At 68.4% G+C, this 43,855-nt stretch carries 37 protein-coding genes (1 of these 37 running past the window's edge); 19 read left to right on the plus strand and 18 right to left on the minus strand.

From position 1 onward, the window contains the following. Positions 1-88 carry the 3' end of a glutaminyl-peptide cyclotransferase gene (locus tag ACM14_RS14140; RefSeq protein WP_065346491.1) on the plus strand. Its footprint begins 569 nt before the window's first position, so 88 of the gene's 657 nt are visible here — the last part of the coding sequence; its start codon lies beyond the left edge, outside the window; the stop codon is at positions 86-88. A 3-nt stretch (positions 89-91) separates the two neighbouring features. Here ACM14_RS14140 and ACM14_RS14145 read toward each other — a convergent pair whose 3' ends face one another. Next, on the minus strand, positions 92-1,180 hold the full coding sequence (locus ACM14_RS14145; protein ID WP_013803482.1) for a tartrate dehydrogenase: 1,089 nt from the start codon (positions 1,178-1,180) through the stop codon (positions 92-94). Positions 1,181-1,310: 130 nt separating this feature from the next. On the opposite strand from ACM14_RS14145, the gene ACM14_RS14150 reads away from it, so the two are divergent. Beyond that, positions 1,311-2,225, plus strand: coding sequence for a LysR substrate-binding domain-containing protein (locus ACM14_RS14150; protein ID WP_170962064.1), 915 nt, complete (start codon positions 1,311-1,313; stop codon positions 2,223-2,225). 25 nt (positions 2,226-2,250) lie between these two features. Here ACM14_RS14150 and ACM14_RS14155 read toward each other — a convergent pair whose 3' ends face one another. From ACM14_RS14155 to ACM14_RS14165, 3 genes are all read right to left on the minus strand, one after another. After that, complete coding sequence (locus ACM14_RS14155; protein ID WP_012204282.1) at positions 2,251-2,697, minus strand: GatB/YqeY domain-containing protein; 447 nt, start codon at positions 2,695-2,697, stop codon at positions 2,251-2,253. A gap of 122 nt (positions 2,698-2,819) precedes the next feature. Next, positions 2,820-3,032, minus strand: a complete 213-nt coding sequence (rpsU, locus tag ACM14_RS14160) for a 30S ribosomal protein S21 (protein ID WP_012204283.1) — start codon at positions 3,030-3,032, stop codon at positions 2,820-2,822. A 165-nt stretch (positions 3,033-3,197) separates the two neighbouring features. After that, positions 3,198-4,418 (minus strand): NAD(P)/FAD-dependent oxidoreductase, encoded by a 1,221-nt coding sequence (locus ACM14_RS14165; RefSeq protein ID WP_065346492.1) that lies wholly within the window; start codon positions 4,416-4,418, stop codon positions 3,198-3,200. A gap of 185 nt (positions 4,419-4,603) precedes the next feature. Between ACM14_RS14165 and ACM14_RS14170 the strand changes: the two genes are divergently transcribed. Continuing rightward, the gene (locus tag ACM14_RS14170) at positions 4,604-5,107 is read left to right on the plus strand and encodes an acyl-CoA thioesterase (protein ID WP_013803479.1); all 504 of its coding nucleotides are present in this window, start codon (positions 4,604-4,606) and stop codon (positions 5,105-5,107) included. Here the strand turns inward: ACM14_RS14170 and ACM14_RS14175 are convergent. The 5 genes from ACM14_RS14175 to ACM14_RS14195 all read right to left on the minus strand — a co-directional run bounded on the left by ACM14_RS14175 (position 5,094) and on the right by ACM14_RS14195 (position 14,312). Continuing rightward, positions 5,094-8,135, minus strand: a complete 3,042-nt coding sequence (locus ACM14_RS14175; RefSeq protein WP_254662059.1) for a transporter substrate-binding domain-containing protein — start codon at positions 8,133-8,135, stop codon at positions 5,094-5,096. The two genes, ACM14_RS14170 and ACM14_RS14175, sit on opposite strands and share 14 nt — an antisense overlap. Before the next feature lie 149 nt (positions 8,136-8,284). Further along, positions 8,285-9,097, minus strand: a complete 813-nt coding sequence (gene cobA, locus ACM14_RS14180; RefSeq protein WP_013803477.1) for a uroporphyrinogen-III C-methyltransferase — start codon at positions 9,095-9,097, stop codon at positions 8,285-8,287. A gap of 27 nt (positions 9,098-9,124) precedes the next feature. Beyond that, positions 9,125-10,039 carry a DNA-binding protein YbiB gene (gene ybiB / locus ACM14_RS14185; protein ID WP_063326787.1) on the minus strand — a complete coding sequence of 305 codons (915 nt, stop codon included), beginning with the start codon at positions 10,037-10,039 and terminating at the stop codon, positions 9,125-9,127. Between the two features lie 98 nt (positions 10,040-10,137). Further along, positions 10,138-13,005, minus strand: coding sequence for a nitrate reductase (locus ACM14_RS14190; protein ID WP_065346494.1), 2,868 nt, complete (start codon positions 13,003-13,005; stop codon positions 10,138-10,140). Positions 13,006-13,049: 44 nt separating this feature from the next. Then, entirely contained in the window at positions 13,050-14,312 is a 1,263-nt protein-coding gene (locus tag ACM14_RS14195) for an NAD(P)/FAD-dependent oxidoreductase (protein ID WP_084027375.1), read from the minus strand. Between the two features lie 413 nt (positions 14,313-14,725). Here ACM14_RS14195 and ACM14_RS14200 point away from each other — a divergent pair, with 413 nt between their 5' ends. The 3 genes from ACM14_RS14200 to ACM14_RS14210 all read left to right on the plus strand — a co-directional run bounded on the left by ACM14_RS14200 (position 14,726) and on the right by ACM14_RS14210 (position 17,791). Continuing rightward, entirely contained in the window at positions 14,726-16,441 is a 1,716-nt protein-coding gene (locus ACM14_RS14200; RefSeq protein WP_065346495.1) for a PAS domain-containing methyl-accepting chemotaxis protein, read from the plus strand. Positions 16,442-16,571: 130 nt separating this feature from the next. Beyond that, positions 16,572-17,228: a DUF937 domain-containing protein gene (locus ACM14_RS14205; protein ID WP_065346496.1), complete on the plus strand. Its 657-nt coding sequence runs from the start codon at positions 16,572-16,574 to the stop codon at positions 17,226-17,228. A 122-nt stretch (positions 17,229-17,350) separates the two neighbouring features. After that, positions 17,351-17,791 (plus strand): CBS domain-containing protein, encoded by a 441-nt coding sequence (locus ACM14_RS14210; protein ID WP_012204294.1) that lies wholly within the window; start codon positions 17,351-17,353, stop codon positions 17,789-17,791. A gap of 60 nt (positions 17,792-17,851) precedes the next feature. Here the strand turns inward: ACM14_RS14210 and ACM14_RS14215 are convergent, their stop codons facing one another. The 4 genes from ACM14_RS14215 to ACM14_RS14230 all read right to left on the minus strand — a co-directional run bounded on the left by ACM14_RS14215 (position 17,852) and on the right by ACM14_RS14230 (position 22,486). Then, positions 17,852-18,658 carry an ABC transporter ATP-binding protein gene (locus ACM14_RS14215; protein WP_013803472.1) on the minus strand — a complete coding sequence of 269 codons (807 nt, stop codon included), beginning with the start codon at positions 18,656-18,658 and terminating at the stop codon, positions 17,852-17,854. Beyond that, positions 18,655-19,590, minus strand: a complete 936-nt coding sequence (gene ntrB / locus ACM14_RS14220; protein ID WP_063326783.1) for a nitrate ABC transporter permease — start codon at positions 19,588-19,590, stop codon at positions 18,655-18,657. The genes ACM14_RS14215 and ntrB overlap by 4 nt, the downstream gene beginning before the upstream one ends. A gap of 40 nt (positions 19,591-19,630) precedes the next feature. Next, positions 19,631-20,911, minus strand: a complete 1,281-nt coding sequence (locus tag ACM14_RS14225; protein ID WP_065346497.1) for a CmpA/NrtA family ABC transporter substrate-binding protein — start codon at positions 20,909-20,911, stop codon at positions 19,631-19,633. Between the two features lie 309 nt (positions 20,912-21,220). Continuing rightward, complete coding sequence (locus ACM14_RS14230) at positions 21,221-22,486, minus strand: nitrate regulatory protein (protein ID WP_065346498.1); 1,266 nt, start codon at positions 22,484-22,486, stop codon at positions 21,221-21,223. Between the two features lie 331 nt (positions 22,487-22,817). Between ACM14_RS14230 and ACM14_RS14235 the strand changes: the two genes are divergently transcribed. Beyond that, a complete protein-coding gene (locus ACM14_RS14235) occupies positions 22,818-24,515 on the plus strand; it encodes a bifunctional diguanylate cyclase/phosphodiesterase (RefSeq protein ID WP_065346499.1) in 1,698 nt (565 codons plus the stop codon). Positions 24,516-24,605: 90 nt separating this feature from the next. Further along, positions 24,606-25,646, plus strand: coding sequence for a tRNA (adenosine(37)-N6)-threonylcarbamoyltransferase complex transferase subunit TsaD (gene tsaD, locus ACM14_RS14240; protein WP_065346500.1), 1,041 nt, complete (start codon positions 24,606-24,608; stop codon positions 25,644-25,646). Positions 25,647-25,828: 182 nt separating this feature from the next. Here tsaD and ACM14_RS14245 read toward each other — a convergent pair whose 3' ends face one another. Then, on the minus strand, positions 25,829-26,209 hold the full coding sequence (locus ACM14_RS14245; RefSeq protein WP_065346501.1) for an Hsp20/alpha crystallin family protein: 381 nt from the start codon (positions 26,207-26,209) through the stop codon (positions 25,829-25,831). Between the two features lie 98 nt (positions 26,210-26,307). Between ACM14_RS14245 and ACM14_RS14250 the strand changes: the two genes are divergently transcribed. Continuing rightward, positions 26,308-27,618, plus strand: coding sequence for a branched-chain amino acid ABC transporter substrate-binding protein (locus ACM14_RS14250; RefSeq protein ID WP_065346502.1), 1,311 nt, complete (start codon positions 26,308-26,310; stop codon positions 27,616-27,618). 27 nt (positions 27,619-27,645) lie between these two features. Here the strand turns inward: ACM14_RS14250 and mltB are convergent, their stop codons facing one another. The 4 genes from mltB to ACM14_RS14270 are packed head-to-tail and all read right to left on the minus strand — an operon-like array spanning position 27,646 to position 32,955. After that, positions 27,646-28,827, minus strand: coding sequence for a lytic murein transglycosylase B (mltB, locus tag ACM14_RS14255; protein ID WP_065346512.1), 1,182 nt, complete (start codon positions 28,825-28,827; stop codon positions 27,646-27,648). After that, entirely contained in the window at positions 28,824-31,004 is a 2,181-nt protein-coding gene (locus ACM14_RS14260; RefSeq protein ID WP_065346503.1) for a DUF3488 and transglutaminase-like domain-containing protein, read from the minus strand. The genes mltB and ACM14_RS14260 overlap by 4 nt, the downstream gene beginning before the upstream one ends. After that, complete coding sequence (locus ACM14_RS14265; RefSeq protein WP_065346504.1) at positions 31,001-32,035, minus strand: DUF58 domain-containing protein; 1,035 nt, start codon at positions 32,033-32,035, stop codon at positions 31,001-31,003. Before ACM14_RS14265 ends, ACM14_RS14260 begins: the two co-directional genes overlap by 4 nt. Next, positions 32,035-32,955 carry a MoxR family ATPase gene (locus ACM14_RS14270; protein ID WP_013803463.1) on the minus strand — a complete coding sequence of 307 codons (921 nt, stop codon included), beginning with the start codon at positions 32,953-32,955 and terminating at the stop codon, positions 32,035-32,037. Before ACM14_RS14270 ends, ACM14_RS14265 begins: the two co-directional genes overlap by 1 nt. Before the next feature lie 90 nt (positions 32,956-33,045). On the opposite strand from ACM14_RS14270, the gene ACM14_RS14275 reads away from it, so the two are divergent. From ACM14_RS14275 to ACM14_RS14320, 10 genes are all read left to right on the plus strand, one after another. Continuing rightward, entirely contained in the window at positions 33,046-33,951 is a 906-nt protein-coding gene (locus ACM14_RS14275; protein ID WP_049801441.1) for a histone deacetylase family protein, read from the plus strand. 17 nt (positions 33,952-33,968) lie between these two features. Beyond that, on the plus strand, positions 33,969-34,778 hold the full coding sequence (locus ACM14_RS14280; protein ID WP_065346505.1) for an enoyl-CoA hydratase: 810 nt from the start codon (positions 33,969-33,971) through the stop codon (positions 34,776-34,778). Positions 34,779-34,870: 92 nt separating this feature from the next. Further along, positions 34,871-36,160 carry a mechanosensitive ion channel family protein gene (locus ACM14_RS14285; RefSeq protein ID WP_013803461.1) on the plus strand — a complete coding sequence of 430 codons (1,290 nt, stop codon included), beginning with the start codon at positions 34,871-34,873 and terminating at the stop codon, positions 36,158-36,160. 209 nt (positions 36,161-36,369) lie between these two features. Then, the gene (locus ACM14_RS14290; RefSeq protein WP_065346506.1) at positions 36,370-37,119 is read left to right on the plus strand and encodes an electron transfer flavoprotein subunit beta/FixA family protein; all 750 of its coding nucleotides are present in this window, start codon (positions 36,370-36,372) and stop codon (positions 37,117-37,119) included. 14 nt (positions 37,120-37,133) lie between these two features. Then, positions 37,134-38,066 (plus strand): electron transfer flavoprotein subunit alpha/FixB family protein, encoded by a 933-nt coding sequence (locus ACM14_RS14295; protein WP_034390428.1) that lies wholly within the window; start codon positions 37,134-37,136, stop codon positions 38,064-38,066. A 125-nt stretch (positions 38,067-38,191) separates the two neighbouring features. Then, positions 38,192-39,178, plus strand: coding sequence for a tripartite tricarboxylate transporter substrate binding protein (locus tag ACM14_RS14300; protein ID WP_012203334.1), 987 nt, complete (start codon positions 38,192-38,194; stop codon positions 39,176-39,178). Between the two features lie 86 nt (positions 39,179-39,264). Beyond that, positions 39,265-40,809, plus strand: a complete 1,545-nt coding sequence (locus ACM14_RS14305) for a class I adenylate-forming enzyme family protein (protein WP_065346507.1) — start codon at positions 39,265-39,267, stop codon at positions 40,807-40,809. Between the two features lie 59 nt (positions 40,810-40,868). Then, positions 40,869-41,639, plus strand: a complete 771-nt coding sequence (locus tag ACM14_RS14310) for a class II aldolase/adducin family protein (RefSeq protein ID WP_065346508.1) — start codon at positions 40,869-40,871, stop codon at positions 41,637-41,639. 8 nt (positions 41,640-41,647) lie between these two features. Then, positions 41,648-42,577: a glyoxylate/hydroxypyruvate reductase A gene (locus tag ACM14_RS14315; protein ID WP_065346509.1), complete on the plus strand. Its 930-nt coding sequence runs from the start codon at positions 41,648-41,650 to the stop codon at positions 42,575-42,577. A 154-nt stretch (positions 42,578-42,731) separates the two neighbouring features. Then, on the plus strand, positions 42,732-43,727 hold the full coding sequence (locus ACM14_RS14320) for a tripartite tricarboxylate transporter substrate binding protein (RefSeq protein WP_012203338.1): 996 nt from the start codon (positions 42,732-42,734) through the stop codon (positions 43,725-43,727). The last annotated feature ends 128 nt before the right edge of the window (positions 43,728-43,855 follow it).

Below are 43,855 nucleotides of genomic sequence, written 5' to 3' on the forward strand. Positions count from 1 at the left end.
CGACGGCGGCGACCGCTTCTTCTGCGGCGGCGGAGAAAGCGGCCGCATCAGGGCCGTGCGCCGGCCCCGGCAGACGCAGCAGCCCTGAGGCCTACTTGCCCGCGATCTGTGCCGCGATGGCCTGGCCCACTTCGGTGGTGCTGGCCGTGCCGCCCAGGTCGGGCGTGCGGGGGCCGTTCTTGATGACTTCCTCGATGGCCGAGACGATGGCGTCGTGCGCCGCGCGGCCTGCGCCCTGGCCGTGGGTCAGGAAGTCCAGCATCAGCGCTGCCGACCAGACCATGGCGATGGGGTTGGCGATGTTCTTGCCGTAGATGTCGGGCGCCGAGCCGTGCACGGGCTCGAACAGGCTGGGGAAGCTGCGGTCGGGGTTGAGGTTGGCCGAGGGGGCCAGGCCGATGGTGCCCGTGGTGGCCGGGCCCAGGTCGCTGAGGATGTCGCCGAACAGGTTGGTGGCGGCCACCACGTCGAAGCGGCCCGGCTGCAGCACGAAGCGCGCGGTCAGGATGTCGATGTGCTGCTTGTCCAGCGTGACGTCCGGGTAGGCCTTGGCCACGTCCTCGGCGCGCTGGTCCCACCAGGGCATGCTGATGGCGATGCCGTTGCTCTTGGTGGCCAGGGTGACGTGCTTGCGCTCGCGGCTTTGGGCCAGGTCGAAGGCGTACTTGAGCAGGCGCTCGGCACCCTTGCGCGAGTAGACCGATTCCTGGATCACGATTTCGCGGTCCGTGCCCTCGTACATGATGCCGCCCAGCGAGGTGTATTCGCCTTCGGTGTTCTCGCGCACCACGTAGTAGTCGATGTCGCCGGGCTTGCGGCCGGCCAGCGGGCAGGGCACGCCCTCGAACAGGCGCACGGGGCGCAGGTTGATGTACTGGTCGAACTCGCGGCGGAACTTGAGCAGCGAGCCCCACAGCGAGACATGGTCGGGCACGGTGGCGGGCCAGCCCACGGCGCCGAAGAAGATGGCGTCCATGCCGCAGAGCTGCGCCTTCCAGTCGTCGGGCATCATTTTTCCGTGGGCCAGGTAGTAGTCGCAGTGGGCCCAGTCGAAATGGTGGAATTCGAGCTTGATCGCAAAGCGGCTGGCGGCGGCCTCCAGCGTGCGCAGGCCTTCGGGCATGACTTCCTTGCCAATGCCGTCACCGGCGATGACGGCGATCTTGAATGTGTCTTGCATGGTGTCTGTCCTTGGATCGAATGGATGGATATGAAGCGGCGCCGCTGACAGCCTGGCCGCATGCATGGCATTGTTGGCTGCGCCAGGGCTAAATACAATCGGCCAACTGTGGTTCCATTGTTTACAGATCGTGAATAAACAACCGGCTCCCGAAGACCTGCGTGTCTTCACCGTGGTGGCTCGCAAATCCGGCTTTGCCGCTGCGGCCGAGGAATTGGGTGCATCGCCCGCCTATGTGAGCAAGCGCATCCGCCTGCTGGAGCAGGAGTTGGGCGTGAAGCTGCTGCACCGCACCACGCGCCGCGTGGCCGTGACCGAGGAGGGCGAGCGCGTATTCCACTGGGCGCAGCGCATCCTCGACGACATGGACCAGCTGATGCAGGAGGTGGCCATCACGCGCAGCGAGCCGCGCGGCCTGCTGCGCGTGAGCAGCAGCTTCGGCTTCGGGCGGCATGTGATCGCGCCGGCGCTGTCCCGGCTGGTGGAGCGCCATCCGGGGCTGCAGGTGCGGCTGGATGTGTTCGACCGGCTGGTGGATGTGGCGGGGGAGGGCTTCGATCTGGATGTGCGCGTGGGCGACGAGATCGCGCCCCACCTGATTGCGCGGCGGCTGGCCGACAACCACCGCGTGCTGTGCGCGGCGCCTGCCTACCTGGCGCGCCGTGGCACGCCGCGCACGCCGGCCGAGCTGTCGGCCCACGACTGCCTGGCCATCAAGGAGCGCGACCAGGCCTTTGGCGTGTGGCGGCTGCGCGCGGGCGCCGCCGAGCAATCGGTGAAGGTCACGGGGCCGCTGTCGGCCAACAACGGCGAGATGGTGGTGCAGTGGGCCGTGGACGGGCGCGGCATTGCGCTGCGCTCGTTGTGGGATGTGGGCGCCCATCTGCAGGCAGGGCGCCTGGTGCAGCTCTTGCCCGAATGGCGGCAGGAGGCCAATGTCTGGGCGGTCTATCCGACGCGGCTGCAGCTGTCGGCCAAGGTGCGTGTCTGTGTCGAATTCCTGCAGGAGCACTTTCAGCAGGAATGGGCGGCAGCAGCGTCCTGAAAAGGGCGCGGCTGCCGCAGCAGGCTCAACCTGCCAGGGCGGCCTTGACGGCAGCGGACACCTGGCCCATGTCGGCCTTGCCAGCCAGCTGCGCCTTGACCGCGCCCATGACCTTGCCCATGTCGCCGGGGCCGGAGGCACCCAGCTCGGCCACGATGGCCTTCACGGCGGTGGCCACTTCCTCGGCCGACATGCGTGCGGGCAGGTAGGCGGTCAGCACGGCCATTTCGGCCTTTTCCTTGTCGGCCAGGTCCTGGCGGCCCGCGCCCTCGAAGGCGGCAATGCTGTCCTTGCGCTGCTTGATCAGCTTGTCCACGATGGCGATGACGGCGGCGTCGTCGAGCTCGACGCGCTCATCGACTTCCTTTTGCTTCATCGCGGCCAGCAGCAGGCGGATGGTGCCCAGGCGTTCGCTGTCCTTGGCGCGCATGGCGGTCTTCATGTCTTCGGTGATCTGGGCCTTGAGGCTCATGGCATTTCTCCTGAGGTAGTGGCGTCGGAAAACAAAAACCAAAAAACAAAAACAAAAAACCCGCGCCTGGCGTCCCGAGCGCGGGTTTTGCGGCTGACGAGAGCCGGCTGGTCAAGAGCTGATCAGTACAGCTTCTTGGGCAGCTGCATGCTGCGAACGCGCTTGTAGTGACGCTTGACGGCGGCAGCCTTCTTGCGCTTGCGTTCGGATGTGGGCTTCTCGTAGAACTCGCGAGCGCGCAGGTCGGTCAGCAGGCCGAGCTTTTCGATGGTGCGCTTGAAGCGGCGCAGGGCAACTTCATAGGGCTCGTTTTCTTTTACGCGGATGGTGGTCATTAGCTAGATTTCCAGATATCTGTGCTGACAGCGGGTTCTCGGGAAGATCGGGCCTGAGAGCCATGTTCAGCGGTTGGTCCCCGTCAATAGTTAACTAGTATTGGCCGACGGGGCAATTGCCAGCAAAGCGGGCGATTATACGCGAGACGAAAGCGATCTGACAAATCACGCACAAGGCAAGGCCTGCGCGCACGCATACCCGCTGGCCCAGGCCCATTGGAAGTTGTATCCGCCCAGCCAGCCGGTGATGTCCACCACTTCGCCGATGCAGTACAGGCCGGGCTGGGTCTTGCATTCCATGGTCTGTTGCGAAAGCGCACGCGTGTCCACGCCGCCCAGCGTCACTTCGGCCTTCTTGTAGCCTTCGGTGCCGGTGGGCACGATCTCCCAGCGCGACAGGCGCTCGGCCAGCTGGTTCAGGGCCTTGTCCGAGGCTTCGGCAATGGGGCGCTGCCAGGCCGCGTCCTGCTGCACCCAGGCATCGGCCAGGCGCGAGGGCAGCCACTGCGCCAGTTCGTTGGCGATGAGCTTGCGCGAGCGCGACTTGGCCTTGAGCAATTCGTCCTGCAGGTCCACCTCGGGGGCGAGGTTGATGCACAGGGGCGTGCCGGGCTTCCAGTAGCTCGAGATCTGCAGGACGGCGGGGCCGGACAGGCCGCGGTGCGTGAACAGCAGGTCTTCCATGAAGGCCATGCGTTCCTTCTTGCTGCCGGTGCTGATCTCGACCGGAAGGGCCAGGCCGGCGAGCTGGGCGTAGGGGGCCCAGGCGTCGCCGTCGAAGGTCAGCGGCACCAGGCCCGGCGTGCGTTCGACCAGGGGCAGGCCGAACTGCTGGGCCAGGCGGTAGCCGAAGTCGGTGGCGCCGATCTTGGGAATGGACAGCCCGCCCGTGGCGATGACCAGGCTGGGCGCCTGCACGGCGCCACGGCTGGTCTGCAGGCGGTACTGGCCATCCGAATGCGCGACGGAATCGACCTTGCAGGGCTGCCAGCGCTGCACGCCGCCGGCCTGGCATTCGGCCAGCAGCATGGCGATGATGTCCTCGGCCGAGCGGTCGGCGAACAGCTGGCCCTTGTGCTTTTCATGGTGGGCAATGCCGTGCCTGTCCATCAGCGCGATGAAGTCGGCCGGCGTGTAGCGCGACAGGGCCGAGCGGCAGAACTGCGGGTTGCCGCCCACGAAGTGCTTGTGCGGCGCACGCACGTCCAGATCGCGGTTGGTGAAGTTGCAACGGCCGCCGCCCGAGATGCGGATCTTCTCGGCCACCTTCTCCGCGTGGTCCAGGAGCAGCACCGACAGGCCCCGCTGTCCGGCCTGGGCCGCACAGAACAGACCGGCCGCGCCGGCGCCGATGACGATGGCGTCGAAAGAGAGGGAAGAGGTCACAAAAACGTCACTCGGGGGGCAAAAGGGCGCCCATTCTCGCGCACTTGTGCCAGCCCTTCGCGTGCCCTGTGAAACTGGCGTGCCCTGAAGCCAGGGACACCGAGGAAGGGCCGCCCCGCACCGAGGGTGTCGTCCCCCTCTGGGGGAAGGCGCGCAGCGACTCAGGGGGGACCTAGAATCCAGCGATGAATTTCCCATCGCACCAGCTGAGCATGACCGTGCTCATGTCGCCCGACATGGCGAACTTTTCGGGCAACGTCCATGGCGGCGCCGTTCTCAAGCAGCTCGACCAGGTGGCCTATGCCTGCGCCAGCCGCTACGCGGGCCGCTATGTGGTCACGCTGAGCGTGGACCAGGTGATGTTCCTGCAGCCCATCCACGTGGGCGAGCTGGTGACCTTCCTGGCCAGCGTCAACCACACGGGCAAGTCGTCGATGGAAATCGGCATCAAGGTGGTGGCCGAGGACATCCGCACCCAGGTGGTGCGCCATGTCAACAGCTGCTTTTTCACCATGGTGGCGGTGGACGAGAACAAGCAGCCTGCGCCCGTGCCCACGCTGGTGCCGGCCACCGACGAGGAAAAGCGCCGCTGGCAGGCCGCGCTGATCCGCAAGGACCTGCGCCGCGAGCTGGCCCAGCGCTTCGAGCAAAGCCGCGTGACGGCCAGCAGCTCGGTCAAGCCGGGCTGAGCGTGGAGGGTGCGGCCGGTGGCCGATGCCAGGTGCCGGGTGCGCTGCCCTGCAACTCGTCCCGCACCTGCTCGATGACGCGCCTGAGGTCTTCCATGGAGGCCGGCTTGGACAGCACCTCGTCGGCACCGGCCTGCAGGTAGCGCAGCGCTTCGGAGGCCTCGGGACTGGCGGTCAGCGCAATCACGCGGCAGCGGCGCAGCTGGTTTTCGGCTTCCCGCCGACGCAGGCGCCGGATGAACTCGAAGCCGTCCATGATCGGCATGCGGCCGTCGGTGATGATGAGATCAAAGGACTCGACCAGGCAACGCGCCCAGGCCTCCTGTCCATCGCCGGCCAGCGAGATGCCGTGGCCCAGCGCGGTGAGCTGGCTCTTGAGCAGCTCGCGATTGAACATATAGTCTTCCACGGCCAGGATTCTGAGTTCCGGCTCGGCCGGGACTTCGGGCTGGGGCTCGGTGCCTGTATTGGCCTTTGCACGCAGCTCCAGGGGCGCGGGCATGATCCGGGGCAATACCTCTTCGGCCGACAGCCTGTCGTCCGGCTCCACCAGCGGCAGGCTCAACCTGACCGTGAAGCGTGAGCCCCGGCCCGGCACGCTCTCCAGGGTGATGGTCCCCCCCATGTGCTCCAGCAGGCGGCGCGTGATGCTCAGGCCCAGGCCGCTGCCGAAGGCCTGGTCCTGATGGGCTCCCGGCACCTGCGAAAAGGGCTTGAACAGCCGGGCCTGGTCCTGCGGCGCAATGCCGATGCCGGTGTCCTCCACCTCCATCTGCAGCAGCAGGCGGTCATGGCGGCGGGTGCCTTGCGCGCGCAGGGTGACGCTGCCGCGTTCGGTGAATTTGATGGCATTGCTCAGCAGGTTGAACAGCACCTGCTTGAGGTGCAGCGGGTCGGCCGTCACGCTGTGGTCCACGCCCTTGCCAACCTGGGTGCGCAGCGACAGCCGCTTGCCGTGCGCCAGGCCCTGCAGCAGCGGGGCCATGTCTTCGATCAGCGGCCGCAGCGCCACGGGCTGGGGCGTGGAGTCGATGTGGCCCGACTCGATGCGGTGCAGGTCCAGCACATTGCCCAGCAGCAGCAGCATGCCCTGGGAGGCCTTGTGGGCCGCGGCCAGCGTGTCGCGGTGGGGCAGGCCGAGTTTTTCGCGGTCCTGCGCCAGCTCCAGCAGGCCGATGATGGCGCTCAGCGGCGTGCGTATCTCGTGGCTGGTGGTGGACAGGAACAGGCTTTTGGCCCGGTTGGCGGCCTCGGCGCGCCGCTCGGCACGGCGCGTCCTGCGCATCTGGCGGCTCAGGTAAAAGCCCCAGACCAGGGAGGTGGCCGTGGCCAGCGCCAGCGCTGCCAGCAGCAGCAGCAGGCGCTGGCGGTGCTCGCGCCAAAAGCGCGTGCCGCTGCCGCTATCGCGCGGCGCCCACAGGCGCACGATTTCGGCCATTTCTTCGGGTGAGATGGACAGCTGGGCCTTCTCCAGAATGCTCAGAAGCTCGGGCTCGGCGGCATGCACGGCCAGGCTCACGGGGCGGGTGTAGTCCTCCAGGATGCCGGTGAGCTGCAACTGGTTGCCCAACTGCTGGGCGTTGGCATAGCGCGCTGCGTAGTCGTTGCCGACGAAGGCATCGCTGTCATCGGCCGCCACGCTGGCCAGGGCCTGGGCCAGGTCGGGATACAGCTGCAGCCGTATGCGCGGATGCTCGCGGCGCACCGTGTCCTCCAGGAAGAAGCCAGCCACCATGGCCACGCGCTTGCCCTCCAGTCCCTGCAGGTGGTGTATGCCCTTGTCACGCTGTGTGCCCGCGTTCGCCTCGGGCCGGGCCAGCACCACCACCGCGCTGCGCAGGTAGGGCGGCAGCAGCTTGATATCGGGCGATGCAATCGGCGGCGAGGTGTAGACGGGGGTGAGCAGGGCCTTGCCCGAGCCCAGAATGGCCTCGAGTTCGGTGTAGTTGCGTGCGGTCACGTAGTCGAACTGCAGGCCGGCGCGGTGGCTGATCAGGTCCAGGTAGTCGGGTCCTATGCCCTCGGCCTGGCGGTCGGCATTCAGCTTTCCCAGCGATCCCAGCGAGCTGTTGAGCACCACGGGAATGCGGGGATGGGCATCCAGCCACTGCTTTTCCGAGGGCGTCAGGGCCACGCGGTCGCTTCCCAGCAGCGGACGGCGGCTGCCGCTCCAGCTGTGCAGAATGTCGTCGCCATGCTGCAAGGTGATGGCGGGCAGGGCCTGGTCCAGATAGGCCTTCAACTGCGTATCGTCATGCCGCACCAGCATGCCGAAGCCCCGGCTCTCTATGGGTGCAAAGCCCTGCACGCGCAGGTTGAGCAGGTAGTTGGCCTGGATCAGGTAGTGCACCGTGACCGTGTCGCCAACGAAGCCGTCGATCTCGCCCAGGCTCAGCGCCTCCAGCGCGCGGCGGGGTGTTTCATAGGTCAGCAGCTCGCTGAGAGGATAGGCGGCCGCAACCTGGGAGCGCAACAGCTGGTCGGACGTCATGGCCAGCCGCGCGCCCCGGCGCTCCGCGTCGAAGGGCGCATGCGAGAGCGACACCAGCACGGGCTGGCTGGGCAGGTAGGGCACGCTCAGGGCCAGGTCGGCGCGTTCGGCCTCCAGCTCGGTGCCCTCGCAGGCCAGGTCGATCTCGCCGCGCCGCAGCGCATCGAGCACGGCCACGCGCGATCCATAGGTCTTGAAGCGCACCGGCGCGGGAAACAGCAAGCCCAGGTGGTCGGCCGTGATGCCCTGGAAGCGCTCGCCATCGATCATTTCCAGGGGAGGATGGTCGGGCAGGGAAATGCCCACGGTCAGCGGCCCGCGCGCCTGCAGCCACTGGCGGTGCGCGGGCGTGAGCCAGGGTTTTGCACCGGCCGTGACGCGCGTGGCCAGCACCATTTCGGCGCCTCCAGCCAGGCCGGGCATGAGCAGGGCCATGCCAAGCGCGCAGCCGGCCAGCAGCGGCGACCACGTGCGCCGCCATGCGGACAGCCGTATCTGCGCAGCTGTGGAAGTGAAAGTAAGGCCTGGTGTTTTCATGGAATCCCCCGATGGCGCTACCGCCGCCTGGCGGAGCTGACGGTCTGCCAAAACGGTCTAAACGCCGTTTCGGCAGCCAACAGGGGATTTTTAATGAAAACTAATGACTTTTATTAATCGATAGATTTTTGATTGCAGCAATCTCGCACTCAGGCGGCTGCAACCGCAGCGGTAAGCTGCGTCTGAGGTTCGGCCATTGCCCGTACGCCATGGACCACATCGCCAACGACGATGACGCTGGGGCTGCCCAGGCCCGTGTCGGCAATGCACTCCACCAGCGCGCCCAGCGTGGTCAGCGCGTGGCGCTGTTGTGGCAGGCTGGCGTGCTGGATCACGGCCACGGGCGTGGCTGCGGGCAGGCCATTGAGCAGCTCGGCGCGGATGTGCTCCACGCTGCTCACGCCCATGTAGATCACCAGGGTGAGCCGCGCATCGCGCGCGGTGGCGGCCAGCTGGCGCCAGTCGGTGCCGCTGTCGCCGGGCTTGGCGTGGCCCGTGATGAAGACCACGCCGTGCGCGCGGTCGCGGTGCGTGAGCGGGGCGCCCAGGCTGGTGAGCCCGGCCAGGCCGGCGGTGATGCCGTTGATGACCTGGACCTCGACGCCCGCTTCGCGCAGGTGCTCCACCTCTTCACCGCCGCGCCCGAAGATGAAGGGGTCGCCGCCCTTCAGGCGCACCACGGTCTCGCCCTCCTGCACGGCGCTCAGCATGAGCTTTTCGATGAAGGCCTGGGGCGTGCTCTTGCAGCCGCCGCGCTTGCCCACGTAGACGATGCGCGCCGTGGGCGCGGCATGGGCCACGATGGCGTCGCTGACCAGGTCATCGACCAGCAGCACGGTGGCAGCCTGTATGGCCTTGAGGGCCTTGATGGTCAGCAGCTCCGGGTCGCCGGGGCCGGCGCCGACCAGGGTGCAGGTGCCGCGCCGGGCGGTGTTCGCGGGGGTGTGGGACGGGGTCGTCATGGCGGGGCTCCGTTTTTTCTGGGGTATTCAGCGAATCTGATCGGCAAGGTGGACGATGTGTTCCACCTGGCGTGTGAGCGCGGGCGGCACGGGCAGCCTGCCCGCGAGCACGTCTTCGGTGTAGCGCGCCGTGGTGTCCACGTCGATCTCGGCGGGCAGGCCCGGCACGTCGGAGGCGGTGCCGCTTTGCTGCTCGGCCAGCAGCTGGTGGGCGCCTGCCACAAAGCCGTCGTAGCGCGGCAGCCGGCGCGGGTCGGCCGCGACCTCGCCTTCCAGCCCGCGCGAGAGCAGGACATTCATGCCCAGCGTCCCGAAGGTGCCGTGCAGCATGGGCAGGTACTCGGGATGGGTGTAGGCCGTCACCAGCAGGCAGGGGCCGTCGCAGGGCGCCAGCAGCTTGACCACGCTGTGGCCCGGGTTGCGCAGGCCGATGACCTCGCGCACGGACAGCAGGCGCGCCAGGGCCGGGTGCAGATGCTCGGTATGGATATGGGCCACCTGGCCGCCGGCCAGGGCCTGGGGAGATGGCAGCGGCGCAATGCCCAGGGCCTGCAGCACATCGCTGGCCAGGATGCGGCGCGCCTCGGTGCGCATGCCGTGCAGCAGCACGGGCAGGCCTTCGCGTGCCAGCAGCAGGGCCAGCAGGGGCGTGAGCACGGGCAGGCGGCGCGCGCCGTTGTAGCTGGGCAGCACGATCACGGGGCGGCCATTGGCCGCGGCGGGAAAACGGGCGACGCGCGCATGCACGGCGTCCAGGAAGCCGCTCATCTCCTCGACGGTCTCGCCCTTGATGCGCATGGCGATGCAAAAGGCCCCGATCTCCAGGTCGCTGACGCCGCCGTCCAGCACCTGGCCGAACAGGTCGGCCGCCTGCGGGCGCTCCAGCGCCTTGGCTCCGCGTGCGCCGCGGCCTATTTCCTTGATGTATTGGCTGATGCCCATGGCGTTGCAATCGTGGGTGGAATCCTGTGGGGGCATATTTTCCCGCAGGTTTCATTACTTTTCGCTATATATGCAAACCCGTTGTTCAATCGCCTCTTTCATGCGGTCTCCTGGCTCTTCGCCAGGGGTATGTGGCGCACCAGGCGCTTGAGCTCGGGCAGGCAGGAGCCGCAATTGGTGCCGCAGCGCAACCGGCCCTGCAGCGCGGCCAGGCGCGCGTCGTCGCTGCCCTCGCAGCGCGCAAGCGCGCCTGCGATGGCGGTCTCGTCCACATCGAAGCAGGTACAGACCTGGCGCGCACGCGGCTGGATGGCCAGCGGCGCCGAGCCCGAAGGCATGAGCAGCAGGCGGCCATAGTCCTGTGCCGGCATCTGGTCCTGCAGCAGGGTGGACAGCCAGCTGCCCGCGCGCGTGTCGCCCGCCAGCAGCAGGGCCTCGACCGTGGTGGACAGGCTGTGGCGGTCCAGCCGCAGCGCGCGGCTGTGCTGGCGGCGGCGGTCGGTGTAGCGCAGGGTGTCGGCGGCATCCAGGCCCAGCAGGGATTCGATCCGTGCGAGGACGGCCTCGCCCGGCGCCTCATGCGCGGCGGCGCGCAGCAGCACGCCGTGCCGGGCCCGGGCGGCGTCCTGCAGCGGGACGGCATTGCCGAAGGGCACGCAGCTGGCAAAGCCGAAGTGCGGCATGAGGGCGGACAACTGCTCGCGCACGGCCAGCACCCGGTCCTCGGGCAGCCAGGCCATGGCCAGCAGGGTCCAGGGCAGTTCGGCCTTTTGCAGCTTCACGGCCGTGTGCTTGAGTTCGGGCTGCTTGGAGCCGGGGCACAAGGCCGGTGTGGTCAGGGCATTGACGCCGCCCATTGAAGTGCCGCCCATTGAAGTGCCGCCCATTGAAGTGCCGCCCAGATACTCGCCGCCCCAGTGCATGGCCATGAAGAGCTGGGAGGGCGTCAGCGTGTCATCGGGCTGCACCGGCACCAGCAGGGCGCCGCGCCGGCTGCTCATCTGCACCAGGTCGCCCGCGCGCAGGCCGCGCTCGGCCATGTCCCGCGGGTGCATTTGCAGGCAGGGCTCGGCCGCATGGCCGAACAAACGGCCCAGCTGGCCCGTGCGGCTCATGCCGTGCCACTGGTCGCGCAGCCGGCCCGTGGTCAGGCTGAAGGGATAGTGCGCATCGGGCGGCTCGGCCAGCGGCTGCCAGGGCAGCAGGGCAAAGCGTGCGCGGCCATCGGGCGTGGGAAAGCGGCCGTCTTCGTAGAGCCGTTCGCGGCCCTGGGCTGCGCCTTCGGGCAGCGGCCATTGCTGGGGGCCTTGCGCGTCCAGCAGATCCCAGGACAGGCCGGTGATGTCCAGGTCACGCCCGCGCGTGCTCTCGCGGTGCTCGTTCCAGATGGCCTGGGCGCCGGCAGCGGCGTCTTCGGTGTCGTAGGGAAAGAGGCTGGGCCGGCCCGGGCGCAGCCGTGCCTCCATGCGGCGCGCGCAGTCCACGGCAATGCGCCAGTCATGGCGCGCGGCGCCGGGTGCGGCCACGGCGGGGCGCACGCGCGAGATGCGCCTTTCGCTGTTGGTCACCGTGCCGATCTTCTCGCCCCAGGTGGTGGCAGGCAGCAGCAGGTCGGCGTAGGCGCAGGTGGCGGTGGTGGCAAAGGCCTCCTGCACGATGACGAATTCGGCCCGCTGCAGCGCGCGCCGCACCAGGGCCTGGTCGGGCATGCTTTGCGCAGGGTTGGTGCAGGCTATCCACAGCGCGCGGATCTCGCCCTCGGCGGCGGCCTCGAACATCTCCACGGCGGTCTTGCCGGGGCGGGGCGGCACGGCATCCACGCCCCACAGTGCGGCCACTTCGGCGCGGTGGGCCGGGTTGGCCAGGTCGCGGTGGGCCGACAGCAGATTGGCCAGCCCGCCCACCTCGCGCCCGCCCATGGCATTGGGCTGGCCCGTGAGCGAGAACGGCCCCGCGCCCGCGCGCCCGATCTGGCCCGTGGCCAGGTGCAGGCCGATCAGCGCGGCGTTCTTGGCCGTGCCGTTGCTGCTCTGGTTCAGGCCCTGGCAGTACAGGCTCAGCGTGGCGCCACGGGCGGCGCCGTCGCGTGCATCCCCGCCCAGCGCAAACCATTGCGCGGCCTGGAACAGATCGTGCCGGGGCAGGCCGCAGAGCTCGCCCACGCGCTCGGGCGTGGCCTCCCGCACCAGGGCCTGCAGGTCGGCAAAGCCGCTGGTGTGGCGTGCGATGTAGGCCTGGTCCAGCCAGCCTTCCAGTTCCATGATGTGCAGCATGCCGTGGAACAGCAGGGTGTCGCTGCCGGGGCGCAGCGGCAGGAAGAGGTCGGCCATGCCGGCCGTGTCGGTGCGGCGCGGGTCGGCCACGATGATCTTCATCTGCGGCCGCGCGGCACGCGCCTGCTCGATGCGCCGCGTGAGCACGGGATGCGCCCAGGCCGCGTTGCTGCCCGCGATGAAAAGGCAGTCCGCATGGTCCACATCCTCGTAGCAGGCCGGTGGCGCGTCGGCGCCCAGCGTGAGCTTGTAGCCGGCCACGGCGCTGCTCATGCACAGGCGCGAATTGGTGTCGATGTTGTTGGTGCCGATCAGGCCCTTGGCCAGCTTGTTGAAGACGTAGTAGTCCTCGGTCAGCAACTGGCCGCTCACATACAGGCCCACGGCGTCGGGGCCGTGCTCCTGCACGATGGAGGCCAGCCTGCCGGCGGCCAGGTCCAGTGCGGCATCCCAGCCCACATCCTGGGGCGCCGCACCGCGCGTGGCACGCAGCGCGGGCTGCAGCAGCCGCGTCTGCCGTGCCAGGGCGGGCGAGGCCGTCAGGTGCAGGGTGCTGCCCTTGGTGCACAGGCGGCCGTGGTTGGCGGGGTGCGCCGGATCGCCGCGCACGCCCGTGATGCGCGCACCATCGCTTTCGATGAGGACGCCGCAGCCTACGCCGCAATAGGGGCAGGTGGATCGGGTTTCTTGCATGGTGGGCCTGGGGTGGATGAGGGAGGGGCAGGGCACGGGCGCCGTCACGGGCCGCTGGCCGGGTCGGCCTGGCTGGCCTGGCTGGCTTGACTTTCGCCGAACATGAGGCGGTCGCGCAGTTCCTGCACTGCCACGCCATCGCGCAACAGGCGGAAGTACCAGCCACCGTCCTCGGTGTCGCCATACAGGCAGGCGCCGACCAGCCTGTCACCGCGCAGCACAAGCTTGCGGTACACGCCCGCGCCGGGGTCGCTGAGCACGATTTCCTCCGTGCCCTCGTCGCCGCGGAAATCGCCCGCGCTGAACAGATGGATGCCCGTGACCTTGAGCTTGGCCGAGGTCTGCGAGCCCGGATAGCGGCCGATGCCCATCTCCGCCAGGTGGTTGGCCAGCACCTTGCCCTGCTCGAACAGCGGCGCCACCAGCCCGTAGGCCACGCCCCGGTGCGCCGCGCACTCGCCCACGGCGTAGATGCGCGGGTCGGTCACGGTCTGCAGCGTGTCGCTGACCACGATGCCGCGCTGCACGTGCAGGCGCATCTGCTCGGCCAGCGTGGTCTCGGGCCGGATGCCCACGGCCATGACCACCAGCGAGGCCGGTGCCTCGCGCCCGTCCTGCAGGTGCACGCAGGCCACGCGGCCCTGGCCGTCGCCCGTCAGCGCCCGGGTCTGGGCCTGCATCAGAAAGCGCATGCCGCGCTCGGCCAGCGAGGCCTGCAGCAAGGCGGCGGCGGTTTCGTCCAGCTGGCGGTCCAGCAGGCGCTCGCCCGCATGCACCACGGTAACGTCCATGCCGCGCTTCATGAGTCCGTTGGCGGCCTCCAGGCCCAGCAGGCCGCCGCCGATGACCACGGCATGGCGGTGGCTGGCGGCCGCCGCGATCATGGCCTGGGTGTCGGCAATGTCGCGGTAGCCCAGCACGCCTTCCAGCTCGCGCCCGGGCACGGGCAGCATGAAGGGGCGCGAGCCCGTGGCCAGGATCAGCCGGTCGTACTCGGCGCTCACCGGCTGTCCGGCCGCGTCCACGGCGTGCACCACGCGGCGCGCCCGGTCGACTGCGTGCACGCGGCAGCCCGCATGCAGGGTGATGCCGTGTTGCGCATACCAGGACCAGTCGTTGAGGATGATCTCGTCCAGCCGCTGCTCGCCCGCCAGCACGGGCGACAGCATGATGCGGTTGTAGTTGGGGTGGGGCTCGGCCCCGAATACCGTGATCTCGTAGAGGTCGGGCGCGATCTTGAGCAGCTCCTCCAGCGTGCGCACGCCGGCCATGCCGTTGCCCACCATCACCAGCCTGGATTTTTTCATCGTGCCCCCGTTGCGGTTCGGAAAACAAAAAAGGCGTCCCCACGCTGCGCGGCCGATGGCTGCGCGCGGGGTGACGCCTTTGTCCCGGGCCGTGGCACGTCGTTGCGCCTGGCCCTGCGGCCCTGCATGGCCACGCCCTGGATTTAGCAAGCTGCGTGCCAGGCCTGCTGCCCTGTGGCGACTGATCGCCCGGGGACGCGAGTCCGCGCGGCCGTGCCAGGCTGGTGCGCCGCATGCATCAAAGCGGTGCGCGTGCTATCGATACGGTCCTATCAGATGTCTGAATCCAATGGAGGTTTTGTTTTTATTTGTTTCAAATGTGGCGATTCGGGGTAAAAACTTTGAACTCCGGCCAGCGGTTCGCTGGGCCGGATGGGGCACGCAGGATTTTTCTTCTTCAAGGGAGGATGCCTATGAGAGTGAATCTGCCGGTCAGTACGCGCGAGTACTCGTTTCCCAAGGGCCAGACCCTGGTCTCCACCACGGACCTGAAGGGCCGCATCCTCTACTGCAACCCGATGTTCATCGAGGTCAGCGGCTACGAGCGCGAAGACCTGCTGGGCCAGCCCCACAACATGATCCGCCACCCCGACATGCCCGAGGAAGCCTTCCGCGACATGTGGGAGACCATCTCGGCGGGCCTGCCCTGGTCCGCCCCCGTGAAGAACCGGCGCAAGAACGGCGACTTCTACTGGGTCATGGCCAATGTCACCCCGCTGATGGATGGCGACCGGCCCTCGGGCTACATGTCGGTGCGCACCGAGGCCACGCGCGAGCAGACCGATGCGGCCGAGCGCCTCTACGCCACCATGCGCGCCGAGAAGGACGCCGGGCGCCGGGTCCACGTGCTGCGTGCCGGCCACCTGCTGCGCAACAACCTGCGCGGCCGCCTGGCCAGCGCATTGAGCCTGGGCCTGGCCGGCAAGCTGGTGCTGATCTTCTTCATGGTGGTGGCGGCGGCCTTTGGCGCGGCGCTGGCCGGTGGGCATACGCTGGACGCATGGTCTGCGCTGGCCTGGCTGGCGGTCTGCATCTTCACGGGCCTGGCCGGGGCCTGGGCCTACCGGCTGACCGTGGCGCCGCTGGCGCAGATGGTGCTGCTGGCCAACCGCCTGGCGGCCGGCGACCTGACGCAGACCATACGCATCACGCGCAAGGACGTGGTGGGCGATCTGCAGAAGGCGCTGAGCCAGCTCAACGTGAACCTGCTGTCCATCGTGCGCGATGCGCGCGAGGAAAGCGACAAGATGCAGATCTCCAGCCGGGAAATCGCGCAGGGCAACCATGACCTGTCCGCGCGCACCGAAACCCAGGCGGGCAACCTGCAGCAGACGGCGGCCTCCATGGAGGAGATCACGGGCACCGTCAAGCACACGGCCGACTCGGCCCGCCAGGCCACGGACCTGGCCGCCCAGGCCAGCGAGGTGGCCGAACGCAGCAGCGGCGCCGTCGATGGCGTGGCCGCCACCATGAAGCAGATCCAGGCCGCGTCGGGGCGCATCGGAGAGATCACGCAGCTCATCGACTCCATCGCCTTCCAGACCAATATCCTGGCGCTGAACGCTGCGGTGGAGGCCGCGCGCGCAGGCGACCAGGGCCGGGGCTTTGCGGTCGTGGCGGCCGAGGTGCGCAGCCTCTCGCAGCGCACGCTGGCGGCGGCCAAGGAGATCCGCGAGCTCATCGACGATTCCGCCGCCAAGGTGCTGGACGGCAACCAGAGGACCGAGGTGGCGCAGAAGACCATGATCGAATCGCTGGATCTGGTGCGGCGCGTGAGCCTGCTGATCGGCGAGATCCACAGCGCCTCCAGCGAGCAGCTCAGCGGCATCTCGCAGGTCAACGCGGCCGTGGCGCATCTGGACAGCATCACGCAGCAGAACGCGGCCCTGGTCGAGCAGAACGCGGCATCGGCCATGGCCTTGCAGGCCCAGGCGCAGACCGTGTCGGAAACCGTGCAGGTGTTCCGGCTGGACGCCACGGGCCGCTCGCCTGCCGCAGCGGGCGATGCCGTGGCCCTGCGCCGGTCCATGAAGGCCCAGGCACAGAGCCAGTCACGCAGCCAGGTGCAGAGCCCGCCACAGATGCGGCAGGCGCGCGCGCAGCCGCAGAGGGTGCTGACCACGACCTGATCCCTGCGGGGTGCTGCGGCCGCTGGAAAACATCGTTGACACTTGGACGTGGCGCCGTCATGTGCGCTGCGCAGGCTTGCGCATACCATGTGGCTTTGTGTTGACCGGGCGACCGGATGAAGGAACGACCATGAACTCCAGCTCTTCCCTGGCCGCCGAACTGATGGCCCAACTGCAGGGCGCGCCCATGCAGCAGATGGCGGACCAGATCGGCGCCAGCCCCGCCCAGACCGAAAGCGCCGTGGGCGCGGCCCTGCCCGTGCTGCTGGCCTCGCTGGGCCGCAATGCGGCCGATCCGCAGGGCGCGGCCAATCTCTTCGGCGCGCTGCAGCGCGACCATGGCGCGGCCAGCGGCGGCGGCGGCGCCGGTGGCCTGGACCTCGGCGGCCTGCTGGGCTCGCTGCTGGGCGGCGGCGCAGGCGCGGGCGGCAATGCAGGTGGCGGGCTCGATGGCGCGGCCATCCTGGGCCACATCCTGGGCGGCAACCAGCAGCGCGCGCAGGACGGACTGGGCCAGGCCACGGGCCTGGGCAGCGGCGGCGCGGCCCAGCTGCTGCAGCTGCTGGCCCCCATCGTCATGTCCTTTCTTGCACAGCGCGTGAGCGCAGGCGGCATGGATGCCGGCGGCCTGGGCCAGGTGCTGGGCCGCGAGCATACGCAGGCGCAGCAGCAGGGCGGTCTGGGTGGTGGTTTGCTGGGCAGCCTGCTCGATCAGGATGGCGACGGCCAGGTAGGTCTCAGCGATCTGATGAAGATTGGTGGCAGTCTGCTGGGTGGTCGCCGCTGAAGGGCCGCATTCACTGAATCGGGCAGGGCCGGTGCGTGTGCATACACGCGCTGGCCCTGTTGCTTTTTGGGCGCAGTTCGGATGACACTAGAACCGAATTGGCGAACGACTGAAAGGCACCCATGACAGCAGTTGCAGACATTCTCAAGTCCAAGGCCAGCGGCGCGGTGTACAGCATCGCGCCTACCGATTCCGTGCTCGACGCGCTGCGGCTCATGGCCGACAAGGGCATTGGAGCCCTGCTCGTGATGGAGGGCAGCGAGATCGCAGGCATCGTCACCGAGCGCGACTACGCGCGCAAGATCGCGCTGCTGGGGCGCACCTCGGGCGCCACCCTGGTGCGCGACGTGATGACGCGCGACGTGCTCTTCGTCGGCCCCACCCAGACCACGCAGGAATGCATGGCGGTGATGACCGAGAACCGGCTGCGCCACCTGCCCGTGGTGGACGAGGGCGGCAAGCTGCTGGGCCTGATCTCCATCGGAGACCTGGTCAAGGACATCATCTCCGAGCAGAAGTTCATCATCGAGCAGCTGGAGCACTACATCTCGGGCCGGCACTGAGCCGGGGCTCGGCCGGCCCGCTCTGTGCAGGGCCTGGAAGGCGGCAGGACCGGCGAAGGTTCAGGCCGCCTTTTCCACATGCCCCTGGCGTGTGTAGAGGAAGTCGATCACCGCCTTGCGGCACTCGCGGTAGCGGTCGTCCTCGGCCAGCGCCACGCGGTTGCGCGGCCGGGCGATGCCGACTTCCAGCACCTCGCCGATGGTGGCTGCCGGGCCGTTGGTCATCATCACGATCTTGTCGGACAGCAGCACGGCCTCGTCCACATCGTGGGTGACCATGACCACGGTGCTTTGCGTGCGCGCCACGATCTCCAGCAGCTCGTCCTGCAGCTTGGCGCGCGTGAGCGCATCGAGCGCGCCGAAGGGCTCGTCCATCAGCAGCACCTGCGGCTCCATCGACAGCGCGCGCGCAATGCCCACGCGCTGCTTCATGCCGCCCGAGATTTCACCGGGCCGCTTGTGCGCGGCATGGGCCAGGCCCACCAGCTCCAGCGCGGCCAGGGTGCGTGCCTTGAGCTGGGCGCGGCTTTCCGTGCGGCCATAGACGCGCTCCACGGCCAGGTGGATGTTGCCCTCGCAGGTCAGCCAGGGCAGCAGCGAGTGGTTCTGGAAGACCACGGCGCGCTCGGGCCCGGGGCCCTTGATCTCCTTGTTGGCGCACAGCAGCACGCCCGTGGTGGGCGTGGTCAGGCCCGCGATCAGGTTCAGCAGGGTGGACTTGCCGCAGCCCGAGTGGCCGATCAGCGAGACGAATTCGCCCCGCGCAATGGTCAGGTCGATATTGCGCAGCGCCGGAAACAGGCCCTTGGCGGTCTTGAAGCTCTGCTCCACGCCCTGGACCTCGATGAACTTGGACGATGCATTCATGCCTTCACCTCTTCGAACGTAAATGCCGTTGCCAGCTTGACCAGGGCCATCTCCAGCAGCAGGCCCACGATGCCGATCACGAAGATCGCGATGATGATGTTCTTGACGTTGAGGTTGTTCCACTCGTCCCAGACCCAGAAGCCGATGCCCACGCCGCCGGTGAGCATCTCGGCCGCGACGATGACCAGCCAGGCCGTGCCCACGGCCAGGCGCACGCCGGTCAGCATGTAGGGCAGCACGGCGGGGAACAGGATGGTGGTGGCGATCTTCCATTCGCTGAGGTTGAGCACGCGCGCCACGTTCATGTAGTCCTGCGGCACGCGCTGCACGCCCACGGCGGTGTTGATGAGCATGGGCCAGATGGAGCAGATGAAGATGGTCCAGATGGCCGCCGGGTTGGCGCCCTTGAAGACCAGCAGGCCGATGGGCAGCCAGGCCAGCGGCGACACCGGGCGCAGCAGGCTGATCAGCGGGTTGAACATGCGCGACAGGAAGTTGAAGCGCCCGATCACGAAGCCGGCCGGAATGCCGACCAGCGCCGCCAGGCCAAAGCCCACGGCCACGCGCTGCAGCGAAGCGAGCACATTCCAGCCCACGCCCTGGTCATTGGGGCCGTTGCGGTAGAACGGGTCGCTGAAAATCTCCACCGCCTGCTGCCAGGTCGCCAGGGGCCCCGGAATGCTCTGGCCCGAGCCCGCGGCCACCAGGGACCACACGCCCACCAGCAAACCGAGGCCGCACAGCGGCGGCAGCACGGCCAGCCAGAAGGCACGCGAGAGCGCTGCCCAGTCGCGCGGGGCGGCGGGTGCCCGGGCCTGGGTGGCCGGCGCGGCTGGAGCGGCGGGCCCGGAGACCTGCGCGGAGATCGGTGTGGAGGCGGCTGCCGGCGCGGCAGCGGATTCGGCCGGGAAGTGGAAGACGGCGCTGACCATGGTGTGTTCCTCTGTGGGGTGGGGCTTCAAAGGGGATCTCTCAGGCCTTGATGGCAAAGCTGTCTGCGTACTTGCGCGGATCCTTGCCGTCCCAGACAGTGCCATCCATGAGCTTGCTGCTGCGCATCTCCGCCTTGGGCAGCGGGGCCTTGGCGGCGGTGGCGGCCTGCTGGTAGATGTCCAGGCGGTTGATGGAGCGGGCCACGCCCAGGTAGTCGGGGTGGTCCTTGAGCAGGCCCCAGCGCTTGTGCTGGGTCAGGAACCACATGCCGTCGGACAGGTAGGGGTAGCCCACGCTGCCGTCGCCGTAGAACTTCATGTGGTTGGGGTCGTCCCAGGTCTTGCCCATGCCGTCCTGGTAGCGGCCCAGGATGCGCTGGTTGATGGCGTCCACGCCGGTGTTCACATAGGCCTTGCCGGCGATGGTCTCGGCCATGCGGGTCTTGTTGGCCAGGCTCTCGTCGATCCAGCGGCTGGCCTCGATGATGGCCGCCGTCACGGCGCGTGCCGTGTTGGGGTTCTGGCGTGCGAACTCGGCCGTGGTGCCCAGCACCTTTTCGGGGTGGTCCTGCCAGATGGACTGGGTGGTGGCGGCCGTGACGCCGATGCCGTCCATGATGGCGCGGTGGTTCCAGGGCTCGCCCACGCAAAAGCCGTCCATGTTGCCCACGCGCATATTGGCCACCATCTGCGGCGGCGGCACGGTGATGACCTTGGCATCCTTGAGCGGGTGGATGCCGTTGGCCGCCAGCCAGTAGTACAGCCACATGGCGTGCGTGCCCGTGGGAAAGGTCTGGGCAAAGGTGTATTCGCGCTTTTCGCTGGCCATCAGCTTGGCCAGGCCCGCGCCATTGACGGCACCCTTGTCGGCCAGTTTCTTCGACAGCGATATGGCCTGGCCGTTGTGGTTGAGCGTCATCAGCACGGCCATGTCCTTCCTGGCGCCGCCCACGCCCAGGTGCACGCCGTAGACCAGGCCGTAGAGCACGTGGGCAAAGTCCAGCTCGCCGTTGACCAGCTTGTCGCGCACGCTGGCCCAGCTCGCTTCCTTGGAGGGAATGATCTTGACGCCGTACTTCTGATCGATCCCCAGCACCGAGGCCATGACCACGCTGGCGCAGTCGGTCAGCGGGATGAAGCCGATGCGCACCTCTTTCTTCTCTGGCGCATCCGAGCCGGCCGCCCAGGCGCCATGGTGGCCCAGCTGGGTGTAGAGCGCCGCACCGCCTGCCAGCGTGCCGGCCTGGCGCAGAAAGTCGCGCCGGGGCAGGGCCGGGCCGGCGGTGAGAGGGCCTGTGGTGGGCTTGGGGCTTGACGCCATGGCGGAACTCCTTCGATCGTCGGGAATGGAACACTTGCAAACGGGCCCTGTTCCAAGCAAAACGGCGTCCTCTCCAGCCGCGCTGCGCGGGGAGAGTGACGCCGTTGTCCTGGGGCCTTGAATCAAGACCGGGGTCCCGGCCGCCTTTGGCCGGGAGTTGCCAAAGTCAATGCAGAAAGCGTGCCAGGCCGTGTTCACAGGGGGCCATGCCGTCCATCGGCCTTGCAATCCTCGCCGGGCCACCTTCTGGTGCGTTCCATGGCACCAAGTCGGTGCTGCACTGCAGCATGGCTCGCACCGGCCCGGCGTTCAATGCGCAGGTGGCAGGAGATCGGCCATGGAAAGCACGGCCTGCGCCACATCGGCCAGGCGGCGGTTCTGGTTCATGGCGGTCTGGCGCAGCAGCTTGTGGGCCTCGCCTTCGCTGAGCTGGCGCCGCGCCATCAGCAGGCCCTTGGCGCGTTCCAGCAGCTTGCGCTCCGTGAGCGTGGCGCGCACGGTCTCCAGCTCGGCCTGCATGGCCTGCAGGCGCTGCGACTGGTCCTGCACCAGGTCCATCACGGAACGGTCCAATTGCGGCCCCAGCCGTGCGGCCGGCGGCTGCAGCTCGCCCGGCGCCAGCGTGGCCGAGACCGGCGTGGTCGCCAATGCCTGCGGCGCCTGCAGCAGCGTCTGCAGGGCGGCGCGGGCATCGGCAATGCGGTGCTGGCATTGCTGCTGCAGCTCGGCCGTCAGGCGGGCCTCGACGGTCTGCAGCGCGTCCATGCGCTGCGAGCAGTTGTCGAACCAGGGCTCGGCCATCTCCACGGACAAAGGCGCGCCCGCCGTGGCCGTGCAGCCCACGCGGCGCAGCCGCTCGATCACGGCCAGCGTGGCGTCGGCCGCGCTGCTTTCTTGCCACAGGGCCAGGGAATGGGGCGGCGCGAACTCCGCAAAGACCTGAAAGCAGCGCTCCTGCGAGGCGATCAGGTGCAGCCAGTGCTGCTGGCGCAGCGCATCGCTCACGCCCGCGCCGAACGCAGCCACGCCCGTGGCGCGCTCCTGGCCCGCGAACTCCTTGCCCTGCATGAAGTTGAACAAGGCCACCAGCAGGCGCGAGATGCCGGGCTCGGGCGCGCTGTCCGCCGCCTCGAAGACCACGGCCAGCAGGCCGGCCACCAGATCGATATAGAGGGCCGTGGCCGCCTCCGGCGACAGCGCGCGGCCGGCGACGCGCTCGCGCAGCGCGGGCAGGGCGTCCAGGCACTGCAGCACATGGGCGATGCGGCTGAACAGCCGCGCGCCATGGCCGGGGTGGCCGGTGAGTCCCGCACCGCCGGGCTGCATGTCCACCCGCTCGAAGCCGTCGCGCGCCGCAGCGGCCATGCGGTCGCACTCGGCCATCTGCGCCAGCCGTGCCGGGCCGCCGCGCGCGCCTGCGCTGGCCAGAAACACGTTGGACAGGCCGCGCTCCTTTTGCAGCGCATGGATGAGGCGGCTGAGCAGATCCACCAGGGCGCTGGTGCGCTGCAGTTGCTCCAGCTCGCCGATTTCGCACTGCCGCGCGGCCACAAGAAAGTTGAGAGCGGTTTTCATGGGGGCTTGGTCCTGTCTGCCTGCCTTGATGCAGTTTGCCTTGGTGCAAGGGGCCTGGATGCAATTCCCATGCCGGGGGCGTCGCGCGGTGCTTGCATGGGCACGGTATCGATGATTTGATAGAATTTTTTTAATGATTTGAAATTTTCGATACACAAACTGACGTGTAAGCGTGTCGAATGTTTGCAAAGCGAATGGGGCGGTTTTTCAAGAAAAGCCCCGTTCATCCGGCGCACATGGCAACGCAGACCACGGCATTGGGCTGCGCAATGCGGCAGTGAGGCTGAATCGGCATGAGTTTGAAATATCACGAGAAGATCGGTTTTTCCCCATGCATTCGCTGTTCATGACCGATGGGGTGTCCCGGTGGATGCCTGCGCGCTGGCGCAGCCCGGCATTTGCGTGCTGGCTGGCTTCGCTGCTGCCCTGCATGGCGCAGGGTCAGGTGCCTGCGGCTGCCCAGGATGGCGTCGCGTCGGCGCAATTGGCCGATGAGGGCGTCTGGTTCGCTGGATGGCATGCCCTCGGCCCGTGGGGCGCCGGTGCGTTCGTGGCCTTCCTGCTGGTGTGCTCGGTGCTCTACATCCGCATGCGCTGCAAGGCGCAGCGCCTGACGCAGTCGCTCAAGCAGAGCAATGAGAAATTGCTGCGCGCCAATGTGAAGCTCAAGCGCATCGCCTTCCGGGACCCGTTGACCGGTACGGCCAACCGGGCGCTGTTCGAATACCGGCTGGGCCGCACGATTGCGCGCGCCGACAGCTCGGTGGAGCAGCCGGGGCCCTGCGGGCCGGTGCGCGTGGGCCTGCTGTACATCGACCTGGATGGATTCAAGCCCATCAACGATGTGGAAGGCCATGCCGCCGGTGATGCGCTGCTGTGCCAGGTGGCCGTGCGCCTGGGCCATATGACGCGCAAATCGGACACGCTGGCTCGCGTGGGTGGCGACGAGTTCGTGCTGCTGCTCGGCTGCCTGGCTTCGGTGGACGACGCCGTGGCCATGGCAGGCCGCGTGCAGAAGGCCTTGAGCCAGCCGTTCGACCTGCCGGGAAAGGCGGTCTCCATCAGCAGCTCCATCGGCGTGGCCATCTATCCCGACCATGGCAAGAAGGAAAAGCTCATGGCGGCGGCCGATGCCGCCATGTACACGGCCAAGCGTGCCGGCGGGAACACCTACGCCATCTTCAAGGAAAGCATGCGCCAGGGCGTGGCCGCGCAGTTCGACCTGCAGCAGGCCCTGCGCCGCGCCGTGGCCAGCCAGCAGCTGGTGCTGTTCTATCAGCCCAAGATCGATACCCGCACGGGCCGCATCCGCAGCGTGGAGGCGCTGGCGCGCTGGAACCACCCGCAGTTCGGCCTGATCAGTCCCCGCGTGTTCATCCCGCTGGCCGAGCGCTTTGGCCTGATCAGCGAGATCGGCGACTGGGTCATCGACGAGGCCTGCCGCCAGACCGCGCAATGGGCGCGCGAGCGGCGCTTCATGCGGGTGTCCATCAATATCTCGGGCTACCAGCTCTTTCAGACGCGGCTGGCGCAGTTCATCGCCGAGGCGATCGCAAGGCACCACATCCGGCCCGAGCAACTGGTCTTCGAGATCACCGAGTCCGTGGCCATGGAGGACGACAAGACCACCATGGCCGTGATTGCCGAACTCACGGGCATGGGCGTGCAGATCTCCATCGACGACTTCGGCACCGGCTACTCCAGCCTGGCCCTGCTGCGCCAGCTGTGCGCCGACGAGGTGAAGATCGACCGCAGCTTTGTGCGCGACGTGGCCCTCAAGAGCGATGCGCGGGCGGTGGTCGATGCCATCGTGCGCCTGGCCCATGCGCTGGAACTGCGCGTGGTGGCCGAAGGCGTGACCAACCAGCAGCAGCGCGAAGTGCTGCAGGCGCTGGGCTGCGACGAGCTGCAGGGCTTTTACTTTGCCCGCCCCATGGATGCCCAGGCGCTGATCGCCAGCGAAATCTGGACCTCCGACGGCTTCGAGCCCGTGCGGTTCTCGCGCTCTTCCTACATAGACAACCTGTAGCGGAGCGCCGGCCGTGCAACTGCCCGCCTGCCAGGGGCCATTGAGGCCGGTGGCCGTGCGCCGCGCCCGCAGGTTCTACACTTCAGCCCCATGAGTTTGCTGATTCTGGGGATCGAATCCTCCTGCGATGAAACCGGCGTGGCCCTGGTCGAGGCCCCCGATGGCACGGGCGTGCCCACGCTGCTGTCCCATGCGCTGCACAGCCAGATCGACATGCACCGCGCCTACGGCGGCGTGGTGCCCGAGCTGGCCAGCCGGGACCACATCCGCCGCGTGCTGCCGCTGACCGAAAACGTGCTGGGCGAGTCCGGCCGCACGCTGGACCAGGTCGATGTGATCGCCTTCACGCGCGGCCCCGGCCTGGCCGGCGCGCTGCTGGTGGGTGCGGGCGTGGCCTGCGCCATGGCTGCGGCATTGAACAAGCCCGTGCTGGGCGTGCACCACCTGGAAGGCCATCTGCTGTCGCCCTTCCTGAGCGCCGATCCCCCCGAATTCCCCTTCGTGGCCCTGCTGGTCTCGGGCGGCCATACGCAGCTGATGCGCGTGGACGGCGTGGGCAGCTACGCCATCCTGGGCGAGACCATCGATGACGCGGCCGGCGAGGCCTTCGACAAATCGGCCAAGCTCATGGGCCTGCCCTATCCGGGCGGTCCCGTGCTCTCGCGCCTGGCCGAAGGCGGCGATGCCCAGGCCTTCAAGCTGCCCCGGCCGCTGCTGCATTCGGGCGACCTGGACTTCTCCTTCGCCGGCCTGAAGACGGCCGTGCTGACACAGGCGAAGAAGCTGGGCGAAGACCTGGAGGCGCGCAAGGCCGACCTGGCCGCCAGCACGCAGGCCGCCATCGTCGAGGTGCTGGTCAAGAAGACCCTGGCCGCGCTGCAGCAGACCGGCATGAAGCGCGTGGTCGTGGCCGGCGGCGTGGGTGCCAACCGGCTGCTGCGCTCCCAGCTGGATGCGGCCTGCGCCAAGCGCAAGCTGCGCGTGCACTACCCCGAGCTGCACCTGTGCACCGACAACGGCGCCATGATCGCCATGGCCGCCGCCATGCGCCTGCAGGCGGGCCGGGAAGTGGCCAACAGGCACTACGCCTTCGACGTCAAGCCGCGCTGGCCGCTCGATTCGCTGGCCTGATTCTTCGGCCGCCTCTGCCTTCCCCATCGCCGCGCTGTGCGGCGGGCCACCTCGAGGCGCAGCCTGTGCAGCACAAAAAAAGCCCGGCATGTGCCGGGCTTTGAAAACGGGCTGTCACCTTGCTAAGAGGAGGGAAGAAAGGATTGGTTGACAGCCCGGGTGCACAAACTCGCTGACCGGATTTACTGGATGCTCAGCGTGGTGGCCTTGCTCTGCGGCTCCAGGCGGGCCAGGGACAGCGTGAGCACGCCGTTTTCCAGCTTTGCGTTGCTGGCGGCAGTGTCGATCTCATGGTCCAGCTCCCAGGCGCGCTGCACCTGGCGGGGCGCACCCTCGACGCTGGACAGACGGACCACGGCGCCTTCGATGCTCAGCTGCAGCTGCTCGCGGGACAGGCCGGGCACATCCAGCTGCAGCGTCGTGGCCTTTTCATCGCGCTGCACCTGCACCGACGAGGGGGAGGGGGCGGCGTTGCCCAGGGTGCCTTGCAGGAAGCGCTGCAGGGCCAGATCGGCGGCTTGGGGGTTGAAGGCGTTGCGGCGGAGAACAGGCGAGAAGATCATGGTGAAGTGGCTCCTATAAACTGCGCGGCTTCATCGAAGTTGTCGCCGCATGGAGCGTAGTTGAGCGGCGTTGAACGCATTTCAAGAGGGAAAAAGCCATGAATAAATTGCGCCGCAAGGTCTTGAAAAGCGGTGCCATGGCGCTATTTGCTGCGCCCGCGCTGGCGGCCCTGGCCGCAAACGAACGCGGACAGCCCGTGCCCCCGCCGCGCGGCGAGCCCATACGGCTGGCGCTGATCGAAAGCCTGTCCGGCCCCTTTGCCAACACGGGCGAGGCCGTGTTCCGCAACCTGCTGTGGGCCACCGAGCGCGTGAATGCGCGCGGCGGTGTGCCACTGCCGGCCGCGCAGGGCGGCGCCCGGCCCCTGGCCATCGAACGCCATGACAGCAAGGGCCAGAACGAGGAGGCGCTGTCCGCGCTGCGCGCAGCCATCGACGGCGGTGCGCGCGTGGTCATGCAGGGCAATTCATCGGCCGTGGCGGCCGTGCTGGTCGATGCCATTGCCAAGCACAACGAGCGCGATCCGGCCCGGCGCGTGCTGTACCTGAACTACTCGGCCGTCGATCCTGCGCTCACCAACGAGCGCTGCAGCTTCTGGCACTTTCGCTTCGACGCCCATGCCGACATGCGCATGGCCGCGCTGATGCAGGTGCTGCGCGAGGACGCGGCCGTGCGCAGCGCCTACCTGATCGGGCAGGACTACAGCTTTGGCCAGGCCGTGCTGCGCGAGGCACGGCGCCAGCTGGCCGCGCAGCGGCCCGATGTGGCCATCGTGGGCGACGAGCTGCACCCCGTGGGGCGCGTCAAGGACTTTGCGCCCTATGCCGCCAAGATCAAGGCCAGCGGCGCCCAGGCCGTGATCACAGGCAACTGGGGCAACGATCTGATGCTGCTGGTCAAGGCCGCGCGGGAGGCGGGTTTTGACGGCCGCTTCTACACCTTCTACGGCAATGCGCTGGGCGCGCCAGCCGCTTTAGGCGAGGCCGGCGTGGGCAAGGTGCTGGCCGTGGCCGACTGGCTGCCCAACGTGCCGGGCCCTGATAGCCAGGCCTTCTACAAGGCATTCCGCGAGCGCTTTCCCAGGCCTGCCGATGACTATGTGCACATGCGCATGCAACTGATGATCGAGGCCCTGGCCCAGTCCATGGCGCGTGCGGGCAGCACCGACACGGTGGCCGTGGCGCAGGCGCTGGAAAGCGCCGAGGTGGCGCTGGCCGGGCGCAAGGGCCGCATGCGCGCGGCCGACCACCAGTTCCAGCAGGCGCTGGTGGTCGGCGTCATGGACAGGCAGGGCGCGCCCGGCGTGCCCTTCGATGTGGAGGGCTCGGGCTACGGCTTCCGCGTGGTGCGAGAGATCGAGGCGGCGCGTGCCGAGCAGCCTGCGATGTGCCGCATGCGCCGGCCCTGACCGCCTCGACGGTTTGGATGGCCCGGATCAGCGGCCCATGGCCGCCGCGACTTCCTGGCCCAGTTCGATCACGGACAGCGCGTAGTAGCTGGACCAGTTGTAGCGCGTGATGGCATAGAAGTTCTCCGTGCCCGCGATGTACAGCGGCTGGCCCTGCGCGCCGTTCTCCAGCTTGACCAGGGCCAGCGGCCCTTGATGCGCCGCGCCGCTGCCCGGCAGTTGCACGCCGCGCGCAGCCATCTCGTCGGCCGTGAACTGGGGCAGGATGTCGGGCGCCAGCAGGGCGGCCAGGTCGGCGCCCTGGGCCTGCATGATCACAGGGTAGTGGGTGGGCATGCCGCTTTTCCAGCCATGCGCGACAAAGTAGTTGGCCACCGAGCCGATGGCGTCGGCCGCGCTGCCGAACAGGTCGATGCGGTCGTCACCGTCGAAGTCCACTGCCCACTTCACCCAGCTGCTGGGCATGAACTGGCCCATGCCCATGGCGCCCGCGTAGCTGCCGCGCAGCGAGAACGGGTCCGTTGCGGCGCGGTGCGTGAAGCGCAGGAACTGCTCCAGCTCGCCGCGGAAGTACTCGGTGCGTGCCTGCGCGCGGGGGTGGGCTGCGGGGAAGTCGAAGCTCAGCGTGGCCAGGGCGTCGATCACGCGGAAGTTGCCCATCTGCTGGCCGTAGATGGTCTCCACGCCGATGATGCCGACGATGATTTCGGCCGGCACGCCGTACTGCTTTTCGGCACGCGCCAGCGCGGCGGCATTGGCCTGCCAAAAGCGTGTTCCGGCGCGTATGCGCACGGGCTCGACAAAGCGGCTGCGGTAGACGCCCCAGTTCTTGGCCGTGCCCTGGGCAGCCGGCGTCATCAGGCGGGGAACCTGGGGCAGAAAGCGCGCCTGGGCGATGGTGTCGCGCACCCAGTCCACCGGCAGGTCGTGGCGCATCGCAATGTCGGCGGCCATCTGCATGGCATCAGGCCGTTCTCCGTAGGGGGTGCTGCCCTGCACGGTCCTGGCCACGGCGGCGCCGCCTGCCGCCGTGGCGGCGGCAGCAGCGGCCGTGCGCTTTTTCGTGGAAGGTTTGGCCGTGGACTTGGCGGCAGTCTTGGCTGCGCCGGTCTGGGCGGGCGCCGGCTTGCTCGCCAGCGCGCCGCAGGGCAGGGCGGCGGCCGCAAGCAGCAGCAGCAGGGCGGAAGGGATCAGTCGTTGCTTGGTCATGGTGTGCTTGTCGTGGGGCCGGCAGCGGCGGCTTGTGGCCGTGGCTGCGGATTGCGTGGCCAGTCCAGCGCCCGCCATTGGCGTCGCAGGGCGGGCAGGCCGGGGGTATCGGGTGCGGAATTGGGTGCGGACTGGGGTGCGGATCGGGGGACGGATTGGGGGGCGCGTGCGTAGCGCTGGCGCTCCATGTCCAAAAGCCAGTCGCGCAGGGCCTTGGCGGCCGTGGCGTCGTCCTGGCCCCAGCGGTCCATGACCTGGGCTGCCAGCGCGCGCGGGGGCAGGCTGGCGTCGGCCTGCAGGCCAATGCGGCGCAGCCGGGCGCGGGTCCTGTCCATCAGGCGCAGCCATTCATCGCGGCTGTTGCGCTGGGCGCGGGCCATCCAGGCCAGCCAGGCCAGAGCGGCCACGCCGGCCAGCGCGCCCAGCAGGCGCAGCATGTCCACCCACGATGGCGACTGCACGCCCAGGTTCTTGAGCAGGTCCAGCTGGCGGCTTTGCGTGTAGTTCAGCACCCACTGGTTCCAGCCGTTGTTGACGGCCTCCCACACGGCGCGCATCTGCTGCAGCATGCCCACGCCCACGAAGTTGCCCACGGCGCCCGCAATGGCACCCTGGGGCGCGCGCAGGCGCTGGAACTCGCCCACGCGCGACGGGGCCACGGCGCCGGTGGGGTCAATGCGCACCCAGCCCTCGTCCGCCAGCCAGACCTCGGTCCAGGCGTGGGCGTCGGCGTTGCGCACGGTCCAGTAGCCATCGACAGGGTTGCGCTCGCCGCCCTGGTAGCCGGTGACGATGCGGGCAGGCACGCCCATGCCGCGCATCAGCACGGCGAAGGCCGAGGCGATGTGCTCGCAGAATCCCTCTTTGCTGTCGAACCAGAAATCATCGGCCGTGTGCACGCTGTCCACCACGCCGGGCTCCAGCGTGTAGGTGTAGCCGCCCGTGCGCAGGCGCGCCAGCGCGGCCTGTACCCAGGCGCGGGGCGGGGCGTCGGCCAGTTGCGGGTCGGCGCGCATCTGCCGGGCCAGCTCCAGCGTGCGCGGGTTGCTGCCTTCGGGCAGCTGGGTGTAGCGGCGCAGGGCGCGGGTGGGCTGCCGCGGCCCGTAGCTGAACTGCACATGGCTTTGGGCGCTGATGCGCACCACGTCGGTGATGGGGCGCCAGGTCAGCCATTGCAGCTGGGGCGTCATGCGGGCGCTGCCCATGCCCGGGGGCAGCTCGGGAGCCCTGGCCGCGGCGTCCAGCAGGGGCAGCCAGGGGCGGCGGCTGGGCTCGATGGTCATCTGGTAGCTCACGCCCTCGCCGGAGACGCGCAACTGCGCGTCCTCCAGTACGGCCTCCGTGTCCATCTGCCATTCCTGCCCGTCAAAGCGCGACAGAACGGGCCCCCGGAAATACAGGGTGTTGGCAGGCGGAGGAGCACCATCGGGCGTATCGAAGCGCAGGCGCAGGGCCACGTTTTCGTCCAGCACCAGCGAGGCCATGGAGCCCACGCGCATGTTTTCCGACAGGCCGCTGCGGCCGGCCAGGTCGTTGCTGGGCACACCCCACAGCGGCGCCATGCGCGGGAAGAACAGGAACAGCGCCACCATGACCGGCGTACCCCACAGCGCCAGCAGGGCTGCCGTGCGCAGCGCCTGCGTCAGCGGCGGGCGGCCGGCGGTCATGTGGGCATTGACCAGGGCCGTGAGCAGGCCCAGCAGGCCCAGCACCATGGCCAGGGCCAGCAGCAGGGACTGCGAGTAGAAGAAGTTGGCCAGCAGCGCGAAGAAGCCCAGGAAGAACACCACCATGGCATCGCGCCGGGCGCGCAGCTCCAGCGTCTTGAGCGCCAGCAGCAGCACGATCAGGGTCACGCCCGCATCGCGCCCGATAAAGGTGCCGTGCGAGACCCAGGTGGCGCCCACGGCCAGCAGCAGCAATCCACCCAGCACCCAGCGGCCGGGCAGGGGCTGGCCGCGCCAGGCCAGCAGGCCGCGCCACAGCAGCAGGCCGGCCACGAAGACCATGGTCCACCAGGGCGTGTGGGCGGCCTGGGGCATCAGCACCCAGGCGACCACGGCCAGCAGGAACAGGGTGTCGCGCGCATCGCGCGGCAGGGCGGCCAGGCGCTGGCGCCAGGGGGCCGCGGGCTGCGCAATGGCTTGGAAGGAGGAGGGCATGGACGTGCGATTCATGGGCAGGCCGCCAGGGCTTCCAGGCAGAGCGTGGCGTGGGCCGCGCCCTGGTCAGGGGCGATCTCGCGGCCGTCGGGCAGGCGCAGGCCCCAGGTCAGGTCCTGCTGGCGCGCGACCAGCACCCAGGCGGTCAGGCGGCTGAGGCGGGCCTCGGGGTCGGCCAGGCCGGTGGCCTTGGCGTCCAGCCACAGGCGGTGCTGCTGGGACAGCGGGCGGTCGCGGCTCACCAGCTGGTCACTGCCCGTGGCAAAGGCCTGGGCGGCCTTTTTCCAGACCACCAGCTTGAGCGCATCACCGCGCCGGTAGGCACGCACGCCATCGAACTCGTCGCCATGGCGCGTGGAGGCCGCGCTGCGGCCGCCGGCATCGGCACTGGCCGCAGGCAGGGGCGGGGGATTGTGTTCGGGCGCCGGGTAGATCCAGGCCTGGGTCTGCGCGCGCCACAGCGCCCAGACGCGGAAGGTGCCCAGCGGGTAGCGCGTGGCTGCCGTGATCGTGGGCAGCGATTGCAGGCCCCGGCGCAGTGGCGTGAAAGCCAGTTGCGCCGTGGTGCTGCCCTGTGCCGGGACATCGATCCAGGTCCAGTCGGTGGCCGCCGTATCGCCCTGCACGGCCAGGCCTATGCCCCAGCGCGTGCTGCGGCGTGCGTTGTGCAGCACCACGTCGAAGCGGCAGGGCTGGCCGGCAAAGCTGCCGGCCAGCGGCAGCAGGTGCAGCGCCAGGCCGCGCAGATTGCCGTGGCCGACCACCATGCCCGCTGCCGCGCTGCCGGCCAGCAGGAACGTCAGCAGATAACCCAGGTTGAGCTGGTAGTTGATGGCGGCCACCAGCAGCACGCACAGCGTCAGCGCCAGGGCCCAGCCTGCACGCGACGGCATGATGTAGACATTGCGCTGGGTCAGCTTCAGGCTGTCCGTGCGGGGCAGGCGGGCATGCCACCACTGGCGCACGCGCCGCGCGGGAGACCAGCGCTGGCGCAGCGATGCCCCCGGCTGGGGGGCGCCGGGCGAAGACGCGGGGGCGGCCGGCATCAGCGCAGCGCCACGGCGTCCAGCATGGCGCGCACCTGCTCCACGGCGCCCCGGCCTGAGGAGCCTATGGGCACCAGGCGGTGGGCCGCCGTCTGCGGCAGGATGGCCTGCACATCGTCGGGCGCCACGTAGTCGCGCCCTTCCATCAGGGCCACGGCCCGGGCCGCGCGCAGCAGCGCAATGCCCGCGCGAGGCGACAGGCCCTGCACGAACCACTGGCCCGAGCGCGTGGCTTCCAGCAGGTCCTGCACATAGTCGAGCAGGGCATCGCTGGCATGCACCTGGAGCACGGCTGCCTGCAGGTCCTGCAGCTCCTGCGTGGTCAGCAGCGGTGCCAGCGCGTCGGCCTGGGCGCGCCGGCCATTGCCGGACAGTAGGGATCGCTCGGCCGCGCGGTCGGGATAGCCCAGGCTGATGCGCATCAGGAAGCGGTCCAGCTGGCTTTCGGGCAGCGGGAAGGTGCCCAGCTGTTCCTGCGGGTTCTGGGTGGCGATCACGAAGAAGGGCTCGGGCAGGCGGTGCGTGCGGCCCTCGGCCGAGACCTGTCGCTCCTCCATGGCTTCGAGCAGGGCGCTCTGCGTCTTGGGGCTGGCGCGGTTGATCTCGTCGGCCAGCAGCACCTGGGCGAAAACGGGGCCCGGGTGGAAGACAAAGGTCTCGCTGGCGCGCTCGTAGATGGACACGCCGGTGAGGTCGCTGGGCATGAGGTCGGCCGTGAACTGCACGCGCGAGAACTGCAGCCCGAAGCTGTGTGCCAGCGCATGCGCCAGCGTGGTCTTGCCCACGCCGGGAACGTCTTCCAGCAGCAGGTGTCCCCCGGCCAGCAGGCAGGCCACACTGTCGCGGACCTGAGCCGGTTTCCCTACAACCACCGTGTTAAGCTGATCCAGAAGCGCCTTGATCTTGTGTGTTGCTTGCATGGCGCGACGTTATCCTAAAAAAAACATCGCGGAGACATCACTGTGGGCAAGACGGGTTATTTCACCCATAGGGAGTGCTGGCGGCATGAGATGGGGCCGGGGCACCCGGAATGCCCGGCCCGGCTCGACGCCATCGAGGACCGGCTGCTGGTGACCGGCGTGGCCGATGCGCTGGAGCGGCACGAGGCCCCCCAGGCCTCGCTGGCCGACATCGAACTGGCCCATGACCGCATGCATGTGGCCGCGCTGCAGGGCCTGACCCAGCGCCTGGTCGAGGAGCAGCAGGCCGGCGGCCCCGAGTACTCCCAGATCGACACCGACACCTCCATCAACAGCCATACCTTCTCGGCCGCCCTGCATGCGGCCGGCGCCGCGCTGGCGGCCACCGATGCGGTGATGGCCGGCGAGCTGGAGAACGCCTTTTGCGCCGTGCGCCCGCCGGGCCACCACGCCACGCGCCACCAGGCCATGGGCTTTTGCTTCTTCAACAACGTGGCCGTGGGCGTGAAGTACGCGCTCAGCCGTCACCACCTCAAGCGCGTGGCCGTGATCGATTTCGACGTGCACCACGGCAACGGCACGGAGGACATCCTCTCCGGCGACGACCGCGTGCTCATGTGCGGCATCTTCCAGCACCCCTTCTATCCCTTCAGCGGCGACCAGCATCCGGCCGCCAACATGGTCAACGTGCCGGTGGCCGCCTATACCAAGGGCATGGACATCCGCGAAATCGTCGAGATGATGTGGATTCCGCGCCTGGAGGCCTTCAAGCCCGAGCTGATCTTCATCAGCGCCGGCTTCGACGCCCACCGCGAGGACGACATGGGCCAGCTGGGCATGACCGAGCAGGACTTCACCTGGATCACCTCGCGCATCAAGGACATCGCGCGGCGCTTTTCCAAGGGGCGCATCGTCTCCTGCCTGGAAGGCGGCTATGTGATGGGGCCGCTTGCGCGCAGCGTGGAAGCGCACGTGCGCGTGCTGGCCGACCTCTGAACCGGATCTGGAGCACCATGAACGCGAGCACCCATCCTTCTGAAGCCAGCCCCCTGCTCGACGTGCAGCGCGACGCGCGCGGCGTCGTGCGCCTCACGCTCAACGACCCGCAGCGCTTCAATGCCCTGGGCGAGCAGATGCTCACGCAGCTGCAGCAGGCGCTGGACGACGTGGCGCGCGACGAGTCCGTGCGCGTGGTCGTGCTGTCTGCGGCCGGCAAGGCCTTTTGCGCCGGACACAACCTCAAGGACATGGCGGCCCATCCGCAGCTGGACTACTACCAGAAGCTGTTCGCCCAGTGCAGCCGCATGATGCTGTCCATCCATCGGCTGCCCGTTCCCGTGATCGCGCGCGTGCACGGCATTGCCACGGCGGCAGGCTGCCAGCTCGTGGCCCAGTGCGATCTGGCCGTTGCTGCCCAGGCGGCACGCTTTGCCACCAGCGGCATCCACTACGGCCTGTTCTGCGCCACCCCCAGCGTGCCGCTGGTGCGCAATGTGCCGGCCAAGCAGGCCATGGAGATGCTGCTCACGGGCGACTTCATCGACGCCCAGCAGGCGCTGGAGCAAGGCCTGGTCAACCGCGTGGTGGCCGAGGAGGCGCTGGACGATGCCGTCGAGCACTTCGTGCAGTCCATCGTCAGCAAGCCCCGTGCGGCCGTGGCCATGGGCAAGGCGCTGGTCTACCGCCAGCGCGAGATGGGCATCGAGGCGGCCTACCAATTGGCCGGCCAGACCATGGCCGCCAACATGATGGATGCCGACGCCCAGGAGGGCGCCCAGGCCTTCGCCGCCAAGCGCGAACCGGCCTGGAAGACGGGCCGCTGACCGACCTGCATGTAGGTCCCGGTCCGGTCGGCCTGTCCTGGATCTGCGCGATGATGGCGGCCTGCGCCCTTGCGGCGGAACGGCCCTGACCCATGGACATCTTCGACAAGCTCATCAACGACTTCCAAAGCTCCAGCGCCTGGCTGGAGTTCTCCGTGCTCATCGCCTGCCTGCTGCTGGCCTACGGCGCCATGCGCGGCCTGCATGCGCGCTACGGCCATCTCAACGATGGAAAGCCCTCCGTATGGATAGGCCGCCATGCGCTCGATGGCGCCCTGTTCCCGCTGCTGGCGCTGGTGCTGGTCTTCACCAGCCAGGAGATCCTGGCGCGGTTTTCCACGGTGTTCTGGCTGCGCGTGGCCGTGTCGCTGCTGGTGTCCCTGTCGGTGATCCGCTTCGTGGCGCGGGTGCTCAGCCGGACCTTCCCCCACTCCACCGTGGTGCGCCTGATCGAGCGCATCTTCTCCTGGCTGGCCTGGGGCGCGGCCGTGCTGCACAGCATCGGCCTGCTGCCGCAGGTCATGGAGGAGCTGGAGGCCCTGCAGTTCAACATCGGCAAGACGCCCGTCAGCCTGCTCAACCTGATCGAGGGCACGCTGTCGGCGGGCCTGATGATGGTGGCCGTGCTGTGGGTGGCAACGCTGTTCGAGCAGAAGGTCATCAACCAGTGGGTCAGCGACCTGTCCATGCGCAAGGTGGCCATGAACATCACGCGCAGCGTGCTGATCCTGGTGGGCCTGCTGGTGTCGCTGTCCATGGTGGGCGTGGACCTGACGGCGCTGTCCGTCATGGGCGGTGCCATCGGCGTGGGCCTGGGTTTCGGCATGCAGAAGATCGCCTCCAACTATGTGAGCGGCTTTCTGGTGCTGATCGAGCGCGCGCTGCGCATCGGCGACAACGTGCGCGTGGATGGCTTCGAGGGCCGCATCACCGACATCCGTACGCGCTACACCATCATCCGCGCGCTCAACGGCCGCGAATCCATCGTGCCCAACGAGACGCTGATCACCCAGCGTGTGGAGAATCTCACCGGATTCGACGTCAAGTTCGGCCTGTCCACCAACATCGTCGTGGGCATGGACAGCGATGTGGAGCAGGTGCGCGGCATCCTGCTCGACGCAGCAGCCGCGCAGCCGCGCGTGCTCAAGACGCCTGCGCCTTCGGTGGCACTGGTCGACTTCGTCGAGCAGGGTCTGCAGTTCAGTCTCAGCTACTACATCAACGACCCGCAAAATGGCCAGGGCAATGTGCGCTCCGAGGTGAACCTCGCCGTGCTGCGCGGCCTGCGTGCCGCGGGCGTGAGCCTGCCAGTCCCCAAGCAGGTGGTACAGATCACCGAACGCGGGGGCGTGGTGGCTCAGGCAGCAGAGAAAAGCAGCTAGGATTATTCCTAGGTGCATACCCTGAGTTCAGGCTGTTCCCCCGCAGTAAATCTCAAGGGTCGTGCTTAAAATGGCACGATCGTTCTTTTTTGTGAGCGCGCATGCGGCCCTCGGCCGTCAGGGAAACCTGCCGCAGCTGCTGCAGCGCCGCATACAATGATTTCGGTTTACGTAAACGTCAATCTATCAATCAATCAGGAGCCGCTGCAATGAAGGTTTTGGTCCCGGTCAAGCGCGTGGTGGACTACAACGTGAAGGTCCGCGTGAAGTCGGACGGCACGGGCGTGGACATCGCCAACGTCAAGATGAGCATGAACCCCTTTGACGAAATCGCCGTCGAAGAAGCCGTTCGCCTCAAGGAAAAGGGCGTGGCCACCGAAGTCATCGCCGTCTCCTGCGGCGTGGCCCAGTGCCAGGAAACCCTGCGCACGGCCATGGCCATCGGTGCCGACCGCGGCATCCTGGTGGAGACCACCGAGGAGCTGCAGCCCCTGGCCGTCGCCAAGCTGCTCAAGGCGCTGGTCGACAAGGAGCAGCCCGGCCTGATCATCCTGGGCAAGCAGGCCATCGACGACGATGCCAACCAGACCGGCCAGATGCTGGCGGCCCTGGCCGACCTGCCGCAAGCCACCTTCGCCTCCAAGGTCGAAGTCACTGGCGACAAGGTCAACGTGACCCGTGAAGTGGACGGCGGCCTGGAAACCCTGGCCCTGAGCCTGCCGGCCGTCATCACCACCGACCTGCGCCTGAACGAGCCGCGCTACGTCACGCTGCCCAACATCATGAAGGCCAAGAAAAAGCAGCTGGACACGGTCAAGCCTGAAGAGCTGGGCGTGGATGTGGCCCCGCGCCTGAAGACGCTCAAGGTGGCCGAGCCCGCCAAGCGCGGCGCTGGCGTGAAGGTGCCCGATGTGGCGACCCTGGTCAGCAAGCTCAAGAACGAAGCCAAGGTCATCTAAAGGAATTCGCAGACATGACATCCCTCGTTATTGCAGAACACGACAACGCTTCCATCAAGAGCGCCACGCTCAACACCGTCACTGCGGCCCTGGCCTGCGGCGGCGACGTGCATGTGCTGGTGGCGGGCGAGAATGCCGGCGCCGCTGCGCAGGCCGCGGCCCAGATCGCTGGCGTGTCCAAGGTCATTCACGCCGATGGCGCCAGCCTGAAGGACGGCCTGGCCGAGAACATCGCGGCGCAAGTGCTGGCAATTGCTTCGAACTACAGCCACATCCTGTTCCCCGCCACCGCCAGCGGCAAGAACGCCGCGCCGCGCGTGGCCGCCAAGCTGGACGTGGCCCAGATCAGCGACATCACCAAGGTGGACAGCGCCGACACCTTCGAGCGTCCCATCTACGCCGGCAACGCCATTGCCACGGTGCAAAGCAGCGACAAGATCAAGGTCATCACCGTGCGCGGCACGGGCTTTGACGCAGCGGCCACTACGGGCGGCAGCGCCCAGGTGGAGCAGCTGGCCGCCGCTGGCGACAACGGCAAGAGCAGCTTTGTGGGCCGCGAGGTCACCAAGAACGACCGCCCGGAACTGACGGCCGCCAAGATCATCGTCTCCGGTGGTCGCGCGCTGGGCAGCAGCGAGAAGTTCAACGAAGTCATGACCCCTCTGGCCGACAAGCTGGGCGCCGCCATCGGCGCTTCGCGCGCAGCGGTGGACGCAGGCTATGCGCCCAACGACCTGCAGGTCGGCCAGACCGGCAAGATCGTGGCGCCCCAGCTGTACATTGCGGCCGGTATTTCCGGCGCCATCCAGCACTTGGCCGGCATGAAGGACTCCAAGGTGATCGTGGCGATCAACAAGGACCCTGAGGCACCGATCTTCTCGGTGGCCGACTACGGCCTGGAGGCCGACCTGTTCCAGGCCGTGCCCGAGCTGGTGCAGTCGCTGTAAGAACGCAAGGCACCGCACCGGGAGGCGGTGCCAACGGGCCCGGGTGAAGTATCCGGGCCCTGGCCAGAGCGGCACACAAGGCATGTGCCCCGGCCCCACCTGGTTCAGAGATGCAGGAGACAGATATGCAGATTTCCATTGGCCGCCGCAGCCTTGCGCTTGCGGCTGTTGTCTTTGTGGCCACCACGGGCGCCAGCGCACCGGCATGGGCCCAGGCCAGCGACTTTCCCACGCGCCCGATCACGCTGATCGTGCCCTTCCCCGCAGGCGGCTCCACCGACCGCCACATGCGCACCCTGGCCGACATCGCGGGCAAGCAGCTGGGCCAGACCATCATCGTGGAGAACAAGCCCGGCGCGGGCGGCACGCTGGGCCCGGGCAACATGTCGCGCACGGCCAAGCCCGATGGCTACACCATCACCCAGTTCCCCATGTCCATGCTGCGCATGGCGCACATGCAGAAGACGGCCTGGAACCCGGTCACGGACTTCACCTACATCATCGGCGTCTCGGGCTACACCTTCGGCTTCACGGTGCGCTCGGACTCGCCCTACAAGAGCTTCAACGAATACATTGCCGCCGCGCGCAAGAGCCCCGGCAAGATCGAGTACGGCTCCACCGGCATAGGCTCCTCGCCCCACCTGCTGATGGAGGAGCTGGCCGAGAACGCCAAGGTCACGCTCAACCACGTGCCCTTCAAGGGCAACGCCGACCTGCAGCAGGCCCTGCTGGGCGGGCACGTGGCCGCGCAAAGCGATGCCTCGGGCTGGGACACCTATGTGGATGGCGGCCAGATGCGCCTGCTCATGACCTTCGGCGAAAAGCGCACCCAGCGCTGGCCCGACGTGCCCACGGCCAAGGAGCTGGGCTATGGCGTGGTCTCCACCTCGCCCTACGGACTGGCCGGCCCCAAGGGCATGGACCCGGCCGTGGTGCGCAAGCTGCACGACGCCTTCAAGAAAGCCATGGATGACCCGCGCCACATCGAGGTGCTCAAGCAGCTGAACCAAGACGCCTGGTACCGCTCCGGCGCCGACTATGCGCAGTGGGTGCGCGAGGCCTATGCCAAGGACAAGGTCCTGATCGACCGCCTGGGCCTGGCCGCCAAGTAGGCCTGTCCTCCAATGCGCCCGCAGGGCCAGGAGGCTGGCGGGCGCAGTCCGCTTGAGATTCGTGAATTCGTGAAACGGAGTCCCTCATGACTGTCTCCCTGCCTTCGCCCGATGCGCCCTTCACCACGCTGGCCGAGCTGATCCGCGGCCACGCGCGCCAGCAGCCGGCCCATGCCGCGCTGCGCGACGACCAGCAGACGCTGAGCTACGCGCAGCTCGACGCCCTCATGGACCGCGTGGCCGCCGCGCTGCAGCGCGACGGCGTGCAGTCTGGCCAGGCGATTGCCATCTGCGCGTTGAACTCGGTGCGCTATGCCGCGCTGTTCCTGGGCGCCCTGCGCGCGGGCGTGGTGGTTGCGCCGCTGGCGCCGTCCTCCACGGCCGACAGCCTGGCCTCCATGCTGCGCGATGCCCAGGCGCGCCACCTGTTCCTCGACAAGGCGGCCCAGGACCTGGTGCCTGCCGACGGCGCCCTGCAATGCATCTCGCTGGACGGCGCCGCGCCCGGCCGGGCCTTTGACGACTGGCTGGCGCCCGAAGGCGCGCAGCCCGCGCCCGTGAGCGTGGAGCCGGCCGCGCCGTTCAACATCATCTATTCCTCGGGCACCACGGGCACTCCCAAGGGCATCGTGCAGTCGCACGGCATGCGCTGGGCCCACATCAACCGGGGCAGCGTCTACGGCTATGGCCCCGATGGCACGACGCTGCTGGCCACGCCGCTGTACTCCAACACCACGCTGGTGGTGTTCTTCCCCACGCTGGGCAGCGGCGGCTGCGTGGTACTGATGCCCAAATTCGACGCGGCCCGCTACCTGCAGCTGGCCCAGCAGCACCGCGTCACCCACACCATGCTGGTGCCCGTGCAGTACCAGCGCATCATGGCGCTGCCGCAGTTCGGCGAGCATGACCTGTCCAGCTTCCGCGCCAAGTTCTGCACCAGCGCGCCGTTCCGGGCCGAGCTCAAGGCCGACGTGGTGGCGCGCTGGCCCGGCAGCCTGACCGAGTTCTACGGCATGACCGAAGGCGGCGGCACCTGCATCCTCGAAGCCCATCTGCACCAGGACAAGCTGCACACCGTGGGCAAGCCTGCCGAGGGTCATGACATCCGCCTCATCGACGAGGACGGCCACGAGGTCGCCCCCGGCGAGGATGGCGAGGTCGTGGGCCATTCGGCCAGCATGATGACCGGCTACCACGGCCAGCCTGCCAAGACGCGCGAGGCCGAATGGTTCGACCCCACGGGCAAGCGCTTCATCCGCACGGGCGACGTGGGCCGCTTCGATGCCGATGGATTCCTCACCCTGTTCGACCGCCGCAAGGACATGATCATCAGCGGCGGCTTTAACATCTACCCCAGCGACCTGGAAACCCAGCTGCGCGCCCACCCGGCCGTGGACGACGTGGCCGTGGTCGGCGTGCCGTCCGAGCAATGGGGCGAGACGCCCGTGGCCTACGTGGTGTCGCGCGCGGGGCAGCCGGCCCTGCCCGAGGACATCATGGGCTGGTACAACCAGCGGGCCGGCAAGACCCAGCGCCTGGCGGACCTGCGCTTCATTGCCGAGCTGCCGCGCAGCGCCATCGGCAAGGTGCTCAAGCGCGAGCTGCGCGACCAGTACGCGACGGGGCGCTGAACCGGCGGATGCTTTCTCCAAACGATGTCCACCACGATGTCCACCAAGAGGTACACCCCATGAGCAACGACACCACGATGTCCGAGGTCCGCCGCCAGGTGACGGCCGAGGAATGGCAGACCCGCATCGAACTGGCCGCCGCCTACCGGCTGGTCGCCCACTTCGGCTGGGACGACCTGATCTTCACCCACATCTCGGCGCGCGTGCCGGGCCAGCCCGACCAGTTCCTGATCAACCCCTACGGCATGCTGTTCGACGAGATCACCGCGTCCAGCCTGGTCAAGGTGGACCACGAGGGCCGGCCGCTGATGGAGACCGAGTACGACGTCAACCCGGCCGGCTTCGTCATCCACAGCGCCATCCACGACGGCCGTCCCGAGGTGCAGTGCGTGCTGCACACGCACACGCGCTATGGCGTGGCCGTCTCGGCGCAGAAGGAGGGGCTGCTGCCCATCTCGCAGCAGTCCATCTTCCCGCTGGCGCGCCTGGCCTACCACGGCTACGAAGGCGTGGCCCTGCGCGACGACGAGAAGCCGCGCCTGGTCGATGACCTGGGCGCCAGCAACTTCCTCATCCTGCGCAACCACGGCCTGCTGACCTGCGGCCGCAACGTGGCCGAGGCCGTGCTGGCCATGTACACGCTGGAGTCGGCCTGCCGCATCCAGATCCTGGCGCAGTCGGGCGGCGGCGAGCTCACGCGCATCCCGCAGGACATCATTGCCGACGCGGTCAACCAGTCGCGCCAGGTCACCAAGGGCAAGGGCGCAGGCCTGGCCTGGCCCGGCCTGCTGCGCCGCCTGGACCGCATAGACCCTTCTTACAAGGACTGAAGGAAACCATGGGAATTCTGGTCAATATCCACCCGAGCATGGGCGCGCCCATCGTCGACTCGCTGCGCGCGCTGGCGCCCGGCGTGCAGGTCTGGGGCCACCGCGAAGAAGCGCCGGCCGACGCGGTCGAGGCCATGCTCGCCTGGAGCCTCAAGCCGGGCGTGCTGCCGGCCTATCCGGGCCTGAAGCTGCTGTGCGCGCCCAGCGCGGGCGTGGACAAGCTGCTGGCCGTGCCCGACCTGCCGGCCGGCCTGCCCGTGGCGCGCACCGTCGATCCGCAGCAGCATGTGGAGATCGCCCAGTACGTGGTCGGCACCGCGCTGCGCCACACGCGCGAGCTGGACCTGTTCGCGCGCCAGCAGCAGGCCGGCGACTGGCTGCGCCGCCCCGTGCGCGCCAGCGCAGACTGCCGCGTGGGCATCCTGGGCCTGGGCGAGGTCGGCCGCTTCGTGGCCGGCGCCATGCAGGCCGTCGGCTACCCTGTCGCAGGCTGGAGCCGCGGCGCCAAGAGCATTGCAGGCCTGGCCACGCACAGCGGTGCCGAAGGTCTGAAGCAGCTGCTGTCCACCAGCGACATCCTGGTCTGCGCCTTGCCGCTCACGCCCGAGACGCGCGACCTGCTGGACCGCCGCACCCTGTCCCTGCTGCCGCGCGGTGCCTACTTCATCAACGTGGGGCGCGGCGAACAGGTGGTGGAAGATGACCTGCTGGCCCTGCTCGACGAAGGCCACCTGGCCGGCGCCGCGCTGGACGTGCTGCGCGACGAGCCGCCCCAGCCCGGCAACAAGGTCTGGGGCCATCCCAAGGCCTTTGTCACGCCGCACATCGCGGCCCAGGCCTCCGCCGACACCGTGGCGCGCCAGTGCCTGGAGAACCTGCGCCGCCTGCGCGCGGGCGAGCCGCTGCTCAACCTTGTGGATGTGGCGCGGGGGTATTGAGCCCTTTTTTCATCCGACGCTGCGCTGTTGCGTGGCGTTTTTTCATCGCCGGGCCGCCCCAAGATGAAAAGCGGCCCCCTTGGGGGGCAGCGGACCTTGCGCAGCAAGGGTAGCGTGGGGGCCATTTTTCAACTGAGAAGAATCCAGAGACACCATGCCTTCGACTTCCCGCCGCGGCTTTTTGCAATCGACCGCTGCCGCAGCTGCAGCAGCCACCACCGTGCTGGCCCCCTCGGCCTGGGCCCAGAGCCCCTGGCCCTCCAAGCCCATCCGCATCATCGTTCCGTACACGGCAGGCGGCTTCACCGACCAGATGGCGCGCCTGCTGCAGGTCGGCCTGCAGAAGGCCCTGGGCCAGCCCGTCATCGTGGAGAACAAGCCCGGCGCCAACAGCATCATCGGCGTGGACCAGATCGCCAAGGCCGCGCCGGACGGGCACACCTTCGGCGTGGTCATCGCGGCCTATGCGGCCAACACCACGCTCTATCCCAAGCTGCCCTACAACCCGAAGAAGGACCTGGTCGGCGTCTCGCTCATGGGCGTCTCGCCCCTGGTCGCTGCCGTGGCCATGAACGCGCCCTTCAAGACCACGCCCGAGCTGATCGCCTATGCCAAGGCCAATCCCGGCAAGGTGGGCTTCGGCTCCTCGGGCAGCGGCTCCAGCGCCCACCTGACCACCGAGCTGATGAAGCTGCTCACCAGGACGGACATGGTCCACGTGCCCTACAAGGGCGCTGCGCCTGCGCTGGCCGACCTCATGGGTGGCCAGATCCCGCTGTTCCTGGACCCGCCGCCCAACCTCATCCAGCCCGCCAAGGCCGGCCGCATCCGCCTCATCGGCGTGGCCAGCGACAAGCGCCTGGCCGCGCTGCCCGACGTGCCCACCTTCGTGGAGCAGGGCTACGACGGCCTGCTGGGCAGCACCTGGGCGGCCATGATCGCGCCGGCCGGCGTGCCGCGCGAGATCGTGCAGCGCATGTCCGCCGAGGTGTCGCGCATCATCCGCAGTGCCGAGGTGTCGCAGCGGCTGGAGCAGGTGATGGGGACGTTTGCGGAGGGGTCCACGCCTGAGGAGTGCGATCGGTTCATTGCTGCCGAGACGGAGAAGTGGGGGAGGGTGATTCGGGAGGCGAAGGTGACGGTGGACTAGGTTTTGCTGGTCCGTTGATCCTTTTGTTCGTCGGTCTGTTTTTCTGTTTTTGCCCCTGCCGGGTGGTTGTTTTTCGAGGCCGGGTTTCGGCCCGGCGGCCGACCTACTTTCTTATCGCGCGATAAGAA

It is taken from the genome of Delftia sp. JD2, from assembly GCF_001682645.1.
GTDB classification, from domain to species: domain Bacteria; phylum Pseudomonadota; class Gammaproteobacteria; order Burkholderiales; family Burkholderiaceae_C; genus Comamonas; species Comamonas acidovorans.

What these genes read in the sequence shown, in the direction of transcription:
- ACM14_RS14145 (WP_013803482.1), bottom strand. Translation starts at nt 1,180, where the DNA reads ATGCAAGACACATTCAAGATCGCCGTCATCGCCGGTGACGGCATTGGC.
- ACM14_RS14155 (WP_012204282.1), bottom strand. Translation starts at nt 2,697, where the DNA reads ATGAGCCTCAAGGCCCAGATCACCGAAGACATGAAGACCGCCATGCGC.
- rpsU (WP_012204283.1), bottom strand. Translation starts at nt 3,032, where the DNA reads ATGACCACCATCCGCGTAAAAGAAAACGAGCCCTATGAAGTTGCCCTG.
- ACM14_RS14170 (WP_013803479.1), top strand. Translation starts at nt 4,604, where the DNA reads ATGAATTTCCCATCGCACCAGCTGAGCATGACCGTGCTCATGTCGCCC.
- ACM14_RS14175 (WP_254662059.1), bottom strand. Translation starts at nt 8,135, where the DNA reads ATGAAAACACCAGGCCTTACTTTCACTTCCACAGCTGCGCAGATACGG.
- cobA (WP_013803477.1), bottom strand. Translation starts at nt 9,097, where the DNA reads ATGACGACCCCGTCCCACACCCCCGCGAACACCGCCCGGCGCGGCACC.
- ybiB (WP_063326787.1), bottom strand. Translation starts at nt 10,039, where the DNA reads ATGGGCATCAGCCAATACATCAAGGAAATAGGCCGCGGCGCACGCGGA.
- ACM14_RS14190 (WP_065346494.1), bottom strand. Translation starts at nt 13,005, where the DNA reads ATGCAAGAAACCCGATCCACCTGCCCCTATTGCGGCGTAGGCTGCGGC.
- ACM14_RS14195 (WP_084027375.1), bottom strand. Translation starts at nt 14,312, where the DNA reads ATGAAAAAATCCAGGCTGGTGATGGTGGGCAACGGCATGGCCGGCGTG.
- ACM14_RS14200 (WP_065346495.1), top strand. Translation starts at nt 14,726, where the DNA reads ATGAGAGTGAATCTGCCGGTCAGTACGCGCGAGTACTCGTTTCCCAAG.
- ACM14_RS14205 (WP_065346496.1), top strand. Translation starts at nt 16,572, where the DNA reads ATGAACTCCAGCTCTTCCCTGGCCGCCGAACTGATGGCCCAACTGCAG.
- ACM14_RS14210 (WP_012204294.1), top strand. Translation starts at nt 17,351, where the DNA reads ATGACAGCAGTTGCAGACATTCTCAAGTCCAAGGCCAGCGGCGCGGTG.
- ACM14_RS14215 (WP_013803472.1), bottom strand. Translation starts at nt 18,658, where the DNA reads ATGAATGCATCGTCCAAGTTCATCGAGGTCCAGGGCGTGGAGCAGAGC.
- ntrB (WP_063326783.1), bottom strand. Translation starts at nt 19,590, where the DNA reads ATGGTCAGCGCCGTCTTCCACTTCCCGGCCGAATCCGCTGCCGCGCCG.
- ACM14_RS14225 (WP_065346497.1), bottom strand. Translation starts at nt 20,911, where the DNA reads ATGGCGTCAAGCCCCAAGCCCACCACAGGCCCTCTCACCGCCGGCCCG.
- ACM14_RS14230 (WP_065346498.1), bottom strand. Translation starts at nt 22,486, where the DNA reads ATGAAAACCGCTCTCAACTTTCTTGTGGCCGCGCGGCAGTGCGAAATC.
- ACM14_RS14235 (WP_065346499.1), top strand. Translation starts at nt 22,818, where the DNA reads ATGCATTCGCTGTTCATGACCGATGGGGTGTCCCGGTGGATGCCTGCG.
- tsaD (WP_065346500.1), top strand. Translation starts at nt 24,606, where the DNA reads ATGAGTTTGCTGATTCTGGGGATCGAATCCTCCTGCGATGAAACCGGC.
- ACM14_RS14245 (WP_065346501.1), bottom strand. Translation starts at nt 26,209, where the DNA reads ATGATCTTCTCGCCTGTTCTCCGCCGCAACGCCTTCAACCCCCAAGCC.
- ACM14_RS14250 (WP_065346502.1), top strand. Translation starts at nt 26,308, where the DNA reads ATGAATAAATTGCGCCGCAAGGTCTTGAAAAGCGGTGCCATGGCGCTA.
- mltB (WP_065346512.1), bottom strand. Translation starts at nt 28,827, where the DNA reads ATGACCAAGCAACGACTGATCCCTTCCGCCCTGCTGCTGCTGCTTGCG.
- ACM14_RS14260 (WP_065346503.1), bottom strand. Translation starts at nt 31,004, where the DNA reads ATGAATCGCACGTCCATGCCCTCCTCCTTCCAAGCCATTGCGCAGCCC.
- ACM14_RS14265 (WP_065346504.1), bottom strand. Translation starts at nt 32,035, where the DNA reads ATGCCGGCCGCCCCCGCGTCTTCGCCCGGCGCCCCCCAGCCGGGGGCA.
- ACM14_RS14270 (WP_013803463.1), bottom strand. Translation starts at nt 32,955, where the DNA reads ATGCAAGCAACACACAAGATCAAGGCGCTTCTGGATCAGCTTAACACG.
- ACM14_RS14275 (WP_049801441.1), top strand. Translation starts at nt 33,046, where the DNA reads ATGGGGCCGGGGCACCCGGAATGCCCGGCCCGGCTCGACGCCATCGAG.
- ACM14_RS14280 (WP_065346505.1), top strand. Translation starts at nt 33,969, where the DNA reads ATGAACGCGAGCACCCATCCTTCTGAAGCCAGCCCCCTGCTCGACGTG.
- ACM14_RS14285 (WP_013803461.1), top strand. Translation starts at nt 34,871, where the DNA reads ATGGACATCTTCGACAAGCTCATCAACGACTTCCAAAGCTCCAGCGCC.
- ACM14_RS14290 (WP_065346506.1), top strand. Translation starts at nt 36,370, where the DNA reads ATGAAGGTTTTGGTCCCGGTCAAGCGCGTGGTGGACTACAACGTGAAG.
- ACM14_RS14295 (WP_034390428.1), top strand. Translation starts at nt 37,134, where the DNA reads ATGACATCCCTCGTTATTGCAGAACACGACAACGCTTCCATCAAGAGC.
- ACM14_RS14300 (WP_012203334.1), top strand. Translation starts at nt 38,192, where the DNA reads ATGCAGATTTCCATTGGCCGCCGCAGCCTTGCGCTTGCGGCTGTTGTC.
- ACM14_RS14305 (WP_065346507.1), top strand. Translation starts at nt 39,265, where the DNA reads ATGACTGTCTCCCTGCCTTCGCCCGATGCGCCCTTCACCACGCTGGCC.
- ACM14_RS14310 (WP_065346508.1), top strand. Translation starts at nt 40,869, where the DNA reads ATGAGCAACGACACCACGATGTCCGAGGTCCGCCGCCAGGTGACGGCC.
- ACM14_RS14315 (WP_065346509.1), top strand. Translation starts at nt 41,648, where the DNA reads ATGGGAATTCTGGTCAATATCCACCCGAGCATGGGCGCGCCCATCGTC.
- ACM14_RS14320 (WP_012203338.1), top strand. Translation starts at nt 42,732, where the DNA reads ATGCCTTCGACTTCCCGCCGCGGCTTTTTGCAATCGACCGCTGCCGCA.